This window comes from Nonomuraea sp. NPDC052129, assembly GCF_040680095.1.
Classification (GTDB): domain Bacteria; phylum Actinomycetota; class Actinomycetes; order Streptosporangiales; family Streptosporangiaceae; genus Nonomuraea.
In genome coordinates, this window is sequence record NZ_JBFAVX010000034.1 from 1 (window position 1) to 57,671 (window position 57,671).

42 protein-coding genes and 2 pseudogenes (1 of these 44 running past the window's edge) are annotated in these 57,671 nt (G+C 66.7%); 20 read left to right on the forward strand and 24 right to left on the reverse strand.

Annotation, left to right across the window (positions count from 1 at the left end; all coding sequences use genetic code 11):
- Positions 1 to 281 precede the first annotated feature (281 nt).
- Both AB0L53_RS46365 and AB0L53_RS46370 read right to left on the reverse strand, forming a co-directional pair.
- Positions 282 to 977 carry a transposase gene (locus AB0L53_RS46365; protein ID WP_364009237.1) on the reverse strand — a complete coding sequence of 232 codons (696 nt, stop codon included), beginning with the start codon at positions 975 to 977 and terminating at the stop codon, positions 282 to 284.
- 46 nt (positions 978 to 1,023) lie between these two features.
- Positions 1,024 to 1,761 (reverse strand): DUF6444 domain-containing protein, encoded by a 738-nt coding sequence (locus AB0L53_RS46370; RefSeq protein WP_364009240.1) that lies wholly within the window; start codon positions 1,759 to 1,761, stop codon positions 1,024 to 1,026.
- A gap of 212 nt (positions 1,762 to 1,973) precedes the next feature.
- Between AB0L53_RS46370 and AB0L53_RS46375 the strand changes: the two genes are divergently transcribed.
- Both AB0L53_RS46375 and AB0L53_RS46380 read left to right on the forward strand, forming a co-directional pair.
- Positions 1,974 to 2,162 (forward strand): hypothetical protein, encoded by a 189-nt coding sequence (locus tag AB0L53_RS46375; RefSeq protein WP_364009502.1) that lies wholly within the window; start codon positions 1,974 to 1,976, stop codon positions 2,160 to 2,162.
- 22 nt (positions 2,163 to 2,184) lie between these two features.
- Positions 2,185 to 2,325 carry a helix-turn-helix domain-containing protein gene (locus AB0L53_RS46380; protein ID WP_364009505.1) on the forward strand — a complete coding sequence of 47 codons (141 nt, stop codon included), beginning with the start codon at positions 2,185 to 2,187 and terminating at the stop codon, positions 2,323 to 2,325.
- Between the two features lie 516 nt (positions 2,326 to 2,841).
- On the opposite strand, the gene drmC is transcribed toward AB0L53_RS46380, so the two are convergent.
- The 5 genes from drmC to drmD are packed head-to-tail and all read right to left on the reverse strand — an operon-like array spanning position 2,842 to position 16,522.
- Positions 2,842 to 3,561, reverse strand: a complete 720-nt coding sequence (drmC, locus tag AB0L53_RS46385) for a DISARM system phospholipase D-like protein DrmC (RefSeq protein WP_364009243.1) — start codon at positions 3,559 to 3,561, stop codon at positions 2,842 to 2,844.
- Positions 3,536 to 5,572 (reverse strand): DUF1998 domain-containing protein, encoded by a 2,037-nt coding sequence (locus AB0L53_RS46390; RefSeq protein WP_364009246.1) that lies wholly within the window; start codon positions 5,570 to 5,572, stop codon positions 3,536 to 3,538. The genes drmC and AB0L53_RS46390 overlap by 26 nt, the downstream gene beginning before the upstream one ends.
- Positions 5,572 to 9,318 (reverse strand): DISARM system helicase DrmA, encoded by a 3,747-nt coding sequence (gene drmA, locus AB0L53_RS46395; protein WP_364009249.1) that lies wholly within the window; start codon positions 9,316 to 9,318, stop codon positions 5,572 to 5,574. Before drmA ends, AB0L53_RS46390 begins: the two co-directional genes overlap by 1 nt.
- Entirely contained in the window at positions 9,315 to 13,355 is a 4,041-nt protein-coding gene (locus tag AB0L53_RS46400; RefSeq protein WP_364009251.1) for a DNA methyltransferase, read from the reverse strand. The genes drmA and AB0L53_RS46400 overlap by 4 nt, the downstream gene beginning before the upstream one ends.
- Positions 13,352 to 16,522: a DISARM system SNF2-like helicase DrmD gene (gene drmD / locus AB0L53_RS46405; RefSeq protein ID WP_364009254.1), complete on the reverse strand. Its 3,171-nt coding sequence runs from the start codon at positions 16,520 to 16,522 to the stop codon at positions 13,352 to 13,354. The genes AB0L53_RS46400 and drmD overlap by 4 nt, the downstream gene beginning before the upstream one ends.
- Positions 16,523 to 16,614: 92 nt before the next feature.
- Between drmD and AB0L53_RS46410 the strand changes: the two genes are divergently transcribed.
- From AB0L53_RS46410 to AB0L53_RS46420, 3 genes are all read left to right on the forward strand, one after another.
- A complete protein-coding gene (locus tag AB0L53_RS46410) occupies positions 16,615 to 17,685 on the forward strand; it encodes an ImmA/IrrE family metallo-endopeptidase (protein WP_364009257.1) in 1,071 nt (356 codons plus the stop codon).
- A gap of 11 nt (positions 17,686 to 17,696) precedes the next feature.
- Positions 17,697 to 18,437, forward strand: coding sequence for a hypothetical protein (locus tag AB0L53_RS46415; protein ID WP_364009260.1), 741 nt, complete (start codon positions 17,697 to 17,699; stop codon positions 18,435 to 18,437).
- 171 nt (positions 18,438 to 18,608) lie between these two features.
- A complete protein-coding gene (locus AB0L53_RS46420) occupies positions 18,609 to 19,700 on the forward strand; it encodes an integrase core domain-containing protein (protein ID WP_364009263.1) in 1,092 nt (363 codons plus the stop codon).
- Positions 19,701 to 20,262: 562 nt separating this feature from the next.
- On the opposite strand, the gene AB0L53_RS46425 is transcribed toward AB0L53_RS46420, so the two are convergent.
- The 4 genes from AB0L53_RS46425 to AB0L53_RS46440 all read right to left on the reverse strand — a co-directional run bounded on the left by AB0L53_RS46425 (position 20,263) and on the right by AB0L53_RS46440 (position 23,937).
- Positions 20,263 to 20,982, reverse strand: a complete 720-nt coding sequence (locus tag AB0L53_RS46425; RefSeq protein WP_364009265.1) for a DUF4429 domain-containing protein — start codon at positions 20,980 to 20,982, stop codon at positions 20,263 to 20,265.
- Positions 20,983 to 21,207: 225 nt separating this feature from the next.
- Positions 21,208 to 22,344: a mandelate racemase/muconate lactonizing enzyme family protein gene (locus AB0L53_RS46430; protein WP_364009268.1), complete on the reverse strand. Its 1,137-nt coding sequence runs from the start codon at positions 22,342 to 22,344 to the stop codon at positions 21,208 to 21,210.
- Positions 22,341 to 23,276, reverse strand: a complete 936-nt coding sequence (locus tag AB0L53_RS46435; RefSeq protein ID WP_364009270.1) for a dihydrodipicolinate synthase family protein — start codon at positions 23,274 to 23,276, stop codon at positions 22,341 to 22,343. Before AB0L53_RS46435 ends, AB0L53_RS46430 begins: the two co-directional genes overlap by 4 nt.
- Entirely contained in the window at positions 23,263 to 23,937 is a 675-nt protein-coding gene (locus tag AB0L53_RS46440) for a GntR family transcriptional regulator (RefSeq protein WP_364009273.1), read from the reverse strand. The genes AB0L53_RS46435 and AB0L53_RS46440 overlap by 14 nt, the downstream gene beginning before the upstream one ends.
- Positions 23,938 to 24,116: 179 nt before the next feature.
- Here AB0L53_RS46440 and AB0L53_RS46445 point away from each other — a divergent pair, with 179 nt between their 5' ends.
- The 3 genes from AB0L53_RS46445 to AB0L53_RS46455 are packed head-to-tail and all read left to right on the forward strand — an operon-like array spanning position 24,117 to position 27,347.
- Positions 24,117 to 25,475 carry a sugar ABC transporter substrate-binding protein gene (locus AB0L53_RS46445; RefSeq protein ID WP_364009276.1) on the forward strand — a complete coding sequence of 453 codons (1,359 nt, stop codon included), beginning with the start codon at positions 24,117 to 24,119 and terminating at the stop codon, positions 25,473 to 25,475.
- Positions 25,472 to 26,404, forward strand: coding sequence for a sugar ABC transporter permease (locus AB0L53_RS46450; RefSeq protein ID WP_364009279.1), 933 nt, complete (start codon positions 25,472 to 25,474; stop codon positions 26,402 to 26,404). Before AB0L53_RS46445 ends, AB0L53_RS46450 begins: the two co-directional genes overlap by 4 nt.
- Before the next feature lie 37 nt (positions 26,405 to 26,441).
- The gene (locus tag AB0L53_RS46455) at positions 26,442 to 27,347 is read left to right on the forward strand and encodes a carbohydrate ABC transporter permease (protein ID WP_364009282.1); all 906 of its coding nucleotides are present in this window, start codon (positions 26,442 to 26,444) and stop codon (positions 27,345 to 27,347) included.
- Here the strand turns inward: AB0L53_RS46455 and AB0L53_RS46460 are convergent.
- Entirely contained in the window at positions 27,337 to 27,543 is a 207-nt protein-coding gene (locus tag AB0L53_RS46460) for a hypothetical protein (protein ID WP_364009285.1), read from the reverse strand. The two genes, AB0L53_RS46455 and AB0L53_RS46460, sit on opposite strands and share 11 nt — an antisense overlap.
- A gap of 433 nt (positions 27,544 to 27,976) precedes the next feature.
- Positions 27,977 to 28,207, reverse strand: a complete 231-nt coding sequence (locus AB0L53_RS46465) for a hypothetical protein (protein WP_364009288.1) — start codon at positions 28,205 to 28,207, stop codon at positions 27,977 to 27,979.
- A gap of 98 nt (positions 28,208 to 28,305) precedes the next feature.
- On the opposite strand from AB0L53_RS46465, the pseudogene AB0L53_RS46470 reads away from it, so the two are divergent.
- Positions 28,306 to 28,689: pseudogene (locus tag AB0L53_RS46470) on the forward strand (transposase); the annotation flags it as partial.
- 612 nt (positions 28,690 to 29,301) lie between these two features.
- On the opposite strand, the gene AB0L53_RS46475 reads toward AB0L53_RS46470, so the two are convergent.
- Both AB0L53_RS46475 and AB0L53_RS46480 read right to left on the reverse strand, forming a co-directional pair.
- Positions 29,302 to 30,336, reverse strand: coding sequence for a hypothetical protein (locus AB0L53_RS46475; protein WP_364009291.1), 1,035 nt, complete (start codon positions 30,334 to 30,336; stop codon positions 29,302 to 29,304).
- A 110-nt stretch (positions 30,337 to 30,446) separates the two neighbouring features.
- A complete protein-coding gene (locus tag AB0L53_RS46480; RefSeq protein ID WP_364009294.1) occupies positions 30,447 to 36,794 on the reverse strand; it encodes a DNRLRE domain-containing protein in 6,348 nt (2,115 codons plus the stop codon).
- Between the two features lie 385 nt (positions 36,795 to 37,179).
- Here AB0L53_RS46480 and AB0L53_RS46485 point away from each other — a divergent pair, with 385 nt between their 5' ends.
- Positions 37,180 to 38,532, forward strand: a complete 1,353-nt coding sequence (locus AB0L53_RS46485) for a hypothetical protein (RefSeq protein ID WP_364009297.1) — start codon at positions 37,180 to 37,182, stop codon at positions 38,530 to 38,532.
- A gap of 159 nt (positions 38,533 to 38,691) precedes the next feature.
- On the opposite strand, the pseudogene AB0L53_RS46490 reads toward AB0L53_RS46485, so the two are convergent.
- The 5 genes and pseudogenes from AB0L53_RS46490 to AB0L53_RS46510 all read right to left on the reverse strand — a co-directional run bounded on the left by AB0L53_RS46490 (position 38,692) and on the right by AB0L53_RS46510 (position 41,370).
- Positions 38,692 to 39,598: pseudogene (locus tag AB0L53_RS46490) on the reverse strand (transposase family protein).
- Between the two features lie 567 nt (positions 39,599 to 40,165).
- On the reverse strand, positions 40,166 to 40,369 hold the full coding sequence (locus tag AB0L53_RS46495; RefSeq protein WP_364009300.1) for a tyrosine-type recombinase/integrase: 204 nt from the start codon (positions 40,367 to 40,369) through the stop codon (positions 40,166 to 40,168).
- Between the two features lie 168 nt (positions 40,370 to 40,537).
- Positions 40,538 to 40,822 (reverse strand): hypothetical protein, encoded by a 285-nt coding sequence (locus AB0L53_RS46500; protein ID WP_364009303.1) that lies wholly within the window; start codon positions 40,820 to 40,822, stop codon positions 40,538 to 40,540.
- A gap of 198 nt (positions 40,823 to 41,020) precedes the next feature.
- Positions 41,021 to 41,083 carry a hypothetical protein gene (locus tag AB0L53_RS46505; RefSeq protein ID WP_364009508.1) on the reverse strand — a complete coding sequence of 21 codons (63 nt, stop codon included), beginning with the start codon at positions 41,081 to 41,083 and terminating at the stop codon, positions 41,021 to 41,023.
- Positions 41,062 to 41,370, reverse strand: coding sequence for a hypothetical protein (locus AB0L53_RS46510; protein WP_364009511.1), 309 nt, complete (start codon positions 41,368 to 41,370; stop codon positions 41,062 to 41,064). The genes AB0L53_RS46505 and AB0L53_RS46510 overlap by 22 nt, the downstream gene beginning before the upstream one ends.
- A gap of 173 nt (positions 41,371 to 41,543) precedes the next feature.
- Here AB0L53_RS46510 and AB0L53_RS46515 point away from each other — a divergent pair, with 173 nt between their 5' ends.
- Both AB0L53_RS46515 and AB0L53_RS46520 read left to right on the forward strand, forming a co-directional pair.
- Positions 41,544 to 42,854, forward strand: coding sequence for a helix-turn-helix transcriptional regulator (locus tag AB0L53_RS46515; RefSeq protein ID WP_364009306.1), 1,311 nt, complete (start codon positions 41,544 to 41,546; stop codon positions 42,852 to 42,854).
- Between the two features lie 7 nt (positions 42,855 to 42,861).
- Entirely contained in the window at positions 42,862 to 43,242 is a 381-nt protein-coding gene (locus AB0L53_RS46520) for a hypothetical protein (RefSeq protein ID WP_364009308.1), read from the forward strand.
- Between the two features lie 10 nt (positions 43,243 to 43,252).
- Here the strand turns inward: AB0L53_RS46520 and AB0L53_RS46525 are convergent, their stop codons facing one another.
- Both AB0L53_RS46525 and AB0L53_RS46530 read right to left on the reverse strand, forming a co-directional pair.
- Positions 43,253 to 43,387: a hypothetical protein gene (locus tag AB0L53_RS46525; RefSeq protein WP_364009311.1), complete on the reverse strand. Its 135-nt coding sequence runs from the start codon at positions 43,385 to 43,387 to the stop codon at positions 43,253 to 43,255.
- Between the two features lie 172 nt (positions 43,388 to 43,559).
- Positions 43,560 to 44,675, reverse strand: a complete 1,116-nt coding sequence (locus tag AB0L53_RS46530) for a branched-chain amino acid aminotransferase (protein ID WP_364009313.1) — start codon at positions 44,673 to 44,675, stop codon at positions 43,560 to 43,562.
- Positions 44,676 to 45,075: 400 nt separating this feature from the next.
- On the opposite strand from AB0L53_RS46530, the gene AB0L53_RS46535 reads away from it, so the two are divergent.
- Positions 45,076 to 45,243 carry a hypothetical protein gene (locus AB0L53_RS46535; RefSeq protein ID WP_364009316.1) on the forward strand — a complete coding sequence of 56 codons (168 nt, stop codon included), beginning with the start codon at positions 45,076 to 45,078 and terminating at the stop codon, positions 45,241 to 45,243.
- Positions 45,244 to 45,311: 68 nt separating this feature from the next.
- Here the strand turns inward: AB0L53_RS46535 and AB0L53_RS46540 are convergent, their stop codons facing one another.
- Both AB0L53_RS46540 and AB0L53_RS46545 read right to left on the reverse strand, forming a co-directional pair.
- Complete coding sequence (locus tag AB0L53_RS46540; RefSeq protein ID WP_364009319.1) at positions 45,312 to 47,927, reverse strand: hypothetical protein; 2,616 nt, start codon at positions 47,925 to 47,927, stop codon at positions 45,312 to 45,314.
- Positions 47,924 to 49,762 (reverse strand): HSP90 family protein, encoded by a 1,839-nt coding sequence (locus tag AB0L53_RS46545; protein WP_364009322.1) that lies wholly within the window; start codon positions 49,760 to 49,762, stop codon positions 47,924 to 47,926. The genes AB0L53_RS46540 and AB0L53_RS46545 overlap by 4 nt, the downstream gene beginning before the upstream one ends.
- 287 nt (positions 49,763 to 50,049) lie before the next feature.
- Here AB0L53_RS46545 and AB0L53_RS46550 point away from each other — a divergent pair, with 287 nt between their 5' ends.
- The 7 genes in view from AB0L53_RS46550 to AB0L53_RS46580 are tightly spaced (at most 11 nt apart) and all read left to right on the forward strand, a layout consistent with a single transcriptional unit that may run on beyond the window.
- Positions 50,050 to 51,153, forward strand: a complete 1,104-nt coding sequence (locus AB0L53_RS46550; protein ID WP_364009324.1) for a mandelate racemase/muconate lactonizing enzyme family protein — start codon at positions 50,050 to 50,052, stop codon at positions 51,151 to 51,153.
- Between the two features lie 11 nt (positions 51,154 to 51,164).
- Positions 51,165 to 52,736 (forward strand): ABC transporter substrate-binding protein, encoded by a 1,572-nt coding sequence (locus AB0L53_RS46555; protein WP_364009327.1) that lies wholly within the window; start codon positions 51,165 to 51,167, stop codon positions 52,734 to 52,736.
- A 9-nt stretch (positions 52,737 to 52,745) separates the two neighbouring features.
- The gene (locus AB0L53_RS46560; protein ID WP_364009329.1) at positions 52,746 to 53,693 is read left to right on the forward strand and encodes an ABC transporter permease; all 948 of its coding nucleotides are present in this window, start codon (positions 52,746 to 52,748) and stop codon (positions 53,691 to 53,693) included.
- Complete coding sequence (locus AB0L53_RS46565; RefSeq protein WP_364009332.1) at positions 53,690 to 54,565, forward strand: ABC transporter permease; 876 nt, start codon at positions 53,690 to 53,692, stop codon at positions 54,563 to 54,565. Before AB0L53_RS46560 ends, AB0L53_RS46565 begins: the two co-directional genes overlap by 4 nt.
- Positions 54,562 to 55,365 (forward strand): SDR family oxidoreductase, encoded by an 804-nt coding sequence (locus AB0L53_RS46570; RefSeq protein ID WP_364009334.1) that lies wholly within the window; start codon positions 54,562 to 54,564, stop codon positions 55,363 to 55,365. Before AB0L53_RS46565 ends, AB0L53_RS46570 begins: the two co-directional genes overlap by 4 nt.
- Positions 55,362 to 57,437: an ABC transporter ATP-binding protein gene (locus tag AB0L53_RS46575; RefSeq protein ID WP_364009337.1), complete on the forward strand. Its 2,076-nt coding sequence runs from the start codon at positions 55,362 to 55,364 to the stop codon at positions 57,435 to 57,437. The genes AB0L53_RS46570 and AB0L53_RS46575 overlap by 4 nt, the downstream gene beginning before the upstream one ends.
- Positions 57,434 to 57,671, forward strand: the 5' end (the start) of a protein-coding gene (locus tag AB0L53_RS46580; protein WP_364009340.1) for an ROK family protein. Its footprint extends 1,085 nt past the window's final position; the window shows 238 of its 1,323 coding nt (coding positions 1-238); the start codon lies at positions 57,434 to 57,436; its stop codon lies off the right edge, out of view. The genes AB0L53_RS46575 and AB0L53_RS46580 overlap by 4 nt, the downstream gene beginning before the upstream one ends.

Genomic DNA, 57,671 nt, shown 5'->3' on the forward strand with positions numbered 1-57,671 from the left:
GGACATGATCGTGTTTTCCCCCGAGATGGTGAATGATCTTTACAGACTTCCGTCTACGTTCGGTGATCATTTCCACACCTAGAGTGATACCCCCGAACTTGCCTATCGAGGTAGTGGTTATGACGCCTCCATCTGGCCCCACCCTGACGGCTTGGGTTCTAAAGGTGGTCGCAACACCTGACCCTGTGGGGTAAGCATTCACGTCCTGCGCGTTTCGGATTCTGTTGATCGCGCTATGTGATCGTTCAGTGGCGCGCGAGGGTAAGGCCGGTCCCGGGACGTCAGGCGGCGATCGAGCCGGGTGGCATCCAGAGGTTGCCCAGAAGGGCGTCGCGCAGGACGGTCATGACGTCAAGACCGTGTTTGAGCGCGGTGGACAGATAGCCGCGTATGGCGTACCGATGCTCGGTGGCCTTCTCCGAGCGGAGTCTGCCGGAGATCTTCTGCTGAGTTTTCGCTGGTCGCAAGTCCTGCTCGGCCTGGTTGTTCGTGGGTGGGATGCGCAGGTCATGGGCGAAGCGCAGGACATCGCCGGCGCGGTCGCGCAGCACTTCCAGCAGCGCCCGGCCGACCGGCTGGGTGACGGTCTTGGACGGGCCGGGCAGGCGCTTGACCTGCGACAGGCCGACAGCGACTCCGCCGCGGAACATCTTGGCGAACATCGCCAGGGTGCCCGGCGCGATCGCATCCTCACCCTGGGCGCGGGCCGGGTTGGCGGCGTGGATCAGGCCGCGCAGCGCCATCCGGAGTTGCCGGGGCCAGCGCGCCTTCGGGTAGGTCTCGGCGCAGTCCTCAAGATCGCGTAGCAGGTGCGCCGCACACAGTTGATGATCACGTTCCCCGAGTTCGGCGGCGTCGTAGTTCTGGTAGCGGTCGTGCACCACCACACCGGACAGGTCGGCCAGCACAAACCGCTTGAAGGTGTCCAGGTCACGCCCGCCCAGCATGTACCAGGTCAGCAGCCGGTCACAGGCCACCAGCAGTTACTTCTTGGCCTTCTTCGGCCCCACCCGGATCGGCGTCTCATCGCAGCACACCACGTAGGCGAGGGTGAGCAGCATCCGGATCCGCGCATTGGCGCAGGCGACCGCGGCGGCGGCCCGCCGGATCAAACCGTGAACGAACCCCCGGCGAGGGCTCCGCTCCGGTCAGCGAGGCCACCAACTCGGCGACCCGGTACACCGGGATCGCGTGAACGACCAGCAGATACACACACCACGCCTGCAGATTCACCCCGAGGCTGACCGGCGCTGCGGGCACGCCCGCCGGACGCAGCGCGGTATGCACCCGGCCGCACCGGCAGGCCACCGCGTGCAGGTGGTGCTGCAGGCGGCGGGCCACCACCAGCGGGACCTCGATCTGCTGATGCCGGGCCGTCACCCCCAGATCGGCCGCCTGGCCCAGATCGGCCCCGCACCCGCACGCACTGTGCGGATAATGCTCGACGATGTCTCCATCGGCAACCTCATCCGACCAGGCCAGCGCCTTGCCTTCGGCACCGGGCTGCTTGCCCGGCCTGCGCCCGGCGCTGCTGCCAGGCATGCGGTCCTTCGGCCGGCGGCGGCCGAGAAGGTCATCGACCGAGGGCGGCATCCCGGAGTTGCCGCTGTTACGCGAGATTATCCGCTCCAGCTTGGCCACCCGCTCACGCAGCGCGGCGTTCTCGGCCCGAAGCTCGGCCACCTCCGCCTTCAGCGCGGCGTTCTCAGCCATGAGCGCGCGCGTCAGAGCGATCAGCTCCTCGCGCGACAGCTCCTCCAAGCCGGACACCTGAAGATCACATCACCTGTGGCGCAATTCATCAACGTGACGGACAGTTACACAACCACTTGAACTGCTACGCCCCGTGCACGACGTGAATGCTTACCCCGTGGGGTGTTGCTTTGACCAAGGCGCGTCGGACCTATAAGAAGCGTGGACCCGCTCCGCTGGCGGACAAACGTGATCAATACCTTCGCCTCATGGCGCAGGGAATGAGCAACTCGGCCGCGTGCCGAGAGCTGGGCATCAACCGTAGGACCGGCACCCGCTGGAGGTACGGCAGGAAGGAAGTCGACCAGACCGGGCGCGAGCGTACCCTACCCACCGATCACCGAGCAGCCCGACACCGACGCCATCTCCTCGCGCTTCCTGTCGGAAAAGGAGCGGCTCGTCATCGCTGACCTGCTCCGGGCCGGGAACTCGCTGCGCGCCATCGCCCGAGAGCTCGACCGCGATCCGGCCACGATCAGCAGGGAGGTGCGCCGTAACCGCGACCCGCGCACCGGCGCCTACCACCCCTTCCATGCCCAGCGCCGGGCCGTCGTCCGGCGTGCCCGCTCCTAGGACGGAAAGATCCAGCGCGACCCCGAGCTGAAGCAGTTCATCCAGCACCACCTCGACCAGCGTTGGAGCCCTGAACAGATCAGCCAGGCCCTGCGCACCGCCTTCCCCGATGAGCCGGAACGGCACCTGGCGCACGACACCATCTACCAGGCGATTTACCTTCCGCACCGCGGTGGGCTTGGGTCGCCGCGCCAAGTGGATGCTGGATACAGCAGTGGAGAGTATCCGCAAGAACGATCAACGACCACCCCTTGAGTCGTGCAGTGCCCAAATGAGCACCAGATCAGACCGTGTGTACGAGTTTTGAAGCGGGACAGGGACGAGGCGAAACGATTACCCCAATCTCATCGCTCTGGCGAACGACCTGGTCAGGTAACACGCGGTGGATTCTGAAGCGGTACTGGCGTAACGCTCAGAAGCCGGGTGAACAGATCGGTGTCCTCGAAATGTGTCGGCTCGCTAGGTCTCCCCGTGGACCCCGCAGGATCCGTATAGCGGTCCAGAACATCACACGATTCACGCTTCGACGCGTTCGAAAAGGAGATCTGCGACGCGGCGGAGTTCTCGCTCGATGGATTCGGCGAGCGTCGCGTTGTCTATCCAGAGGCCGAATTCGACATTATCCCGCTCGGCGCTCCAGGAGAAGTTTGCGCTGGTCGTTATGAGGAATCGGTGATCGACGACGAGGAGCTTCGCGTGGTTGCGCACATAGCGGCCGTCGAATTCTCGGGTGCGCATGACTACGCCGCCACGCAGGTGGGCGGCTATCTCCTCAGCCGACGGCGACTGGGCAGCCCGGGTGTCGATGTAGACACGCAGCTCGATCTCGGGGCGGCGCGCAGCCGCGGCCAGGGCATCCCACAGGGCTGAGCTGCGTTGGAAGTTGAAGGTCGAGCAGGTGACGGATTGGCGGGCGCCGTCCACCAGGCGGGAGATGGAGCTGGTTAGCCGTCCAGCCTGAGCGAGGGCGCCGGGCATGGTCCACAGCGGGTCGAGCGCCGTCGAGTGCGACCGCGAGCCCTCGACGGCCCGCAGGATCGGCACGACGCCACCGGCAAGCTGCTCCAGAAGAGGGCGGATAGACAAGCGCAGTCCGGGCGGAACCGCGCGCAGGGCCATGGTGAGTGTCTCACCGTGGACCAGCCGGTCGGCAAGCTCGCGCGCCTGGCTCCCCGACAGCAGGCGGCCCAGCTCTGCCGCCGCGTCCCCATCAGCTGACGTGGTCGAAGAAACCAAGGCCCTCACCACAGGGCAGGTCGAGGAGAAAACGTCTGTCGAGGAACCGGTTGGCTCGCTCACACGAAGTTTCCGACGCCATCGCGCAGCAATGGCAGGCCGCACCGTGCAGGAAATCTTCGTTGTCGCGAGGTGTGCGGTTGGCGCAGATCGGGTCCGAGGAGCAGCGCTCGGCCCGGTAGAGCGCGCCGTTGACGAGCTCGGCGAGCCGCTCGGGCTGGCTGAGCTGGACGAGGCCGCCAAGCGTGCCGTCGCTGTCGGAGGCCGTCGTGCAGATGAGCAGACCGGCCGATGGCGGCCGGCCTTCGGCTGCTGGCCAGGCGTAGAGCCGCTCGCTCAGGCTGGCCGCGCCGTACCCGCACGTCATCGCCGCCTCGCGGATGATGACATGCGCGAGGGTGTGCACCAACCAGTAGCGCGGCGGTTTGAGGCGCGAATCCGGTTCGACGCTCTTCGCGGTCTCCGAGAACCGCCGCCAGAAGTTACGCCGGTTCGCGTCGCGGTGCGCCGCCCAGAGGCGCGACTTCAGGACGTGGCCCTCCCAGTCAGCAACGGCCGCCTCGTCGAGCTGGAGGAAGATGCCCTCGCCGCGATCTTCGGTAGCCACGGTCCATTTGGGGCGCTTGCGGGTGAGGGGAACGAGCCGCGACGGAAGGTCGCCCGCGCGGTCCATGTCGTCCACGCGAGTGAAGCCCACGAGTGCGTTGACCTTCCTAAGCTTTTCGACGGCGAGAACTCGGGTGATCTTCTTGGGCAAGTGGGCGTCCCGGTCGCGCCAGGAGAGCACCAGGCCGCTTGCCTCGTCGCGATGCCCGGGGCCAAGCGGATCTTTTTGGAGATAAATCCACTCCGGAACGAGCAGGTCAACCGGATCCCAGTCGCGCAGCCGTTCGGCCTGCCTCTCAACCGTAACAACGGGCTGCGCGGCGGCCACGAGCAGGGCGTCCAATTCGTCATCGGAGTCGCCGGACAGGTCGATACCCTGGCTCCCCAGCAGGCGGCGAAGCGCCGATTTGGGCCATGTGGCGGCGTCAGCGAGATCTTCTCCGAGTGCGGTCCTGACGTCGTCGGCTCGGCTCGTAGCCTGCTCGTCCTTCGTCTCCGGCATCACGATGATCGACTGAGTAGCAGGGAACCAGAGGTTGGAGGCGCCCACCAGCATCAACCGCGTCTCCAGGCCGCACTCGTTGTCCTCGAACGCATCCAGATGGGGGTGGCGCCCCCGGCAGCCGGGAAGTTTACGCCGATCGTTCTGGGCCTCGTTCATGGGACGGCGAGCCTGGCAGGCGGCGCATTGGATCGTGGCAGAGGCGCCCTTGCCGGCCGTCCGGTCGGTCATCTTAAGTACCGGCCGTTCGGCTTCCGGGCATGCCTGCCAGTGATGCACCCAATGGTCGTAGGGGAACTCGTCGAGGTGCCCCTGCTCGCAGACGAGCAGGTAACGAGCGGGTACGGCCGGCCGCCTACTCTTCTTGCCGCTGGTCTGCTTCTGCCGTTTCTCGCCTCTGCGCCCTGGGCAGCCGACATGCTCGAAGATCGCCAAGTCGGGTCGGAACGGGTGGGTGTTGGTGTATTCGAACTGGGCGAGCCCACCGAGCATGTCGCAACCGGTACAGCGCATCCACTGCGGGAAGATCCGCGATGGAACCCCGAGGTCGTCTCCCTCGGCCGAGCGGTTCGATCGCTTGGGTTGCCAAGGATGGGGACGGAGCTGCACGTCTGTCGTGCCGAGCATCATCCGGACGACTTCGCGCAGCCGGGGCGCCTTGATCTCGGGTACGCCATCGCGGCGCGCCCAGATGCGCTCCCAGTCGTCCAGGCCGGCGGGCATCACGGTGAAGTTCGGCAGGTCCATGATCGAGCCTGGGCCGTAGGTGTAGAGCAGCGAGGACGGGCGCGCCGATCCCACCTTTGCCCTGTTCTTCTTGATGCCCTCATCGTTGAGTCGCTCCACCTCGCCGAGCGGATCGAGCGCCTGGGCGGGGTCATGGATGAATCGATCGTCGTGCATCAGATCATCTCCGGGAGCTGCCACTGCGGTGTCCCAGGCGGCTCATGGTGTCTCAGATTCTCTTCGATCGGGCTGACCAGCAGGTTGATCTCAGGCTGGACCTCGCGCATGGAGTTGGCCACGACGAAGGGTGCCGCATCTCGGCTGTTTGCAAGCGCCTTGGCATTCTCCGCGCCAATCATGAGAGGCGCGTACTGCCCGTGGTCGGAGACCTTCTCGTAGACCAGCACCTTGCGGTCGGACACCACCGATGAGCGGCGGGCGCGCCACTGGTCCAGCCGGTACCCCAACCGACGCCGGACCGTCTCCACCGCAGTGGCGTCCGCGGTGGCCTGCGCCGCCCAGGCGCATCGTTCGGCAAGGGCATCGACGAGTTCCTCGGCGAAATGATCGAACTGCTTGATCCGGTCAGCGCCCTCTTCTGGCGAGAGCCCGTCGCGCACCGGCGCGTGAAGTACCCGAGCGGCGCTGACCAGCACGCCGTCGAGACCGCGTTCAATCGAGGTGATCGAGAAGGGTGTCACTGACAGGGCCTCGACCTGCGCGTAGAACGTCTCGTGATAGTGGCGGAACTGCTCGAAATGCGCCAGATCCCTGGGCCGAGCCCAGTTGCTCAATGCGAGGACGAGCCCCGGTTTGCCCTCGCTCCGGCCTACCCGGGAAGAAGCTTGGATGTATTCTGCAGTGTTCTTCGGCTGGCCGACCACGAGCATCAACCCCAGCCGTCCAACGTCCACGCCGACCTGCAGCATTGACGTCGCGTTGACAGCGTCGAACGGCAGGAGCGCACGCTGCGGCAGATTCTCGCCAGCCTCGCGACGCTTGGCACGGTCGGCCCGCCCCTGGGACGAGTCGTAAGCCGGGTCGAACTCGACGCCCATCTGATCCAGCGTGCCGGTGATGTCGGAACTGGAGACCCGGGCGGTGAGCTCGGCGATATGCAACCTGCCGAAGTCGGTGCCGGTTCGGCGCGGCAGCGCCGACCAAGGCCGCCCCTTGGACAGGGCGGTCTGCACGTCGTCGCCGAGGTACCGCGTCATACCCGCCAGCTCGCGCGTGGCGCTGAAGTAGCTGACCAGTGTCATGTATGGGTCTGCGGTCCTACCTGACCGATCCAACAGCAGCTGACCTGCGGCCATGAGGACTTCAGCGGCTCGAATCTCAGCGGTGGTGAGCCGTACGCCTGTCGTGCTCAGCCCCACGTACAGACGCCCCGGCTTGTCCCTGGTGACGTCGGCTTCCTTGGAGAAGAACGTTGATCCTGCATCCAGTACTCGAGGCGGGAAGATGGACATGTCGCGCCCGTACAGGGCGCGGACCTGGTCGGCGGCGTTGCGCGCGGTAGCGGTGGAAGCGACGATCAGTGGCCGGACGCGGCGACCGTCCACCGTCCGCCAGCTCGCCATGACGTCGACGGCGGTCTCGAAGAGCCCGACTGTTGTGCCGAGTGAGCCGGTGATGAGGTGCAGCTCGTCCTGGATGATCAGATCTGGTGGCCGGAGACGCGGCACATGCCGCTTGCCCGCCGCAGGCAGACCCTGCTTAGCCGGGTGCTTGCTGCCATCCTGGATGGTGCAGCCGGGGTAGTCAGGGTGGACATAGCCGTGCCGATCACACCGCTGCGAGACGTAGCCGAATAGCGATGCCGCCTCCCCCTCGCGGGCGAGCCGGGCAAACTTGTCGACCGTGGCGATGAGGAACGCCGGCGCCAGCCGGTAGATCTCCTCGTCGGTGGTGAGGACCGGTAGTCCCTCCTCCACCTCGCCGCCCTCTGCGAACGGACATTCGGCGAACTCGTCACCGCAGTAAACGAAGACTCGGCGCCTGTCGTCGTTGGGCGCCTTGACGTTGCCGACTCCTATCTTGGTGCCGCACCAGGGACAGCGCTGTGTCTGCAGCACAGTGAGCCGCCTGCGGCCCTTGGTGGCCTTCTCGATCTCGTTGCGCGCCTCCGAGATCCGCTTGGGGGTCACGTCCGTCCCCACCCACAGGCCGATGCGGAACGGCTCCTGCCCCCACGTGGCTGTGTCGGCCCGGCGGGCGAGCTCAGCCGCGCACACCAGCGCCGCGGCCCGCTGGAACTGCTGCGAGGTCAGCAGCCGCAGCGTGTACCGCATCAGCACGGTGACTCCGGCGCCGCCATCCAGCGTCGCGATCGGACCCTGGCGTCTGCGGATCGCGAACGCGTACGCAGCCAGGCCCAGGTACGCCTCCGTCTTGCCGCCACCGGTGGGAAAGAACAGCAGCTCCGCCTTGGCCGCAGAACTGTCACCGCCGCGCCTCGTGTGGGCAGGATCGGTAAGCGAGGGCAGCTGCATGAGGATGAACGCGATCTGGAACATGCGCCACGAGTGCGGGAACTTCCCCTTCAGGACCTGTTCGTGCGCCTCGTCGACGGTGAGGTTCTCATTCGCCCCGCGTCTGGCCGCAACCTGGGTGCGGACGCGCTGATCGGCCATCACGTCGTTCATGAACGCGAAGCAACGCTGTACCTCCGGGTCGCCTACGAGGAGCTCCAACCCCTCGGTGAGCTGTCGGTGGACGAAACGGGCCTCATCCACCGCCTCCTGTCCCACCAGGAGCAAATGCGCGGGGAGAGCCTGAACTCGGCCCTCCTGCTCACCGAGCCAGGCCGCGTATCCGTCCACGATCGGGCTGAGCCCCTCCCGCAGTTCCTCCGGGCTCGCCTGTGCGAGCTTGCGCATGTCGAGCAGCGCGCCCTCGATCAGCTCCGCATCGACCGGTGGCGTCTCGCTCATCGGCAGCCACGTCGTCCACACACGGCTTGCCCGCCGCCCGCCTTTGGACGCTTCCCAGTCAGCCGAGCAGGTACGGCCGTGCGCGAATTCCAGCCGGTCGCGGTACTGCAACTGCAGGCGGCGCAGCTCGTCGTCGCGCTCCAACCACGCATCCGCCTCTAGCACGTCGGTAACTGGCAGGAAGACCTCGGCTCCATCCGCATGCGCCTCGATCTTCGTCTGGTAGAGCCAGGCGTTGACGGGGATCCGTGCTTCCGCTTCGCTGTCGTTGCAGAGCGCGATCTCGATGATCACCCGGTCGCGTGCGGTGTCGTCGAACCGGTCGACCCGGAGCACCACTTTGTCCTTGAGCGAATACGTCTCCGTCTGGCCATGCCGCAGATCGGCCACCTTAATCTTTTGCGCGACCTCGACAGGAGTGCGCTGGTAGCGGCGATGCGACCGCGCGTCCTTGGCCTCCTCTTTCAGCGTTTCGTAGACACCCCACGAAGCGACGACCGTGAACGTCTCGAGCTCGGCCGGGATCTGGCAGCGCAACCCCATCGACGCGGGGATCACCAGCCCGCGGCGCTGCGGGTCGTCCTCGACGCCGGTGTCCTCATCCGCAGTGGCCGTGGTGTCGTCAACCGCGGTGAGCGGCACACCTCGGTCTGCGTGGGCATCCTCCGCGTCACCCACGTCGGTGAGCTGCTCGCCGGTTTCCGCGTCCACCGGATCCCGCTCCTGCGGGGAGTTGGCTTTGCGCGTGAGCCGGACCGGCGCGATCCGTCCTACCAGGTAAGCGACATCGGGTGGAGCATCGAGGATCTCGTGCGGGCCGTTCGTCGGGCCCAGGAGCTCCCGCTCCAGGATGTCGGCGAGGTTGGCCCTGTCAGTCCAGGAGGTACCGTCGGGTTCGTGCTTAAGCTGGTACGGCTTGCGCTCCGGCCTGGTGGAGCCATCGGAGCTATCGGTGGCCTGACCACCTGGCGTTCTCGGGGTGGTCACGCGTCGCCTCCCTCGTCCTTGTCGTGCTCGTCGGCGGGGGGCAGAGCAGCGCCCTGCTCGGCGACGCGACGCAGGTTCTCCTTCAGCAGCCTATCGAGGATCTCCACGCGGGCCTCCGGGGACACAGTCCACCTGGTCATCTGTCGGTAGGTATGGAAGCCGTGATCGAGTGGCAGGTCACTCCATCCGTAGGCGTCCATGACGGCCTTGTCTAGCTCAACGTGGGTCTCCCGCATCCGAGCTGCTGCCAGGTCGCTGGCATCGGAGATCTCCGGATCGTTGACCAGGTTGTAGAGCTTTGTAAGCCCAAGCTGCTGCTGCAGCATGATCTCCCGCCGCTCTCTGTCAAGCGCTTTGCCCGCCTCCTCCAACCGCGTCGTGGGCTCCGGCCGAGGGAAAGTCAAAAAGACATCGGTTGGCGAATAGTTAACGTCGGTACGCATCGTCGACCCGTACTTGATTGCCCACAGCTGATGCATGTTCGATGACAGCACTGCCTGATCCGTGAACAAGTCTGTTGCAAAGACACCCAGCTTTCCACTGAAGACCTGGCGCGTATGCACGCGTATCGGCATCACAGTCTTACTGACCAGGGCAATCACGAGGACCGCATCGAGGTTTACTATGGCCGCACGCATGGCGGGCCGAGGTCTCTCGTAGAGCCACCAAGGGAGTTTCTGGACAGCGTTGGCTTTCCTTGCTCGCTCGGGTTTTACCTGTTCCATCACACGCTCGAACGGCAGACTGTAGCGGCGCGCGCAGATTTCGCAGCGATCGTTGAAGTCGATGACCCACCGTGACGGCGAAGTATCCGGGCGCGAGTTTAGGTCCTCACCGTTGAGATAAGGGAACACGACGTCGGAATTGCGTGGGTCGGCTTCGATCCAGTCGGCGGCTTCCTCAGGTTCAAGAACAAAGCCTTTGCCGTTGATATCGCACCCCTTGAACGCGAGGTTCTTGTTCGCTAGAAGTCTCCTCGGCAACTCGTCGAGTGCTCCGGCGGGTTCCAGAAGCGTGGAGATCCGCCGGACTTCGACGTCGTCGGCAATCCGTGGAAGTGAGTCTGGGATGGGACCTCTGGTGCCCCAAACCGCTGCATACTCAAGGCTGGCGGTGGACACCGGCCAGGATTTGCTCTGGATAGACCGAGTGATGGTGAATCCGCTGGACACTATTCGGTCGAGGCCGACCTCACGGGTATCGCCCTGGGCAAGGGTATTGGTGGCGATAAGGCCGAGTTTGCCCTTAGAGGTCAGAAGAGTTATGGCGCGCAGGAAGAAATAGGCGACCAGATCAGCACTGCCTCTGGCGCCGTCGGCGAGCACGTGAACGAACCAGTCGCGAATGTTCGTTCCCATGGCCCCAGTGAGTTTGGAGCCGCCCAGGAAGGGCGGATTGCCGATGATGGCGTCGAAGCCGCCGCGGGCCATGACGTCAGGAACTGCAATGATCCAGTGAAGCGGCTTCCAGCGGGGGTAGTCGGTGGAGACGGTCGGGGTGAGCCCAGCCGTGAGAATCGACTCCAGTATGGCCCGGTCCGGCGCTTCGCCCGGCGCCGGGTGGGCGAACTCGAGGGCAACCCGCAGGTTCTTGTACGCCTCGTGGAGCTGCTTGCCTGGCTTGCCGCCGAACCGGAGCCCGGCGGCGATGACGCCGTCGGCGATGTCGGTGAGCTGGGCGACGAGCCGCTGGTAGTCGCCCAGCTGCCGGCGTTTGGTGGCGGCCGAGCGCTGCGGATCGCGGTCGTCTACCTCGGTGGCAAGCTGCTGTCGCAGCCGTGCTGCCTTGGCCAAGACCTCGTCGACGTCGATCTCGAACAGGGTGGCTGGAGGCTCCGCGAGGGGGTCGATGTTGCGCGCCTCCAGCTGCCGCGGGTCGGTGACTCCCAGCAGCGAGTTACCGAGCAAAATCTTGTCGTCGACGAAGGAGAACGGCAGTTTGGGGTCCAGGGAGACCAGCCATAGCGACAGCTTGCACATCTCCACGGCCATCGCATTGATGTCTGCACCGTACAGGCAGGTCGCGACGACTGTGCGGAGGGCGTGGACGTGCAATTCATGCGACGTACCGGTGGCGACGTCAGCGTTCCTCCAGGCTTCCATGAGCCGTTCAGCGAGATAGCGGGCGGCGGCGACGAGGAAGGCCCCTGAGCCGCAGGCGATGTCGGCGACCTTGAGGTCGAGGATCCGCTCGGGCGAGACGAGCCGCCATATGCTGGAGTCAGGCTCGGTGTGTGGTCCCGGCTCATAGACGAGCGGTTCCAGCGCGTGCCGTACGACCTCCTCGGCCAGCGAACGCGGCGTGTAGTGAGCGCCCGCGCTCGCCCGCGACGGCGTTTCGATGACGTGCACACCGCCTGGCTGAACCACGTACGGCCGACCGCGCAGGTCGCGGCGGATCAGCCCGAGGAACGGGCGGAGGCGTTCGCGCAGTGCCTCGTCGTTGGTGACGGCGCGCAGGGCGCGCTCGGCATCCTCGGGAACGGCGTCGCGGGCCTTGACCAGGGTGGCCTCGCTCGGCGGCTTGGCTGCGGGCTGGTCCTCCTTAGCCCAGGCGACAAGGGCCTTGGCGAAGGATTTCGTGTCGGGCCGGGCGGCAGCGAGCCGTTCCAGGACCGCCAAGGGGACCTCGGGTTCCTCCCCGGTGTGCAGGATGTGGCCCGTGGCTGGGTCGGTTCTGCTGGAGCCGATGAGGCCGACGGTGGCCTCGTCCACGGCGGCGGCCGAGTAGCCCAGCAGGCCCTCGTAGATGTAGCCGATCTGCTCCACGTCGATGTCACGGAAGGAGATCCGGCGCGCCCCTTCGCCCCTGATCTGAGCGACCTGGACAGCGCGCATGACCTCGACCATGACCCGGTCGCTGACGGTGATGGTCAGCGTGTGCTGCTCGGTGCGTGCCGATAGGAAGGGAAAGCGGGCCGGGTCAAATAGCGAGCCGCCATAGGCGGGCAGGCGCAGATCCTCGAAGGTCGCGCCCCGGAAGAGGGTCTGGGAGGTGGCCAGCAGCCGGTGCCAGGTGAGTGAGGTTGCGTCCAGCGCCTCAGCGCCTTCGTCCCGCAGCCGAGCGTCCAGTTCGTCGAGCCGGTCGGCGATGCCGTACCCCTCCGTGAAGACACGACCGTCCGGCAGCAACCCCCGCTCCTCGGCGAAGAGCAGGAAGACGACGCGCATCATGATGGTGACGGCCGCTTCGTAGACCTTGGCCGGGTCGTCGGGCAACGGGTTGAGGCGACCTCGCCTGCGGGCCTCGATCGCGGACTCGGAGAAGGCCTGCACGAGAAGCTCGACGGCGCGGCGCACCTGAGTGCCGAGCGCCTCGGTGATCGCCTCGGTGGCCGTTACCGACTCAGTGAACAAGGCAGGCAGCCGGTCGGCCACCTTGCCGCCGGCCAGGCGGATCGGCGAGAGCAGCTCGAAGAACGCGTCCCGGACTTGCGGCTCCTCGATCCACGTCTGCGCGTCGATCATGCCGGAAGCGGCCAAGCCTGCCTTGGGCGCGGAGACGAGTGCCCACCAGCGACCGTCGGTGACGATCCCGATACCCACGCCTGCCTTGCGGAGCAGCTCTTCCATCCGGTCGATCGGGCTGGTTGCCCAGCCGTCGTCCAGCGATTCGCGTAGCGTCTGAACCGGGTCTGTCACCAGCACGAGCGCGAAGCTCTCGCCGCCGCGGACGAACGCGCCGGTGGGCCGGAGGGTGACGCGGTGGTCGGGCGAGCGGACCTCGACGCCGTGCGCGCCTGGCCGGTAGTTGTCCTTCCAGCGCAGGACGTCGCGTAGAACGGTCTCCACCCAGGAGTCGCGCGCGTCGTGGTAGAGCGCGAGCGCAGCCTCATCCTCCGGTCTGCTGTCCTGCTTCTCCCACGCCTGCTCGAAGCCGGGCCTGGCGTCCCGCAGCGTATCGAGTACGGTCCGGGAGGCGGGGGGCATACCCTGTGGCCAAACGCGGCGCAGCGGCGGAATGGCGAGGAACGGCCCTTCAGCGTCGACCAGAGTGAGCCAGGACCGGTGCAGCCAGTTCGAGTTGGACGGGTTCATGAGAGCTCCCCGTCTGCGTCGGCCGGAGTGAGGACGAAGACGACTGCGGCGGCGGCGACGTGCGGACGGATGTCGGCGTACCGCTCCTCGATCGCGGCGATCTCCCGCGCCTCCTCCTCGCCCAGGCTATCGAGCCGATCCTCCATCGTGCGCAGGTCGCGGCGGCGTTGAGCCTGCTGGTCGTCGACGTAGAGCATGCTCTCCTCCTGCTCGCGAATCTCATCGGCGAGCGTGTCCCTGGACTCGTGCAGGTTGCGGCGAAACGCTGCGAAGATCTCCTTGGCGCGGGCGACGTCGGCCTCGCGGCGGGTCGACAGCGACGCGGTGACCTCTGCTTGCCTTCGCTCCGCCCTGCGCTCCATCGAGTGCAGCAGCTTGGCGCGCAAGGCGGAGCCGGGCACGTTCCACTGCTCGGTCAGCCAGCGCCGCGCGGGATCAGGGGCGAGGGCGAGCCCCCCGCGGTCGAGCGCCTCGTCCAGCAGATGCTCCACTTTCTCCTCTGCCATCGCCTGGCCGCGCAAGCGCGCCCCGGTCAAGAAGACCTCCTCGTGCAGCCGCAGCCCGCCTCTGCCCACCAGAACGAGCCGGGAGACCGCCAGCACGCACGACTGCGGCAGGTCGTCAATGACTATCGCGGTCACCCGCCGCACCGGGGCATCGGCGCTGAACAGAGACGATCGCAGAGTACGGGCGGCGCGCTGCATCAGCGCATGACCGAGATGGATGTGCACGAGGTCGCTGCGCCCCCTGGCCGCCTCCTCATCGAACATGATCGGCCGCAGAACGCCGGGATCGAGGCGAGTATCCAGGCCACGCACGGCCTGCTGCCAGCCGGGAGCCAGCGCGTCGGGCACCTCGAAGATCTCAGCATCGGGCCGCTCGTCCAGCAGATTCGCGTCGGCTCTGGGGTCGGCGATCCGCTTGAGTGGCGGCTGATGGCTGAGGTCGAGCGCGGTGTCCACCACCCGTCGCATGTTGGCGGGCGTGAGGTGCATCTCCTTCTTGCGCTCGCTGTACGTCCGCGACAGTTCGGTGAGTCGGCGGTTGAGCTCGACGCCACCAGCCAGCACCTCCCTGATGATGGCGCTGCCCTCGTCGAGGGCCTTGCGGCGCGGCCTGCGGCCGGTCGGGCTGAAGCGTTCTTGGATGTCGGCGTCGATGACGTTGTTCATCGAGCCGAGGTCTTCGGCGGCGCGGCCCACCTTCACGGCGATCCGCCGCATGAAGTCGAGATCGGCCGCGTAGGTGCTGGAGTCTGCACTCGGGGCGAGCTGGTAGATCAGCGGGGCCCTGGTCTGGCCGTAGCGGTCGATCCGGCCAATCCGCTGCTCGAGCCGCGAGGGGTTGAATGGGATGTCGAAGTTGACCAGCCGGTGACAGTAGGTCTGCAGGTCGATACCTTCGCCCGCCGAGTCGGTGGCAAGCAAGACCCGCACCTTCTCGGCCGCCGGCTCCGCATTGAAGCGGGCGCGGATCGTCTCCCGGTTCTCCTTCGGAGTCGAGCCGCGGATCACCGACAGGCGTCCGTCCGCATAGCCGCGCTGCTCCAGCACTCCCTGGATCCAGGCGAGCGTCTGCGCGTACTCGGTGAAGACGACCACCCGCTCGTTGGACCAGTGCGTGCCATCGGGTCGGCAAGTTGCGTCCAGGAAGTCGATGAGCGCCTGGAGTCGGGAGTCGGGGCGGTGCTCGTATCCCAGACCCCAGGTGATCAAATCGTCAATCTCGCCTGGATTGGCGACCAACGGGTGGTCCTTCTTGGACCGACGCAGCGCGGTGAATTCCGGGTGGTCGGCTTCACCCTCTTCCTCATCGGACTGGCCGCTGCCCAGGGTTTCCTGGATGTAGGCGTCCTCGTCCTCAACCTCCTGGGCGCCCGCTGTCGTCGCCTGGGTGTACTGCTCCAGGGTGCGCGCGAAGGCATACGGGCTGGACAGGAAGCGCTTCTTCAGGAGCATACCCACGATGTCGCCCGACCCCGACTGCCTGGTGACCTTGGCGGTTTCGCGGATGATTCGCTCAAGAATCTCGAACTGCCGCTGCTCCTCTGGCCCCGCCGTGAAGAGGAGCTTCCTGAACTCGCGCGGCACGAAGTCCTTGTCCGTCAGCTGCGTCTTGAGCCGGCGCACCGTCACCTGGCGCAGCGCCTGTGTGTCGATGATCGCGCCTCGGCTGAATCGGCGGTTGTCGATCATCTCCAGCAACGCGGCGAATGATTCGGTGTAGCCGTTGTGCGGTGTCGCCGACAAGAAGAGCCGGTGCTCGCACCTCTCGGCAAGCGCTCGGACCGCGCGGGTGCGCTGGCTATCGACCGCGTACCCACGCCCGCCGCTGGTGACGGTGGGACTGGGCGGCGCGACGTGGTGGGCCTCGTCGACCACGAGCACGTCGAAGGCGAATCGGCGGGCGCTGCCTGGTTGGCCGGTCTCGCCGTACACATCGCGCAGCAGCCGCTGCGCGCGCAACGACGGCAGCCATGCCATCGACACGATCACCCGCGGGTAGAGACGGAACGGGTTGGCGGCCAGGCCGTGGGTGCGCCGGACCTTGGCCAGGAGCGCGCTGTCGACGACAGTGAACTCCAAGCCGAACTTCTCTCGCATCTCGTCCTGCCATTTGAGCATGAGGCTCGGCGGGCAGACGATCACGACCGACCGGGCCCGGTGGCGCAGGAGCAGTTCCTCGACGACGAGCCCAGCTTCGATCGTCTTGCCCAGGCCGACGTCATCGGCAAGCAGCAGGTTGGTACGCGACGATCGAAGCGCGCGGTCCAGCGGCTCCATCTGGTACGCCTCAACGTTCGCACCGCTGCGAAAGGGGGACTGGTAGGAGTTGGCGTCGGCAGAGGTGACGGCGCCCCAGCGGACCGCGTCAACGAAGGCGGCCAGCGTGTCGGGATCGTCGAAGTCGTCCGGGTTGACCGTCTCCGGCAGACCCTGGTCAGGCGCCACGGTGTGGCCGACCTCAAGCTCCCAGACCACGGCGAGCTCTTGTCCGAGCCGGTCCTCTTCCAGCGACTGCAGCTCGACGACATGCGTCAGCCCCGGCACACTTTCGTCCGCGGGACTGCGCGACAGGCCCTGAGTCCGCACGTAGGCAACCGCCCATACCGAGCCGCGCACGTTGACCACCTGGCCGGGCTCTGGCACGGTCGGCATGTCGGTCATCGACGTCATCCTTTGATCTCCCTGACTCCCCTGGCACAGCCATATAAGCGGATCTCTTGCGCCAACGACAGTGCGCGGGAGAGGCTTTTCCCGTGTCCAACATCGCCGACCGCGTTAGGGAGCTCATCAGCGCCTCCCAACTGAGCGAGGAAGCCTTCGCCGCGCAGGCGGACCTCGATAGTGCCGCTCTGGCGGCGGCTCTGTCCGGGCAACGGCCCTTTTCCTCCCTGGACCTCGCCAAGATCGCGGATGCCAGGGAGGAAAACCTTGACTACCTCATTACCGGAGTTCGGCCCAGACTCGACAGCTCGGCGCGTGCCGAGCGCGGGGACGCCAGAACCGCGCTGACCGCTGCGCTCCGCTACACCGCTCATCGCCAGAGCATCGCGGAGATCGGCTACGGCCTGCGGTGGCGACGGCTCGACGTGCCCGTCGACCTCAGCGGCTGGCGTCAATGGGGACGGGCGGCGGCACAGCGCGCCCGACAGGTCTTCGTAGCTGACCCTGATCTCGTCGCCGCCGTCGAGGAGAGCTTCGGCGTAGACATCGCCCTGGTCGACCTCGGCGGCGACTTCGACGGCATGGCGGCCTCCGCAGACGACACAAAGATCATCATTCTGGGGACGTCGTCCAACCCGTGCCGGCAGCGCTTCACACTCGCTCACGAGCTCGGACACCTTCTTGCTGGCGACGACCAGGAGATCAGCCTGGACAAGAACATCTTCCTCCAAGGGCGGCAGTGGCGCAGCGACAGCGAACAACGGGCAAATGCTTTCGCCGCTGTCTTCCTCATGCCGGAAGACCTCCTCCGCGCGCGAGTGGGCAGCATGGGGCTCACCGATCAGGGCTTCGCGGAGCTGGTCACCGAGCTCTGGGTGAGCCCGAAGGCTCTGGCCATTCGGCTCAAGGAGCTCCACCTGATCGACTCCGGCCGATGTGACCGGTTCAGCGAGCTGAGCGCGCTCCGAGCGGCCGAGCAAACCGGCAAGACCGAGACCTACGAGGCGATGGTCGCCGAGGCTCAACGGCCTAGACCACCGCGTTTGTTGGTCCGCGACACGATGGCCGTCTACGAGGCCGGCCGTTCCACCCTGCAACCCCTCGCCAGCCTCCTTGACGAGGACGTCGGCGAGCTTGAACGCCGCCTGGAGCCCGGATACTGAGCGACGGACACATGATGCCCCCCTTCTTCTTCCCCGACACGACCGTGCTGAGCAACTTCGCGTATTTGGGTGAGGTCGCGCTCCTCAAGCAGATGCTCGACGGACAGGGGCGATGGACCGAAGCCGTCGCCTTCGAGATCGGAAATGGGGTCAGGTGCGGTCAACCCCTTGACGCGCTCGCCGACCTTCTCGGCGCGGATCCGTGGCTCGGTTCGCCCATCCTGATCACGCGGGAGGCCGACATCGTCGGCGTCGAGGCGCTGCGCCGGCGTGCCTTTGCCGGGACGAGACTGCGAGGCCGCTACACGCAGCACCTCGGTGAGGCGCAGAGCTGCTATGTCATCCTCCACTGGCCGCAGTTCCAAGGCTCCGCGTGGATCTCCGACGACCGCAAGGCCGTCCGGTTCGGCCGTGCGGAGGGCATCACGACGTACGAGACCATCGACGTGGTGCGCTTGGCGATCCAAAGTGGCCTCATTGATACCGAAACCGCGCGGGACCACATGCGGAGGCTCTGCCAGCTTGGGCGGCCTATGAGAGAGCCAACCGTCGCCGATCTGCTCGCCGTGCCAGGGACTCCGCACTTTGTCTATCCGGGACCCCGCCCCGGCTCCGCCCCCGCGCCTGTTGCCGGAGCTGGTCGGTCACAGAGGCTGGCTGGCGGGAATGGCGCTGAAGAGTCGATCCCTGTCCCGCGAGGGCGCCAACAGATCGCAGAAGAGGCTGATCCCGAACAGATGCCACTCTTCTAATCCCAAGGACTCCATGGAACTGGGGCTCGCGTAGCTCAAGACCCTGGCCTGCCCGGTGCCAGAACTGGTGCAGAGAGTCTGACCTTGTCTTCTAGGCTCGGCTCTTGTGCTGTTTCGTGTGGGTGCCGAATATTCTGTCATAGGCTTTGATCTGGGGTTTTGCTGTGTTCGATGGCTCGGCTCTGGCAGGATCGCATGATGGCTCTGCGGCTGCTGTACTTGATCGGCTTACGGGTATTCGGCTGGATTGCGCTGCTCGCCCGATCGCAGGCGTCCAAGGACGCAGAGATCTTGGTGTTGCGGCATCAGCTGGCTGTTCTCCGCCGCCAGGTCGCCGCTCCCCGGCCGTCGTGGGCGGACCGGGCGATCCTTTCCGCGCTGGCGCGGCTCCTTCCCCGATGCCGTCGATGTCACCTGTTCGTCACACCGAGGACGCTCCTGCGTTGGCACGCCGACCTGGTGAAGCGACGCTGGACCTATCCCAGGCATGGGCCGGGACGGCCACCGATCCGCCCTACCATCCGAGCCCTGGTGCTGCGCTTGGCCGCCGAAAATGGGGACTGGGGGTACCGGCGCATTGCCGGGCAGATCGCCGGCCTGGGCCGGAAGGTGTCCCCGGCCACCGTGTGGGCGATCTTGATGAGGGCCGGCGTCGATCCCGCGCCCCGGCGCAGTGGTCCGACCTGGACTCAGTTCCTCAAGGCTCAGGCGTCCGGGATCTTGGCTTGCGACTTCTTCAGCGTGGAGACGGTGATGCTCGCGCGGCTGTACTGCTTCGCTGCGGTCGAGCACGCCACGCGGCAGGTCCACGTGTTGGGGGTCACGGCGCACCCAACCGCCGGCTGGGTCGCGCAGCAAGCCCGCAACCTGATGCTCGACCTGGGCGATCGGACCGGCGACTTCCGGTTCTTGATCAGAGACCGGGACAAGAAGTTCACCGGTCTGTTCGATGAGGTGTTCACGACCGCGGGTATCCGCGTGGTGCTCACTGCGCCCCAGGCTCCTCGGATGAACGCGATCATGGAGCGGTGGGTGGGCAGTGTATGCCGCGAGCTCCTCGACCGGATCCTCATCATGAACGAACGCCACCTGCGCAAAGTCCTCGCCGAGTACGAGACCTACTTCAATAGGCATCGTCCGCACCGGGCCTTGAAGCAGGCCAGCCCGCTGCGGGCGCTACCTGATCCGGTCGACGCCGACATCAAGGTCTCCCGACGAGACCGCCTCGGCGGTCTCCTACACGAATACGCCCAGGTCGCATGAGGCGACACAATATTCGGCACCCACACGGTCAGCCGCCTGGCCGCGATCCTCACCACGTCGGCGGGCTGCCAGCCGTTCCGCCACAACCCCGAGATCGCCCAGGTCACAACCTCCATCAGCACGCGATCGGCGTCGTCCCGGTCGGCCAGGAAGGCAGCGGCGGAGTCGAAGGCTGCCTCATCCTCGCGGGTGAGGGCCTCCATCGCCGCGCCGATCAGCTCATCAGCCTTGCTCACACGTGCCGTCCACCTTAAAGAAAGTCCGCCAGAACCCTACCGCGACGGAGCCTCGTCGCCTGCTCACCGGCGGGGTGGAAGGCGGCGAGGTCCTGACCGACCCCGGCTGACCATGTACCGCGTCAAAACGCGACCACGACGGCTCTGACCTGTGGTTTTCCGGGGTTCGTACCCGCAGGAAAGATCGCGTCCTGTGCCTGTTCGCCTGCTCTGTCTGATCACGCTTCGAGTGTTCGGCCGGCTGATGTTGCCGGGCCGCGGCCAGGCGTCGAAGGACGCGGAGATCATGGTGTCGCGTCATGAGGTGGCGGTGCTGCGGCGGCAGCTCAGCCTTCCGCCGCGACCTGTTCGATCATGGGAGCTTGTACGGCGGCCAGCACGGCGGCGGCGAAGGGCAGGGAGTGATGCGTGGCTCCCCAGCCAATGCCGAACACCACGGAGGCGGGATCGTTGTTGGGGTTGGAGAGGGCCTGGTGCCCACGGATGCGCAGCCGCAACGACCCGCGAGCGTCCTCCAGTGCATGCCACTCGACGCCCTCGATCTCGGTGATCGGGTAACGCCGGTCACCTGCCGTGTACTTGGCCGGGGAAGCTCCGGATGAGAACCAGGTGAAGGTGACAGCCTGCCCGTCGAAGGCGGCCTCACCGTCCCATGCCTTGAAACTACGCGGCACCGAAGGACCGGCGATCAGGAACCGCTCAGCCGGACCGCGCTCGGACAGGGCCGCGCGCATCTCGTCGGCATACTGGTCGGCCAGCGTCTTCGTGGCGGCGGGCAGCACCAGCCGGTACGGATCGAGCGACTCCTGGAGCTGCCCCGTTGCCGCGGACATGACCGGATCGGCTCCCTCCCGGGGAACCACCCGCAACACCACCCTGCCGCGTGCGCCAGGTTCCAGCATGACATCGGCCAGCGCGTCGTACGGCACGAACCGCTCACCGAGCTCCATGCTCAGTTTCGACGCCTTACCCGGCTCAGGCGTAATGCGCAGCCCCCCGTCCTCGAACTCCCACGCGCAACCTCGCCCTTTCAGTACGTCACCCATGCAAGCAAGGATAGGTGCCCGAACACTGGCGGCTGCGCAGACGGGCGGCCACCGCGACGAGCCGGCTGGGCCTGGGCCGGAATCGATCCCGCGCCTCGGCGCGGCGACCAGACACGGGCGCGTTTCCTTAAGGCACAGGCGTCCGGGATCTTGGCCTGCGACTTCTCCGGGCTCGGAGACGCCCCTGCGATTTGCCGCCCCCGCACCTGCCGGGGCCCCGCGGTGTCAGCAGAACGCGAGGGACCCGTCCGGCCGGACGGGAACCCGGCGTTCCCAGTGCACGTAGTCGTCCTCCGCCAGGGCGTCCTCGTCGATGGTGATCCCCCAGCCGGGCCGGTCGGGCCGCAGCTCCAGGTGCCCGTCGACCGGCATGTACGGGTCCGGGCACCACCTCGTCGTCTCCGGCTTGTACTCCAGGATCGAGAAGTTGCTGCAGGCCGCGGCGAAGTGCACGTTGTGCGCGGTGGCCAGCGGCCCCATCGGGTTGTGGGGCGCCACCATGGTGTTGAAGGTCTCGGCGAGGGTCGCGATGCGCCGCATCTGGGACATGCCGCCCACCACGCAGATGTCCGGCTGGACGATGTCGGCGCCCCCGTGGGTGAGCAGGTTGAGGAACTCGTGGGGGGAGTACAGGCTCTCCCCGGTGGCCAGGGGCACCCGCAACTGCTGGCGCAGGTAGCCCCAGGAGGCGAAGTGCTCCGGGCGCAGCGGCTCCTCCAGGAAGAGCGGGTCCATCGGCTCCAGGGCGTTGCCGAGCTGAACCGCCTGGTAGGGCTCGAAGATCTTGGCGTGCGCGTCGAAGGCGAAGTCGAACTCCTCCGGGCAGCACCGCCTGACCTCCTGAGCCCATTCCGCCGTCTCGGCGACGACGAGGCCCCAGCGTCTGGCGTGCAGGTCCGTACGGAACGGGCTCAGCTTGAAGGCGGTGAATCCGTGGCGCCGATGCAGCTCGGTGGCCTGGCGGCGGCACTCGTCGGGGTCGGGCGCGGAGTAGAGCCCGCAGTAGACGCGCACCCGATCCCGTACGGCGCCACCGAGCACCTGGTAGACGGGCACGCCGAGCGCCTTGGCGGTGATGTCCCACAGCGCGTGGTCGATGGCGGCGATCGCCGCCAGCCCGAGCGCCCCCTGCGGGAACCTGGCGCTGCGGAGGAGGAGCTGGGACACGTATTCCACGCGCCGCGGGTCCGCACCCCTGATCTGCCCGCCGAGGTAGTCGAGCAGGGGGCCGAGCGCCAGGTCGGGACCGTGGTTGTAGGCCTCGCCCCAGCCGCTGACGCCCTCGTCGGTGTCGACGCGCACCAGCACCCGGGGACGCTCGCCGACGCGCTGCACGAACGAGCGCAGGCCGCTGATCCTCATGACGCCGCCGCGGGCAGGGGCCCGAGGTCGTCGGCCTTCGCCCACTCGGTGAGGATTCGCGCGACCTCCTGCCGTTCGCGTTCGCCGAGGACGGTGCTCGGCGCCCGGACCGCGCGGTCGCACAGGCCGAGCTGGTGCATCGCCTCCTTGACGACGCTGACGTTGTTGGCTCCGCCGTCGACCGCGCGCAGGTGCTCGAACCCCGCGATGTCGTGGAGCATCCGCTCCGCCGCCGGATAGCGCTCCTCGCGCAGGGCGTCCCTGAGCCGGAGCGAGAAGGCGGGGTTGACGTTGACCAGCCCGGAGGTGAAGCCCTCGGCCCCGTGGACGGCGTAGGACAGCGCGTACGGTTCGGCCAGCCCGGCGATCCAGACGAACCGATCGGGGCCTGTCTCCGCGCGTAGCTGCGCGAAACGGTTCACGTCCGTGACGGCGTACTTCAGGGCGATCACGTTGGGGCACAGGTCGCCCAGCCGCGTCAGCAGCCGGCCGTCGACCCAGGCGTTGCGCAGGTAGAGGACCAGGGCCAGGTCCGGCACCGCGTCGGCGATCTCCCTGTGGTAGTCGAGCCAGCCCTGGGCCGACACGTGCGGGTGCACCGGCTGATGCACCATGACCATCCGGATGCCGTGCGCCGCCGCGTGGCGGGCCTCCTCGACGGCGGTGGCGACGTCGAGGCCGATCCCGGCCATGAGGTGCGCCTCTCCCTGTACGGCCTCCGCTGCGGCCGTGATCAGCTGAAGCCGCTCCTCTGGGCTCAGGGCGTAGAACTCGCCGGTGTTGCCGTTCGGGGTGAGCACGTTGACGCCCGCGTCGACCAGGCGGCGCAGCAGCGAACGGTACAGCGCGAGGTCGGGGACGCCACCGGCGTAGGGCGTGACCGGGATGGCGACGACGTCGCGCAGGGCCCGGGAGAGCTCACCGAACCTCACGGCCGGCCTCCTTGATCTGCTGGAGCGCCCGCTCCTGGAACACGCTGATGTGCTGCAACACGAGCCGGGCCGCCTCGTCGGCCTGCCCGTTCAGTGCCGCCTCGAGAATCTGCCGGTGCTCTTCTGCCTCGTCCTCCCAGGAGGGACGCTGGGACCAGACGTTGACGGAGATGAGGGCCGTCTGGTCGCGCAGCTGGTCGAGCACGCCGACCAGCACCTCGTTGTCGTAGTCGGCGTAGAGGGCGCGGTGGAAGTCGCGATTGGCGAGGCTGCGGGTCACCTCGTCCGTGGCCTCGTCCGCCTTGCGCAGGGCCTCGCGGGCGAGCCGGCCGCCGTCGCGCAGTCCCGCCTCGACGCTTCTCTGCACCGCGACCGGCTCGATCAGGCACCGGGCGTCGAACACGCTGCGGGTGAGGCGCTCGTCGACCTTGCGGACCGTCACCCCGGTGTATTCGCCGATGGTGACCAGGCCGGCGCCGCTGAGCGTCTTCAGTGCCTCGCGCACCGGGGTCTTGGAGACACCGAAACGGCTGGCGAGCTCCACCTCCACGAGGGCCCGCCCGGCCGGCAGCTCGCCGCTCAGAATGCCGCGACGCAGCGCTTCGAGGACGAGGGCCGTCCTGGAAGACGCTTTGATCACGCCCAACACTGTCTCACTCACCCGCGCTCCTTCACTTGTCGTCGATCACCGCAACCAGCGCTCCGTCTGACCGCCGGGGTGGGATCGGAGGGCACGTGGCCCATTGTATGGAACCGACCATACCCTAAATCTCATATCTCATGTACCGTATGGCAACCGCACAGCGGAGCGCAGTCCTTGGTGAACGAGAGGAAAGACCCATGACCCGTCAGCAGCACCCGGCCGAGGTCCTCGGCCGGCACGCCCTGTCCCGGCGCGGCTTCATCCGGACGGCGGCAGGGGCCGGCGTCGCCATGGGCCTGGCGTCCGCGGTGAGCGCCTGCGGCGGCTCAGGCGGCGGCAGCGGCGGCGCCGTCACGCTGCAGTTGTGGGACACCGACACCCGCCCGGAGCGCACGGCCAACCTCAAGAAGCTGATCTCGATGTTCGAGGCCAAGAACCCCGGCATCCGCATCAACTACCTGGGCCTGCCCACCGACCAGTACATGCAGAAGATCAACACCGCGATCGCGACGCGCTCCACACCCGACCTGCTCACCCCGAAGGCGTCCGACCTCGCGGCCCTGGTGGCCCAGAACGCGCTCGCTCCCCTGGACGAACGCCTGAAGAAGGCCGGCCTCGAACAGAACATCTCCGCGCAGATGCTCAAGTCCACCCGGGCCGCCGCCCCCGACGGCAAGCTCTACCTGACGCCCACCACCAGCCTCGCCGACGTGATCTACTATCGCGCCGACTGGTTCCAGGAGGCCGGGCTGAAGCCGCCGGCCACCTGGGCGGACTTCGACGCGGCCGCGAGCCGCCTCACCGACGCCTCCTCCGGCCGCTTCGGCTACACGCTGCGCGGCGGCAACGGCTTCTTCAGCCAGTTCGTGCAGATGGTCTATCCACGAGCGGGCGTGGGCACGTTCTTCCGCGAGGACGGGTCCTCCACACTGAACGACCCCGCGGTCATCGCCGCCTGCGAGAAGTACGTGGCCCTGTTCGGCAAGCAGACCGCGCGCAGTGACCTGACCGCCGACTTCAAGACCATGGTGGCCCAGTTCGGCAACGGCGGCGCGGCCATGTTGAGCCACAGCATCGGCTCCTACCCCAACCACGTCGCCGCCCTGGGAGCCGAGAAGGTCGGCGCCGTCGCGCCCTTCCCCGGGCCGGACAACCAGGTGCTGACCGGCTGGATGACGACCGGGTTCGCGATGTTCCAGAAGAGCGAGCACCAGGAGGAGGCCTGGAAGTTCCTCGCCTACACGATGGAACCCGAGGGCAACAGCTTCTGGGCCCAGAAGTCCGGATACCTTCCGGGCAACAAGACGGTCGCGAAAGAGAAGTGGGTGACCGAGAACGCCGCCATGAAGGCCGCGCTGGACGCCGCCGCGAAGCCCGGCGTCGTGACCCTGGAACAGCCCTACTACCTGCCGGAATTCACCTCCATCACCGTCACCGACCTGCTTCCGGAGTGGCAGAAGGTGCTGCAGGGCAGCCTGACGCCCCGTGACTTCCTCACCGCCGCGGCCGGGGCCCTGACCACGGCCAAGCGCAAGTACGACAAGGAGCACGGATGAGCTCCACGACCGCCGAAGCGGTGCGCCGCCCGCCCGCGCCGCGCCGCCCCACCGGATCCCGGGCCGGGCACGCGTACCTGCTGATCGCGCCGGCCGTCGTGCTGGTGCTGGTCTTCCTGTTCTATCCCGTGCTCAGCGTCTTCTGGGAGAGCCTGCGCCACCACAACCTCACCCGGCCCCTCGACGACGGGTTCGCCGGCCTGGACAACTACCGGGCACTGCTGGCCGACGAGGTGTTCTGGCGGAGCCTGCGCTTCACCGCCCAGTGGGTGTTCGTGGAGGTGGGGCTGCAGTTCGTGTTCGGCCTGGCGCTGGCGCTGGTGCTGAACCGCACCTTCGTGGGCCGCGGGCTGGCCCGCGCCCTGGCCTTCAGCCCGTGGGCGGTGTCGGGCATCCTCACGACGACGATCTGGATCCTGCTCTACAACCCCACCACCGGGATCGGGCACTACCTGGCGTCCATGGGCATCGGCGAGTACGGGACCTCCCTGCTGTCGGAGCCCGGCACGACCTTCTGGGCCTTGGTCATCGCCGAGTTGTGGAAGGGCATCCCGTTCTTCGCCATCCTCATCCTCGCCGACCTGCAGTCGGTGCCGCTGGAGCTGTACGAGGCCGCGAACGTCGACGGCGCCGGGCCGCTGCGCCGGTTCTCGGCGGTGACCTGGCCGCACATCCGCAAGGCCGTGGTCATCGCCACGCTGCTGCGGGCGGTGTGGGAGTTCAACAACGTCGACCTGCTGTACACGATGACCGCCGGCGGCCCGGCGGGTTCGACGACCACGCTGCCGCTCTACGTGGCCCAGACCGCCATCCACGACCAGGACTTCGGCTACGGCTCCGCGCTCACCGTCACGGCGTTCCTGCTGCTGACCTTCGCGTCCATGGTCTACCTGCGCATCAGCTCCGGCGATTCCAAGGAGGCCAAGTGAGCCTCCGCATCAGCTCCGGCGATCCCAAGGAGGGCAAGTGAGCCTCGCCACCCGCGACGACGTCGGGCGAGCCCCCGCCGCACCACCGACCCGGCGGGACACGACCGGCGCGCACGCGGCCCGCAAGCGACGGCGCTCGGTGGGCGACCGCCTGATGCTGTGGTTGCCGCTGACGTTGTTCCTGCTTTTCACGCTCGTCCCGTTGTACTGGATGGTGCTGTTCGCCTTCCGGCCGGCGGGTTCCACGGCCCTCGTGCCGTGGCCCATCACCCTGGAGAACTTCAGCAGGGTCTGGGAGGGCTCGGGCTTCGGCGTCTACTTCCGCAACAGCATCGCCGTCGCGGTCGCCAGCCTCGTCGTGTCGACGGTGATCGGCATGCTCGGCGGGTACGCGCTCGCCCGCCTCACCTTCCGCGGCAAGAACGTCTTCCTGGTCATCATGCTGTGCACGCAGTTCATCCCGGGCGCCATGATGCTCATCCCGCTCTTCCAGATCTTCAACGGGCTCTATCTGACGAACAGCCTATGGAGCCTGATCATCGCCGACACCGTCTTCCACCTGCCGCTCTCCCTCGTCCTCATGGCGGGCTTCATCAGAAATGTGCCGGTCACCCTGGAGGAGTCGGCTCAGGTGGACGGGTGCGGCCGGATCCGGGCGTTCTGCGCGGTCGTCCTGCCGCTGCTGAAGCCCGGGATCGTCGCCGTCGGATCCTTCGCGTTCATCAGCGCGTGGAACAACTTCCTGTTCGCCATCATGTTCATCAGCTCGCAGGACCGGTTCACCGTGCCCGTTGGGCTGAGCTACCTGCTGGGCGAGTTCGGCAGCGACTTCGGCGCTCTCGCCGCCGGGGGCCTGATCGCCGTCGCGCCCGTCGTCGTGCTCTTCGCGTACGTCCAGCGCTTTCTCATCCAGGGGTTGAGCGCCGGCGCGGTCAAGGGCTGACGCCGGCGTGCGGTTCGCTGTGGATCCCGCATCCGCCCGCCACCCCGGCCGGGCCGGGAATGGTCGCCGTGCCCACCATCATCAGCACCTCGGACCGGCCGGTGACCCGGTCGTCGGCGGTCCAGCCGAAGGCGTCCCAGCCGACGGTGGCGGCCAGCGGCGGACCCTCGCAGAGCTCAGCCAGCAGGCCCGGCAACTCGGCGGCGACGGTGGCCGAGTGCTACGCGGCGATCACGTTGAGCTCGTCGTCGATCAACCAGACGAGCGCTGGTGATCAAGCAGGATGAGTAACGGCATCCTCGCCAGGAGCCTCCCAGGCACATCAGTCTGCCTGCCCTCAATGAAATCGAGAGAAAGTATCGGACTCGGCCTCTAAGTTGGACACCATGCGTGTTCAGCGGGCATTGAGGTGATCTCAGGCAATTAATTCGGACGATGAGGGATGTTCGGGACGGCGGCGGTGGCGTTTCGGGCCTTTCGGGAGAAGTCGTCAAAGGCCGGAGACAGGCGTGGAGCCTCCGGTAGATGAGTTCTCACCACAAGAAAGCACAGCCGCCGAAAGGCTCCACGTGATTGCTCATCGTGCCATGCTCGACGTTTCCCGCGCGCTGGTTCACCACGTTGCCCGGTCACTGCAGGACGAACGACGGCGGGTGGGTACTCCCAAGGGCAGCCGCGCTCTGACCCCGTTCTGGCAGGCGGTGCTGATCCTGCGCTGGTTCCGGGGCGAGCGCGACATCCCCAAGCTCGGCCGCGATCACCGCGTCTCCCGCGCCACGGCCTACCGCTACATCGCCGAGGAGGTCGACGTCCTCGCAGCTCAAGCCCCTGATCTGCACGATGCGCTGAACCGTGCCCATGCCGACGGGCTGGCCTACGTGATCCTCGACGGCACTTTGATCCCCATCGACCGCTGTGCCGAGCAGACTCTCAGCGTCAAAGGCGAATCCATCGACGCCTCCTGGCCATCACCGTCGTCGCCGCCGACCTGTCCGACAACGCCATCGGCAAGACCCTGCTCACCCAAGCCAGCCGTACCTACCCCACGATCACGAAAGCGTGGGTGGACACCGGCTTCAAGAACGCCGCCGTCGAACACGGCGCCCGCCTCGGCATCGACGTCGAGGTCGTCCCACGGCGCTCCGACCAGCCCGAATTCCACATCGTCAAACGCCGCTGGGTCGTTGAACGCACCCTGGGCTGGCTCATGCTCCACCGCCGGCTGGCCCGCGACTACGAGACACGGCCAGACCACGCCGCGGCCATGATCCGCCTAGCGTCCATCGACAACCTCGCTCGACGTATAGCCGACGAAACCACCCCAACCTGGCGATACGCGTAACTGGCAATCAACCACAAACTTCGCTCTTCAGGCGCCCTCTAAGGGCCTCGCCCCAAGGCGGCGCGTATTGCCTGCCGCATCCGCGGGGACGACGTGCTGTCCTCCAGATATCTCGCGGCCCACCAGGTGGCCTCCCGCAGCCTGCCGAGGTGCTCCGCGTGCTCGACAACACGGCCCGGGTCAGCTGTCGGCGCCTGGCCGCGTCAGGCTCCGACGCGGCCATGCTCGGCCAACTCCTCCACCTGTGCCTGCTGGTCGGCCTCGGCGACTGCTAGGTCGATCTGACCGCCCGGGTACGACACAGCCTTGATCCGGTCGAGCAACCACTCGACTGGGGCTCGGTGCCTCCTGAAGAGCAGCCGCATTGCCAGGCCCTCATGGCCGCTGATCGACGGTGCTGCCCCTTCCACGAGGCGATGACCGGCCGGATCAGCTCCCACCGCTCGTCGGACAGATCGCTGGGGTATGTGATGGGCTTGCCCATAACTGTCAGTGCATCGCACCCACGCTGAGCGTCAATCTATTTAGCGAAAGTCCCTACCGAACGCAGAGACCAAAGGTCCATACCGTCTCAAAACATCCGCTCCGGTCGAGTTGCGGCTCACACCCGGTTCAGTTGCTTGCATCGCGTATCGTCGGGCGAATCCTGGCTCTGATCTCGGGCCACTCCTCCGACAACGCGAATCTGGCGTAGGTGAGGCCATCGAGGAAACCGGCTGCCTCATTGAGGGAGCGCAGGCTGTGGCGGATCGCGTTGGCCGCCACCCACCGCCGCCAGGCGTTTTCATCTTCCTCTCGGACGGCGTAGCCACGCCCAGCCCATCGCGCGCCGAGGTTCGCCCATTCTTCTCGCACTCCCTCCAACAGCGCGTCGTCAAGAGGCTGTCCGTCGTGTGCCGTCCGCACAGCACGGGTGATCGCGGTCAGGCCAAGGTCGAAGCGTTCGACGAGAACGTCGATCACCTGTAGCAGCACCGTCTGTCGGTGCTCCTGAGATGCCAGTCGGAGTCTGGCGTGCAGATCTGGTTCATGATGCCACAGGCCGATCGGCGGGCATCCATCGTTCATCAGGGGGTCAACGACCGCCACCAGGTGAGGCTGGTCGAACCAGTCAATGGGCAGGCGTGCTCCGGTGCGCCGCTCGATGATCGCCATTGCGGTTGCCTTTTTGGCCGGCCAGGAAGCGTTGCCGGCTTCTTCAAGGGCTGCCGCCTCCTCCTGCAGCGCAGCGGGGTCGGCACCGTGGACCGCCCGAGGATCCAGCTCGGGTATCCGGGCCAGCCGTTGCCCGTTGGCGGCGTACTCCAGGACTCTGCTGCCAGTGTGGTTCCACGACAGGTGCCAAACTTGCGCGTTATGGCTGAGCCACGCCATGACCTGTGGTGTGGAGGCGTAGCTGAATCCGCTGGGTTCAAGCAGCATGGTCGCCTCGCCGGATCGTCCCATGTAGACGGCATAGCCTTCCAAGGATTCGGCTTCCTCGGTGAATTCTTCATCGGATTCCACCAGGAGCGGATGCCCGCCACCGATCAGCCGTGAAGCTGCGGCCTCGAGTGGTAGGGGTTCCCCGAGAGGGCGAATGATAGTCCAGGCCAGCTCCTCGCCGAATGAGGCGCTGGACTGAATGAGGTCGGTGTAGTAGCTCACTGTTTCACTGAAACTCATGTGAATATTGGTCCGTCCGGTTATCTGAAGGCTTTTACGAGAAGTCGCCGTGGAAACGTGAGATGTTTCCACGGCGACTGAGCGATCAACTACTATTTGAGGCCCGTATAGTAGCCGGAAAGTTTATCAATGTGGCCCGGCCAGCAATGGTCCTCCATCTTCGGGAGCGGTTCCGGAGCGCCGGTTCCGCTATTGTCGCCGACGAATCTATTGAAGAATCCGTCGCCGTCGAGAATTCTGTCAAAATTGTAGAGCCGACGCAGCAGCCTGCCAGCCACTTGGTTTGCTTCGCGCGTGCCTGCCGGCATTGCGCAGACGGAGAGGTTACCCTTCTGGTCTTCGGCCGTGGAACGATTTCCTACCGAGGCAAACGGGTACTCGTCGCACTCTTGAGGGTCCGGTGCCAGGCTGTAACCAGGCCACAGGTCTTGGCATCTGGTCTCGGAACGGGATCTGTTGTTATTGATGTTTGCGCGTAGCCGCCAGAGATTCTGGTTGGTAGCAGGACGGCCAGTTCCCTTGACGGCGCAACCGGGCATGGCCTTGGCGGTGAATCGTGTCGGGAAGGTGTCCGCATGGTTGTAGCACGCTTTCCAGTAATGGATGTATGCCTGCTCGTACCCAGCGGACTGCTTCCACTGAATCGATGGCACGGTAGGCACAGTGCAACCGCCGGTCGACCGGGACAGGTAGTCCGCGCTGTCACATCTGACCCTGAAGTCATTCTCGGTGGTCGTATATTGGAAGTCGACTTCGTGCTGAACTTGCGCTCCGGGAGAGAGCTCCGCATAAGGCTGGAAGACGCAGTTGGAAATCTTCTCGACGTTGGCCTGCACGCCGGACCTATACCAGTCGGTGCGGGTTGCGGGCGCATGTGCGGCGTCAGCGCGGAATTGGAACGTAGCTATCTTGTTCCACTCGCCGGCTTCGTCCCAAGCTTCGTCGTCCCAGTCATCAACCTCTTTTGTTACCTTGTTTTGATTTCCGGTGACGTCGCGGCAGGAAGTCTGGTTCTTTGCAGGGCGCATCCCTACCGTGAGTCCGTCACCACCAACCTCGGTTGACGGCAAGGCAACGCCACCGTAATCCCCTGTAGCGATGTAAACGTCGAACCAGGTATCACGCGTTGTCGCTCCCGCGTCGAGAGAAGACTTGCCGGTGAACGTTTTGGCGACGAAAAGCAACTCTCCATCCCAGCTGTTGCCGTCTGTCAGGTCAATATCGTCGTCGTCTTGTTGGGTCTGGTGGTGAACTGACACCTTATATTTGATGCACCCGCTGAAGCGGTTCTTCATCAGGCCGTGCGTACGCCTGGCGCCGTATTCTTTGTGGCATGTGGCCGGATCGATCCTGTCGTATTTACCGGCAGTGGCCATCGCATTCATTGATTTGGCCGCAGTACTGTTTTCCGTTGAAGTTTCAGCGGTGGGGCCGCCGTCCTGCACTGAGAAGACCTCATCGGCATTGAGGTCGCGGTTGAAGACCCAGACGTCATCCAAGCTCCCCGTCAGGGCGGTACCCAAAGTCATGGGAGCGGTGGAATTCCAGGATGGAAAGCTAATTGCCGAATTTCCGATCTGGTTTCCATCCAGATAGAGAGCTACGCTTCCTGACTCCTTCGAGTAGACGCCGGCCAGGTGAAACCATCTGTTGACGGGCGGTTTGACGCCGGACAGCACACCCTCGACGGAAGCGTTCGCGTCGTCAGTGCGACTCATGGTGAACACCAGACCATGTTCAGCATCATTTCCGATCCGGAAGGGCGCCTGGTGTGCACCTCGCTGTTCCAGGAAGGTGTAGGCGGCATCCCTGTCGGACACCCGAAGCCATGCGGCGACAGTGAAAGCCTGATCGGTCCGCAGAACCGGCCCTTCAGTTTGTGCGAAAGGCCCGCTGCCTGCTTGGCTTATATCTACTGTGATCTGCTGCCATTCCGCCCAGGGTGAAGCCGTTTCTCCGGCCATGGCACGGGCGCGCCAGCGGACCTTCCATCCATCCGTGAGTTTGCCGTCCGGTACCAGGACAGCCGCCGCGGTACCAGAAGCGATATTGTCCACCGAGGCAGCCCAGATAGACCCTGTGCCCTGACCTTCCTCTGCAGCAGGGTCGTGCTCGATCTCAAACTCTGCCCGCAGCGCCCGCCCCTGAGGATCAGTCACAGTTGCCTTCAGCGTCGGCGTAGTCAGCGTTGTCACGGTGGTGCCGCCCACGACAGAAGACGGCGTCACTGTCAGATCATGCACGCTGGGCTTCGGCAAGGCGACGGAGAGGACCTGCCAGTCAGCCCAGCCTGAGGCCAGCTCACCCGCTACCGCGCGGGCGCGCCAGCGGATCTTCCATCCGTCCGTCAGCTTGCCGTCAGGGACGGCAAGGCTGGCTTGGGTGCCGGAAGCGACGTTGTCGACGGCACCGGTCCAGATTTGGCCGCTGCCTTGTCCGGCGGCTGCTGGGTCGTGCTCGACCTCGAACTCCGCCTTGAGTGTGCCTCCCACGGGATTGTTCACCTGGGCGAGAAGCGTCGGCGTCAGGATGCTGGTGATGGTCGTCCCGTCTACCTGCTGCGAGGGGTTGACCTGTAGCGCCCCGACCGATGGATTCGAGACCGGATCCGGCAGATCTACCGCAAGCTCCAGCCAGGCGGACCAGGGAGAGCTGATGGTTGTGGTCGTGTTGACAGCTCGGGCGCGCCAGCGGATCTTCCATTCGTCCGTCAGCTTGCCGTCAGGGACGGCAAGGCTGGCTTGGGTGCCGGAAGCGACGTTGTCGACGGCACCGGCCCAGATTTGGCCGCTGCCTTGTCCGGCGGCTGCTGGGTCGTGCTCGACCTCGTATTCCACGCGGACCGCTTGCCCGGCAGGGTCGGTGACGGTCGCGTGCAGTGCCGGGGTCAGGCTGGTGGTCACGGTCTTGCCATTCACCGCCTGCGCCGGAGTCACCTGGAACGGGCCGACCGTCGGGTTCGGCACATCCACGGTCGCAGGTTGCCACGCCGACCACGCTGACGTCGTGGAGGCAGACGTGTTCACGGCACGAGCCCGCCACCGCACCTTCCACTCGTCGGCCAGTTTCCCCGTGGGGATGCTGACCGTTGCCTGACCGCCGGAGGCGACCGCGGCAGAAGAACTACCGGCCCAGATTTGACCGGTCCCCTGCCCCGCCGCAGCCGGGTCGTGTTCGACCTCGAACTCGCCCGTCAGCCTGCCGCCGATAGTGTCAGTGACGGTCGCGGCGAGCTGTGGAGTGAGTGAACTGGTCACCGTGGTGTCGTTCACGTCCTGCGCCGGCATGATCGCCAGCCCGGCCACGTTGGGGGCCGATGCGGGTCCGCTGCTGGTGATGGTCAGCTTCGGCGGAACGTTGAAGTCGATATCCTCCGAGGCGGTGAACACCCGGTAGTTGTTGACGTTGGTCTCGCCGGGCGACTTCAGCACCAGGCCGTGGTTGGCGGCTCCGGCGGCCCAGTCCTGGGCGATGCCGGTGACGTTCCACTCCATGGCGTCCGGCCAGGTGGCGCAGTCCTGGTTGACTGCCTTGGTGTTGGTCGAGGCGTCCTCGGTGGTGAGGGTGGGCTTGTTGGCCCAGTGCACGTTGTCCGGGTCCCAGGCGCTGGTCAGACGGGCAACCTGAATGCCGGCGCCGACGGTGGGGCCGCAGTTCTGGGCGTCGATGGTGTTCATCGACAGCTTTGCTTCAGTCACTGTGGAGCCGGGCAGGTTCGCGGTGTCGAATTTCAGGTGCACCCGGTTCTTGTAGCCGCCGGGCGTGGTGCCAGCCAGGAGTTGCGCAGCGGTCGGGTCGGCCGGGAGGCTGGCGTCGTCGTCGGAGCTCACCTCCACGTCGGAGCTGAGCGGCAACGTGACCGTCGGGTCCACCCGTACGGGATAGGTGATGTCAGGGTCGATGAGGAACTTGTGGTCCGGCTTCAGCACCAGTTCGGTGCGGCCGTCCTTGGTGACGACGTCCGTGCTGACCTTGGCATGCTTGGCCAAGGGGAGACGGCCCTTGGCGCTTCCGTCCCACATAAGCGGCTGCGGCGCCGACGCGATGAGCTTGTTGTTCTTCCCCTTCAGCAGCAGCCGTCCGCCCTTGCCCTGCGACAAGGTGAGATCATCGTCTTCTACGCCGATACGCAGCTCCAGCGGCTTGGATGGCCGCTGCCGCAGCACTATGTCGTGCCGGAACCCCGTGGGCAACGCCGTCACTACCAGGTCGGCACCGACGCCAGCGGCGTCTGTGTATGTGATAACGCTGCCCTTGACGGTCGCCTTCGGTAGCGGGGTCGGCCAGCGCAGCGCGTAGCTATGCCCTTCGGCGGCCATTTTCACGAAGGCGTCCTCGCCCCCGGCGGAGATCTCCACAGCTACACCATTGGCAATCACCTTCGGTGTCAGCTTTCCGCCTTGGAACATCAGGGTGGTGTCGATGGGCACCCACAGCCCGTTGTGCTTGGCGCGGACCGGACCTGCCGTCACCTCAGTGACGAATGACCGTCCGCCGGGCTGAGCGTAGGTGATGCTGGTTTCCGATGTCTCTTCGGTGACTTCTACCTTGATGTTCTGCGTGGCAGCCTGCTGCGCGGCGGCGATCCGCGCCGGGAAGAGGCTTTCCGAGGTGGGGGCATTCCGAGTTGCGTTGCCGACGCCAACGTTAGTGAGGGCAGAGTTGCTGACTCCAGGAGTCCATGCCACACCCGTGTTGACGGTGGCTGAATGGTTCTTTCCAGAAACGTCGGCGGACGTGCTGCCGGAGGCTTCACTGAAGGGCCAGCGGGCGGCGATTCCCGTGTCCGGCGCCTCGATCGGCGTCAACTCAAGATCATCTGTAGAGGCCGTGTAGTCCTGATCGCTTGCGGCACGATACTCCCCGTCCTGCGCGTTAGTGATCGGATCCGGCTGTGGCAGAGAAGTGGAAACTCGGCCGTCCGCCGCCAACTGATCAAGTTCATATGTCGTCGCTGGGGGAGTCTCGTCCATCTCGAGGAGGTACACCGAAGCGACATTCCGCGTTGGGGCGAAGTCGACCGTGAGCCTGGGACCGTGGGCAGGATAGCCGCTGGTCTGCTCTCGGCTGCGGTAGCGGCGCCAGTTCCGCAGTTCGGATTCGTTACCTGCGGTGAGTTGGAATCCGTAGTTCGTTTCGCCGTCTGCCCAAGCCTGGACAATGGTGTCGACCGAGTGGATGAGGTCGTGCTCGTAGTTCATCGAACCGGAGCAGTCGGGGCTGTAGGCCCCGTACTCGGTGTCCGCGCCCCTGTTGGTGACCGACGGCTGGTCGTTCCATTGAAGGGTCAGATGGTCCCAGTCGGAGGTGACCTGCCGAGCGGTGATTCCGGACCCGACGAACTCGCCGCAGTCGTTAGACAGGTAGTTCCACAGCTCCAGGTCGGCGTTCTGGATTCTGGAGCCCCAGAATGGGTCGCTTGACTGGGGGAGCGGGAACTGGATGTAGGCGCGCCAGCGCTTGGCGATGTTACTGGAGTAGGACTTGCCGACCCACATTTGGTCGCGGTAGTGCATGTCCCAGCTGTCGGTGAGGTCCACGTCATTGATGTACGTGTCCATCGGATCGCCGCTGGGACAGGGCTTGGCGGTGTCGCCGAGGGTGCACTCGTACCAGTCGTCGTCGACGGCGGCCATGGTCACCGGGTACGTCGTCGCTGGGTCGGCGAGGAAGGCCGGGTCGGGGCTGTACACCAGCGTTGAGCCGTCCAGGCTCACCTGCGCCTTGCCGATCCTGACGGCGCCGAGGTCGACGTTCACGTCAGCTGCGATCGCGTCCAGCAGCGCCGCGGGCCGGATGTCGAGGCTGTGCTTGCCGTTGTCGCTCTTCAGCGTCGGCTGGCCCTTGGCGTTCTTGCCGAAGGAGATGCCCTTGGGCAGATCCACGGGGACGCGGAAGGTGACCGGTCCGGCGGGGCGTTCCCGGATGAGGATCTGCTGGCGAAACCCGGTCGCGGTGGCGGTGACGACCAAGTCGATGCCCTTGCCGTAAGCCGACGCGTAGTTGGCGGTGCTGCCGGTGAGCGTGGGCTTGGGCAACGTGCGCGGAGCGTCGATCTGAGCGGCGATGTTGCCGCTCTTGGTCTTGATCACTTCGGTGTTGCCGCCGGCGGACAGCATCAGGCTGCCTTTGACCGCCTTGGGCTTGATGACTCCGTCTGCCTCGACGAGAACGGTGTCGATCGGAGTGAAGCCGTCGCCGTCGGCGTTCTTGACCCGGATGGGCTCCAGGTACTGCTCCATCCGCAAGGTCTTGCCGTCGGGGTTGGCGTAGTAGGTGGCGCTTTCCGAGCGCAGCGACTCGATCTCGATGCGTCGGTTGTCCTTCTTGGCCTGCGCCAGCGCCTTACCGGTGGGCGTGGCGGGGACGCTCGGCGGCGCCGTCGTGGGAGCGCTGGTAGGGGGTGGCGTGGGGCCTTGGGCGATCGCGGGCACGCTCATGAGCGAGAGCGGCATTGTCAGAGCCGCGATCAGGGCAGCGCGGCGGCGCGTCCGGCTAAATAAGCCGGACGACGTTCGTGATGGGTTCACTCGAGCCTTTCGAACAGAAGTGGCAAAACGGAGTGATCATCACATGCGTTGCGATCTTATGTAAAGATCCTTTTCGGTAACGGGAGTCGGCTCCGTGAGTACCGGATCGGCAGGGCCGGGAGGATACGACGTGGTGGCCGGCCGCGTGCGTCAGTGCGAGAGATCGATGGTGAGCTTGTGTGGTCGGCCCGGGGCGCGGTGTCGGTGCTCCCGCGGGTTGTTTCCCGAGCCGCCGTCCCGAATGTCGACCACGGGTGAACGCTGACCCCAGGCGGACGACCGTGTTCAAGGTCCTGTGGGCTCTCATGCGGCGACGCCGGAGCGCATTCGGGCGACGGCCGCGGGTGGCGCTGAACCACTCCGCCTGGGCGGTTTCAACACCGAGGCGAACCTGACCGCTACGAGGAGGCGGGCCGTCTCCCTCGACATCCCCGAGGCTGGGCCGGACGGGCACCAGGCGAGGACGGAAATCCTCGACATGATCAAAGCGGCTCACAAGAAAGAGGCGCCACTGCCGGACTACGACGAACTGCGCCGCAAGTACAACGGCGGCCAGCGGCTCAGCTCCATGCTGTTCGGCGACTTCTTCGAGAGCTGCATGGCGGAGCACGAGCGGACCGGCGACATTCGCAAGACCACACTCATGAGCTACCGATCCCATTACAAGGAGCACCTGAAAGAGGTTCTCGCCCAAGTCCGCATGGACAGGTTGTGGGTGTCGGCCCTGCAGAAGGTGTTCACCCGCATCGACGAGAAGAACGCGGCGATCCTGAAGGCGCGCGCGTCGGAAGACCCGGCGCTGCTTGCCTCGGTGCGAGGCAGGAAGATCACCGGGCTGGCGACGAAGCAGCGGATCCGGGCCACGCTGAGCACCGTGTTGAGCGACGCCGTACGGCAAGAGATCATCAGCGTCAACAACGCTGGTGCCATCAAGCTGGACAAGGTGAAGCGGCCCAAGGCTCTGGGGTGGACAAAGCAAAGGGTGGAGACGTTCAACGCCAAGTTCGCCGAGCGCCTGGCGGCCGTCCGGGCGGAGAAGGGCAGCAAGAAGATCAGCGCCGTACGGGTATGGGAGACCCTCGAACTGCGACCATCGCCCGTGATGGTCTGGACGCCGATCCAGCTCGGCGCATTCCTCGACGTCGCCGCCCAGCACCGGCTAGGTGAGGGTTTCGGTCGCGGTTTGGATGGCGTCGCGGGCTCGGGCTATGTCTCCGAACAGGGCTGCGGAGTTGGCCTCGTACCATGCGAGCTGGTGCCTCATCGGCCCTGCGGGAGTGGCGTTGTATCCGCGTCGGGCGAGGTCGGCGGCCTCGATGTAGTGGCCCTGCCAGCGAGCGGTCTTGGCGCGGGCGTACCAGGCGAGTCCGGGGTTGGACCCGGGGTTGGCAAACCAATTGCGCAGAACATCGAAGGCGAAGGCTTCGCCGGCACCCTGCAGAACGGCGTACAGGGCTCGAGGGCCAGCGGCTGTTCAGAGGCCGGGGACTCTGGTGGCCCCATCTTCACGATCCAGCCTGACGGATACATAGTCGCCAAGGGCATCCTCAGCGGCGGAGCCTCCGTCCTGGGCCTCTGCAGGCTGAACTTCACTGATATACAAGATGTTCGCCGAGCATTCGGCGGCGACGTCATGAAACGTCGATAGGAGCAGACCCACTTCCATGGCTCTTTCCCGCGGAAACTGGCTCGCGCCCGCGGCGACCATCGTATTGGCCGCTGCGATGTTAACGGCCTGCGGCGGCCCCCAGTGGCAAGACATCACTGTGGCGACGCTGTCGAAAGACGAGCGGAAACTGACGTGATCTCAACCAATTGCCGGTAGGTAGTCGTGCTCGAAATGGGTGAGGACAAGCGCTGCGCGAGCGATGTCGCCGATTCGGCTGGGGCTGACGGTGATGTGCTGAAGGGTCCGCCAGCGGCCTTTGAGCAGGGCGAATCCGCGTTCGCCGAGGCAGCGTAGGGCGCGTAGAAGCCGGTTGTAGGTGCGGTTGTCCGGGCTGAGAATCTGGTTTCCCTCGGGTTGTTTGATGGGCGTGTGAACGCCGATTCCGGCGCCCTCGTAGCCCCTGTCGGCAAGGGTGGGGAGGCCGGCTGCGGCAGCGGCGTACAGCGCGCCCAGCACGTGCGTGCGGGCGGCGGTCAGATCGTGCACCGAGCCGGGCTCGACCTCGCCAATCCACAGAGGCAGACCGCTGGGTGCCGACAGGGCCTGAAGGTTGCCGGCGTGCTGGTGGGCCTTGCCGGTGAGGCCGAGGGTGTCGGTCAGGATGCCCCGTTTGCGGCCGACGATCTTCTTGGCTGCGTCGATGCCTTGGGTGCCGAGGGGGACGTTGTGTTGAGGTCTTGACGCTCTGGCTGTCGATGACGCAGGCGCTGGGTTCGGGTTGGCGTCCTTCGCGGGTGCGGGCGAGGCCGGTCAGGTCGATGCCTAACTGCTCGAAGATGCCTTCCTTGGCCCAGGCGGAGAAGTAGTAGTAGACGGTGGTGCGGGGCGGGAAGTCGTGGGGCAGGTACTTCCAGGCGATGCCGGTGCGGTTGATGTAGAGGATGGCGTCGAAGATGTCGCGCAGGCTGGTCGACGGGTCTGCGACGGTGATCCCGGCCCGTGCGCGAGCCTGCATGCGTGCGGCTCGCCAGGCGCTCAGGGTCGGTTCGAGTAACGCCCAGCGGGCATCGGACAGGTCCGAGGGGTAAGGGCGGCGTGTGGTCATAGCCTTCGTGCTAGCAACTGTCGCCGCAGAAGGCCCGCACCTGTCGAGTTGGGCGATTCGGGGGCGTCCCGAGATCGGACGGGCAGGAGGTGACTCATCAGGCAAAATTCCAGCTCGATGGCCCCTGCTCGGGGAGGCCGAAAGTGGCGAAAGTCTGTCAATCCCCGCATCTCGGGCCAGGCATAAATTGGGACTAACTCTGACAATTTATCATTTTGTGCCCACTTAGGCGGCGACGACTCGGGTTACGTATCACCAAGAATCGCGAGTTTCTCGCGGATGGCGTGGGCACGAGAACTGGAAACAGGGAGACCGAAGGGAGGCCGGCAGTCCTAGACGGTCCCGGATCCGCGCGGCTTTGCGTCACCGAACGGTCGGTGCACAAGTCGCCTACCTGAACAAACAGCGGATGTGACATTATTCGTCACCGTCTGGAACGGAGCACTGCGGACTTTTAATTCGTAGGTTCCGGATTCGAGCCTCGGGTGCCCTACTTCAATGACCTGGGCGGACTCCCCGATCTTCATGATCCGAAATCCGCCCGGTTGCATTTCCAGTTGCCGTTAGCTAGCCCCAGAGTGCGCGGCCCATACGAGCTGCTGTTTCGGTGGAGAGCGTCGCCGTGATGTGGGTGTAGCTCTTGGTTGTGGTCAGTTGTGAGTGACTGAGAATTCCTTGAACGACGCTGATGCCCACGCCATGTTCGATGAGGAGTGTCGCGGCGGTATGGCGTGCGTCGTGGACGCGGGCGTCCTTGTCCACCTCGGCCACGCGCGGACAAGCAGTAGAAGGCCCGGCAGGCAGCCGCGGAGGGACGGGGGCGACCCTTCCAGGGGCGTGGACTCGACCACCTGCCGGACGATGAGGCGCGACGAGGCGGGGAAGGACCTGCCTCGTCCCCCTCCGAACGGGGACTCACCGCCCCGCCGCGCCCGCCTGTTACTTGGCGATGTACTCCGCCAAGACGTTCGCCGCACCCTCCACGTCATCGACCGGATGCCGCTTCTCGGCGCTCTGCCAGGAGAAGTACGCGCCGCCGTACCCGATGAACACCCATACCGGCAGCCCTGGCTCAGGCTTGCGCACCAGAAGCGCGCTGTTGTTGTCCCGCAGGTCGGCATTGACGCCGAGTCTCGTGAGCGCGTCGCGCAACCGCACGAGCAGCTCACCCTCCTCCTGGCTCTGGGGAAAGCCAGACACCGCCGCCAGCATGATCGGATTCATCTCCCGCTTCTTTCGGCCCGGCCGCTTCCGAGGCAATCGAGACACTCCCGCTCCCCACCTGTGCTCTGATCTCTGTCGTTGCCACCGATGTGGAGCGCTCGGCGCGAGTTGCGCAGCTTGATCCCTCCGACCCCGGCAAGCAGGGCGGGCGACGTCTTGCTTGTCTCGTCTGGCCGGATCACCGTCGCCACCCCCCGTTCATCCGGCGTTCCCTGTGGCGGGAAGCACCCCCACGTGCGCTACACCCGAGAACGGAAGCAGCTGGTGCGCACACAGCGAGGTGAACGGCACATCACGGGCAGCACCAGCTCGTGCTGCCCTTCCCGATCGGGGAAAGTAGTGAACTCCCACGCCGGGCAACCGAGCAGTTCCGCCAGCCCCGTCACCATCCGGGCCGGTGTCCGATCGGCGGCCTCGCTGTCACCGCTCACGCCGATGGCCGCGAGGAGGGCAGCGGCGGCTCGTTCAGCCGCTTCCACGTCCATGCCTGGCGATCCCGGGAACAGGTCTACGGGCAAGCGATTGCTTTCGGGGTGTGCGATGAGCACCTGATCTCCTCCGATCGAAGTCCCGGTGAGCACCCTTAGCCAACCGCGCGGCAACGGCGCAGGCCACGGCATCAGTGACGCATCCATGCGGCACCTATGCGGCATCGCAGCCGCTGAGCAGGCACGTCCCGTACGCTGCCCTTGACGGGACCACACGTGGGCGGAGGTGCGCTGTGGCGGGCAAACGCAGACGCCTCGCCGATCGAAGGAAGGCGCTCGGCTACAGTCAGGAATTCTTCGCTGATCAGCTTGGGATCGACCGGACCACCGCGGGACGGTGGGAGCTGGGGAAGACCGAGCCTTGCCCGTACATCCGGCCCAAGATCTGCGATCTGCTGAAGGTCACCGCGGACGAGTTGGATCACCTCCTGGTTCTTTGTGAAGAACCCGAGAAGCCTTCTCCCGTCTCCACCTCGACACCGGTCGTCATCGGCCAGGTCGTGACTGAACCCCAGCCGACGGGTGAAGCTGACGACATGTACCGTCGTGAACTCCTCCGCCTGCTGAGCATCGCGGGCACGCTCATGGTGCTTCCCCCGCCGGCCAACGCCGACATCCAGGATTGGGCTGGCCAATCCGACGAAGCCGATGACCTAGAACAGCACGCGTTGCTCAGCAGCCACCTCTGGCAGGTCTTCGCCTTGTCCAAGTCGAAGCGCCTGGTCTACCCACTGGTCCATGACCAGCTCAAGATTCTCGTCAAGCAGCTGGACCAGGCCCACTCAGCACGAGCCCGCCAGCAACTGTGCGTCTTGGCCTGTGACCTTTTCCAGCTTGCGGGAGAGATCTGTTTCGACAGCAACCGCTACACCGACGCCACCTACTGCTACACCATGGCCGTGACCGCCGGCCGCGAAGCTCGCTGCTACGACCGCTGGGCCGGCGCCCTCACTCGCCAGGCGTTCGTCAACATGTACGACCATGAATATCCCGAGGCCACCGCGGTGCTCTCGGCGGCTGCCCGCATCGCCAAGCAGGGCGACAGTCAGCTGTCCACGCGGCACTGGGTCGCTGCCGTACAGGCTGAGGCATTTGCCAGAGACGGGGACCGAGCAGCCTGTGAACGCGCCCTCGACACCGCCGACCAGGTTCTCGACCTCGCAGGTCCCGTCAGCCCTGGAGGTTGGCTCCGCTTCGACGGCTCCCGCCTGACTGACGAACGCGGTACCTGCTACCTCGCTCTCGGCCAGACAGACCTCGCCGAGGCATCACTCCTTGCGGCACTCAACCAGGCCACCTCGCTTCGGCGCCGTGGCAGCCTCCTCACCGACCTGGCAGCCCTCGGCATTCAACGCCGCAACATGGATCAATTCCTGCATCACGCGGGGCACGCCGTGGACGTGGCCGAGCAGACGCAATCCGCCGGATACGTCGGCCGCAAGCTCCACGGCATCCAAAAACAGCTCCGACCCCTTCTCGCCGACAAGCGGGTGGTCCAGTTGAACGATCGCATCACCCGCCTGTCGGCCCCCGCCCAACACTGAGAGGACCATGATGCTGACTGCGACGGACGAGCAGGGCCGCGCCTTCCGCGAAGCATGGATCGCTGGGGTGAACAAGCACTACCCAGGCGAGCCCAAGTCTTCCTACGTCGCTCCATGGGAAGAGACGCCCGACTGGGAACGCCAAGCTGCTGCCGCCGTCTACGTCCAAGTGCGGACCTTCGTCGAGGCCAGCGCTGGCAGCACCGCGAAGCTGACCCGCGAACAGAGAGGCCGCTTCGTGGCCCTGTGCTGGATCGCTCAAATCCATAAGCACATTGAAACTCCAAAGCCGTCTTATGTGGCCGATTGGGAGGACCTTCCCGAGTGGCAGCGTGAGACCGACGCGGATATTTTTCAACGTATCGAAGATGACGCTGTGCATCGCTAAAGCAGCTTGCTCAGGGATGGTCCGGCTGCGAGGCGGCGGCCTCCAGGGTGACGGTGGTGCCGTTGGCGCCGCTCTCGATGGTCAGCTGGCTGACCCACTGCCTGGCCAGCCACAGGCCCCGGCCGCTGCTGCTGTCGGCTGGCACGGCGTGGTGGCCCTGCGAGACCGTGCCGCGCGGCGTACCGCTCCACCAACCGGCGCAGCAGCACGAGCGTGCCGAAGTCGAAGTCGTACCGCGTCTCCGGATGGCACTCTCCGACGGCGACAGAGCCGTACACATGGGAGCCCACCCCAGGGAATGGCGTCCTTCGCGCAGGTCAGTGCGCTGTCGTGCGCGGATGGTGCACCCAGCCGTGCGGGTCGGGGGCACGGCCGGTCTGTACGGCCATGAGCTTCTCGCGCAACCGGAGGGTGAGGGGACCGGGCCGGCCGTCTGCCATCTGCCAGGCGGTGGTGCGTGTGCGGGCCCGGCCGACGGGGGTGATGACAGCGGCGGTGCCGCAGCCGAAGACCTCGGTGATCGAGCCGTCCGCCGCGCCCGTCTGCCACTCCTCCAGGCTGATGCGGCTCTCGCTGACGGGGTGGCCGAGGTCGCGGGCGAGGGTGAGGACGCAGTCGCGGGTGATCCCGGGCAGGAGTGAGCCGGTGAGGGCGGGGGTGGTGATCTCGGCGGCAGGGCCGTGGCCGCGTACGAAGAAGAGGTTCATGGCGCCCACTTCCTCGATCCAGCGCCGCTCGACCGCATCGAGCCAGACCACCTGGTCGCAGCCGTGCTCGGATGCGTCGTTCTGGGCGAGGAACGCGGCGGCGTAGTTCCCGGCGAACTTGGCGGCGCCGGTGCCACCCGGGGCGGCCCGTACATACTCCTCGGCGATCCACACCGACAGGGGTCTGATGCCGTCGGGGAAGAACGACCCGGCCGGGGAGGCGAGGAGCAGGAACAGGTACTCGGCCGAGGGCCGGACGCTGAGCGTGCTCTCGGTGGCGAACATCAGCGGCCGCAGATACAGAGAGTGCTCATCGGCGTCGGGAACCCAGCACCGATCCTGACTCACGAGCAGCTCACATGCCTTCATGAACAGCTCCACGGGTAACTCCGGCATGGCCATCCGGCGGGCACTCGCCTGGAAGCGGTGCGCGTTGGCCTCGGGCCGGAACAGCGCGACCGTACCGTCCGGCTGCCGGTACGCCTTGAGCCCCTCGAAGATCGACTGGCCGTAGTGCAGCCCCGTGGCGGCCGGGTCGATGGTCAGCGGGGCGTATGGGCCCAGTGCGGCGTCATGCCAGCCCGCCTCGCCGGTCCACTTGATGGTGACCATGTGATCTGTCATGTACCGGCCGAAGCCGGGCGCGGCCAGAATCTGCTGCCGCTCGGCATCAGGACGCAGGTGAGGATGCGGTTTGATGGTGAACTGCGGGAGCGTGAGGGGCATCTGCGTTTCCCTTACGGGCGAGCGCTCACCGTGGTGCGCGGTCAGCGGGTGCGGAACGGGCTTCGGAGGACTGGCTACGGGCCAGGGATGCGGGCCGTCGAGGAAGCCTGCGCAGGGCGCGGCCGAACTCGATGAAGAACCGCTCGCGCGTCTCGGCGGTGGTGCAGCCCAGTAACAGGCAGGGGTCGAGATCTTCCAAAACCATGTGCAAGCAACTGCCCGTTGCCCGTGCGTACAGCGTAGACCCACTGGATGCCGGGGTGAATGGCGTCGACGAAGGAGAACGGCACGGCAACCAGTTCGACATTGCGGTCGAGCTGTGCTGGTGATCGCGGGTTGACTTCGAGTTCGGTTGAGGTTGCCGGCTGGGGACGACATCAACCGAACAGGGGAGAGCGACGTGCGCGTGGTGTGGTTGAAGGAGTTCGGCAGGCCTGAGGTGCTCGTACCTGGAGATGCGCCGTCGCCGTTCAAGCGGGAGCTGCCGATGATCCCGGGCAACGGCGTCGGGGGCATCATCACGGCGGTCGGTGAGGGCGTCGACTCCGCCCTGGTCGGCCAAAGCTGAGCGGTCGTCGTGCACGACCGCCGGCTGGGATCCGTCATCGGCGATGAGCGCGTGCCAGTGCCCGCACGCTAGTCGACGTCGCCGTACTCGTCGAAGCTGTCCGTGATCATCTGTTCGAGTTGCTTCTGCGTCTCTGCGAGCTCCGCCAGCACCTCCTCGGACGGGCTGTGCTCGGCCAGCCCTACCAGTTCGGCGAGAACCGCACGCATCTCGGCGACGCCGGGCCGTTCCGCATCCTGGTGCTCTTCGGAATCAGGCTCGCCCATGTAGCGCAGCAACCAGGCCGCCGACCGAAGACAGCGTACGCGCGGGGTGAGTTGGCCGAGTTCGGTCCAGAGTGTGGCCGCCCGCTGATAGGCGGCCAGCGCTTCTGCGGTCTGTCCGGAATACTGCAGTGCTTCGGCGGCGGACCAGGCCAGTTCGGCATGCATGGCTTGTTGGTCCGAATCATTCTGGACGAGCTCCGCACCTTTGAGAAACTGCTCAGCGGCCTCGTGGTAGCGGCCCAGCTCGCCCAGTGATGCGGCGTATTGTCCCCGGGTCATCGCGATGACTGGTGCGTCGTAAGGGATCTCCACCCTCGGGATCACGTCCTCGAACAGTGCCACTGCTTCGGCATGCCTCTCGAGACGGTGATAGGCGCGCGCCGCCGTGAACGTGTTGTGCAGGGTGTCGGGTTCGGACAGGCCATTCCAGCGGGCGGCCGCGGTCAGTGCCGCGCTGACCAGGTCGTGTTCACGGCCGGGCTGTCTCGAGATGGCCTCGACGAGCAGGGAGCTCAGCTGGGCGGTCTGGTCGGGCGGGACGAGATCGGCGCCGTACGTGATCGCCTTCGACGCGAACTCTTCGGCCGCCTTCGGATCGTCGCTCCCGAGGGCGTACTCGGCGAGCAGGGAAGCGGGATTCGCGGCGCGCCACGGCTGCCCGGCTTCGAGATAATCCGCCACGGCAGCCTGCAGATGGGCACGCGCCCCGTCCGCATCGCCGAGCGGGAAGGAGATCCGGGCCAGCAGGTCGTGATACATGGCCATACGCTCGGTCACTGCGAGTTCCACCGCCACGGCGAGTTCGGCCTCCAGCAGCGCATGGGTGGCCTTGAGCTCGACCTCGGCCGGGTTCTCCTGCTGCCCCAGCGCCGCCATTGCCATGAGGGGAACGACTCTTCGCACGGACAGGTATTCGCGCGAGGTGAGCTTTCCGGCCGCGTACGCGCTTTCTGCCTGTGCCGTGACGCTTTCCGCCAATGCCTCGCCTCCGGTCTGATCCCCGGTCTGGAAGCGAGCCAGGGCCGCGGCGGCGCGGGCCTCCAGAACCTTGGCAGTGTCGGCGAGCCGGTCGAAGCTCTCGGCGACAGCCAGCAGCGCGTCGTAGGCCGCGCCGGGGTCCGAGTCCAGTAGGGAGAGCGCTTTGGCGTACTCGACCTCCGCGACAACGATCTCGGGCAGCGGCAGTTCACTGGCCGCGACGCGTTCCCACGCTCTGTCGGCGTGGGGATGACGAGTCTCCGACAGGCGCCGCGCCTCTGCGACCAGGCCGTCGAGGCTCGAATCGGTGCCCTTCGGCGGGACCGGTACGGCACGACCGGCCGGCTGCGGCAGCGTCGCCGGGACGCCGAGCGGCAGCCCATCCGCCAACGGCTCCTGGGCGAGGCGTTTGGCGACGCGCTCGCTGAAGACGCTGCTGCCATTGCGCGCGTCATAGCGGGCGCACAGCTCGCTGATCTCCTGTTCCAACCTGGCGAGAGTCGTCTCAAGAGTCAGCTCGCCGATCCGGATGCCACCGTGGCCCAGCATGGCCAGGCGGCGGAGCAGTACGACGACACCGCTCACGAAGCCGACCCGCTGCGAGACGTCCTCGTGCTGATTCATGAGCCAGGACGCGTGCTCGTTCAGGATCTCCAGGCCACGCGCCTCGTTGCCGGTCAGGGCGCAGAACTCGATGTGGTAGCCGACCGACTCGCGCAGGCTGACATCGTGGCGGACCAGCGAGTATCCCCTGAGGAAGGCGCTGCGAGCGTCCTCGGTTCGTCCGGTGCGCAGCAGGGGAAGCAGTGCCTTGGCCAGGACCCTGTGCGGCTCCTCCGCACATGACCACTCGCCGTCGATCAGCGGCGCCCAGTGGTCCAACGCCCCCGCGTCATCACCCGCCATGACGCGCCACGTGCCCCAGTCGTTGCCCTCGCAGGCTTCGCAGTCGGCCATCTGGTCGCGTGGAGCGGAGATCGACGACTCCATCGCCGCCGCTGCCGTCTCGTCGTCGCCGAGGTGCTGCGCCAGCAGCGAACGCAGGCTGAGCACCGGGCGCGGGCTGTATCCGCGCTGCCGATAGCGGTTCTGCAGCTCGTCGAGCCAGCGGTGGATGGTCGCCAGCGGCACGGCCGGGTTGAGGACGAGGTAGTAGCTCATCCACTTGAGCTCCCAGTGGATGTTATGGCTGAACGTGCCCACCTCGGCTGGGAAGTCGTCGTGAATCTGCAGGAGCCGTCCGAACGCGACCGGCATGCGGTCACGTTCGGCGCCGTCCTCGTAGGCCTGGATGAGAGTGAGCAGCACCTCGGCTTCCAGCGACCGGTCCTCGACCGCCTTGGCCGCGGTGGCGAGCAGTTCCAGGCGTTCGGCTTTCTGGCGTCCGCTCGGCAGCGCGTAGGTCTGACGCAGGGCGTCGCGGATCTCGGCGACGTTCATGCCTTGCCATCCTCTTCAGTGGATTCGGTCACGTTCTGGGAGGCCCAGCCGAGCAACTCGTCGAAGGCGCGGTTGAGCAGTGCGGTGTCGACCGACCGCAGGGGCCGATGCGTCATCAGCAGCGCCTGGCCGTACAGCGCCTCGACGGCGGTGACGAGGAGTGCGGGATCGCTGATCGTCGCAAGCCGGCGGACCACCGGGCTGCGGTGGTTGAGTACGAGTTGCGCGCGAGGCTCAGCGGACTTGAGCGCCCCCAGGATCTCGGACCACAGGTCATCCGCGTCGGCGGCGACCTCCGCGCGGGTTCGTTCGTTGCGTGCCTCGCGGGAGTCCAGATGCAGAGCGGACACCGACGCCGGAAAGAACGCACGAAGGATCACATCGCAGCCCAGCGGATCAAGCGTGGAGCGCGCCATCGCCATGAACCCGGCCATGGCCAGCTCATTCGCGCTGTCAACCGGATCGAGCGCGGCGGTGACCACGTCCGAACCGAGCTCCTCGACCACCACCCCCGGCATGACATCAGGGAGCAGCGCGACCAGCTCGCTGTCGTAGGTGTAACCCCCGTTGACGACCGCCACGCCGTGGGCGGCCGCGATCGGCGCGATCTGCCGGAACTCCTCAACGGTGGGCGTGATCCGAACCACGGGGTGTTTCCTGGCGACCTCGGCAAACGTGACTTGACCGTCGGTCGTCTCCAACGTGAGATACGGCAGCATGATCCGGAACAGCTCGGCGTCATGCCTGGCCATCGCCTTCACCCCGAGGCTGTGCACAGCGAGGAAGGCGGCCAGGCGCTGCGGCTCCTGCGCGGCCAGCCCGGTGAGCCAGTCCCGCAGCCGGACACCTAGCGCCTCGCGGACCGCGACCAGCGTCTCGTCCTCGTACAGACCCTCACGCGATGCGGTCGGGCGCAGCGTGTCCGTATCGATCACGCAGCGGACGAAGAACGCCCAGTCAGGGAGCAGGCCGGTGGTCGCGTCGTTGAGCAGCATGCCCTTCAGGTAGACGCGGTGGCGGCCGCTGTCGGCCGGATTCGCCGGCCGCGGCAACACGTAGGCGGCGCCCCTGATCCCGGCCAGCTCCACGTCGAGTTCGACGACGTCGAGCGCGGTGAAGCCGAGCGCGCGCTCGCCGTACTCGATCAGCGCGACCCGGCGTGCGGCGGCCGAATCGTAGGAGCGGTCCCACACCGGCGGGCTGTCCGTGGTGCGGATCGTCCGCCCACTCGTGTCGACCGTCACCTCGTAGGGCAGCAGCGAACCGAAGTCGCGGGCAAGGTCGGTGACCACATCAGGGGCGAACCACCGTTCGGCTCCCGCTCGTGGCGTCAGGCAAACGGTCGTTCCGGGAACGGCGCGCTCATGCGGCGCAAGCCGCCGGACCGAGTACGTCCCGTCGGATGCGGCCAGCCACTCAATGCCCGGCGCATCCGGGACGGCGGCGGAACGGCTGATCACCTGGATTCGCTCGGCGACGGTGAAGCAGGCCAGGAGGCCGATACCGAACTGGCCAAGGAACTCGCGGCGAGCCCCTTCCAGGTCATCGCGCTTCGATGACCGGCCGATGGTCGCCAGGAAACGATGGACGTCCGCCTCCGTCAAGCCGATACCCGGATCATCGATCCGCAGCCCCGCCTCGTTCAGAGTGATCCGGATGGCGGTGGATGCCGTCGGGTCCATCCGCTGCCGCGCTGTCACCGCGTCGACCGCGTTCTGCAGCAGCTCTCTCAGGTAGACGCGTGGACTGGAATAGAGGTGGTGCGACAGGAGATCAACAAGTCCTCGCAGGTCAACCTGAAATGAGTGGGCATTTCCCGACACTTCGTCCAGCATGCGGAAGATCGTAGCGTCAAGCTAGGACATGAGCTGATCAATTTCGGCTGCGAGCTCGAACACCGGCATCCTCCCACCGGGCCTGACAACCAGGGTGCCCTCACCAGGGCGGTGGCCAGTCCTGCGTTGCCGGGGTGTGGGCCGGGTAGCGATGGAGAGCACTTCGATGACTGAAGCTACGCGACCTCCGTCCGGAGGCGGCGGGTCACCTGCAGCCCGAGGCGACTGACCGTTGACACCGTCCTGATTTAGTTTCTACTGTTTAGTAAATCAGGAAGGTCGTGAGGATGCAGCGCGCACTGGAGCTTGTCGAGGCTGAGGTCAGCGAGAGGAGCCGATGGCACTTCCTCGTCCTGCGACACGGCGATCGCGTCGCGGTCGGCGAGTGCTCGGACGCCGGGGACCGCGCACGGCTGCTCGAACAGTTGGCCGCGGCATGTCGCCGGCTCGTGGGCCGGGACCTGGTCGCCGACCGTCAGGCCGTTCTCGCCGACCTGGAGGACCAGGTGTCACGAACGGACGCGGACGGCAGGCTCGTCACCGCCACACTCATGGGTGGGCTCGAGCAGATGATGGTCGACCACGCCGCGCAGGCGGCCGGCGAGCCGGTGTGGAAGTGGCTCGGCGGCTCGGATCCCGGCTCCGTTCCGGTCTACGCGAACATCAACCGCATGCCGGGTGGCCGGTCTCCCGAGGACGTCGCCGCGATGGCGCGCCGTGCGGTCGGCGCGGGGTTCACCTCGGTCAAGTGTGCGCCCTTCGACGTCAGCGTTCCGGGGGAGCCGTTGGCGACCACGGGGATGGCCCGGCTCAGGGCGATTCGCGCCGCCATCGGCGATGAGGTCGAGCTGAAGGTCGACTGTCATGAGCGCCTCCCCGCCGAGGAGGTGCACCGGCTCCTGCCCAGTCTTGAGGACCTCGGGATCGCCTGGTTGGAGGACGCCGTCAGCATCGGTTCAGTGGCGGAATTGCGGGCGCTTCGAGCGGCGACGGCCCTTCCGCTGGCCGGCGGGGAGCTCCTGTTCGACCCGGAGGAGGCCCGCGCCGCGGTTGCCGACCGGCTGATCGACGTCCTCATGCCGGATGTCAAACACGCCGGAGGTGTGGAACGCGTGCTGCGCGTCGCCCGCTCGGCTCCGGATCTGGCGATCTCGCTGCACAATCCCTCAGGGCCGGTCGCCACCGCGGCCAGCGCCCACACATTCGCCGCATGCTCCAACGCCACCGTGCTGGAGTACCAGTTCGGCGAGACACCATGGCGCTCCGAGCTCGTCAGCGGGCTTGAGCGCGTCGTGAACGGACGGCTCCACCTGAACGACCGCCCCGGCCTCGGCGTCACCCTCCAACCGAACCATCCCAGCTGTCGAGTTCTGTGGTCCACGACTATCTAGGACGGCCATCGATGTCCAAGCAGTTCATTCCCCGCCTCCGGGGCCGATCCAGTCGGACGATCACCGCGCTCGTCGCCTGTGGCGCGCTCGCCCTCTCAGGATGCCGGTCGGCGGTCAACTCATCGCCGGACGATTCCGGGCCGCGGAAGGGCGGCATCCTGAACATCGTGCAGAGCGCCGACATCGCGCCCTCGACGTTCCTGTCCCAGAACAATCCGAACTTCAGCGTCATACGGACGGTCTTCAACACACTGACCGCCTACGATCATCACTCCCTCCAGCCCCAGCCCGAGCTGGCCACGAGCTGGAACATCGCGCCCGACAAGAAGACGGTGACGCTGAAACTGCGGGACGGCGTCACCTTCCACTCCGGCCGCCCGTTCACCGCCGACGACGTCGTCTTCACCCTCAAGGCCATGACGCGCCAGGACGTCCCGTCGCAACTCAAGCACGTGGCCGCCGCCATCACCGGGATGAAGGCCGACGACGCGCACACCGTGACGCTCCGCCTGGCACAGCCCGTGTCCAACCTGTTCGACCTGTTCGAGGTGACGCCGATCGTCGACAAGGACACCTTCGACGATCTCCTCGCCGGAAAGAAGTTCGTCGGCACGGGAGCGTTCCAGGTCGTGAAGTACACGCCCGGCGCCGGTGCCGACCTCAAGAGGTACGCCGGTTACTGGCAGAAAGGCCGCCCGTACCTGGACGGTGTGCACATCAGTGTGCAGAGCCAGTCGCAGTCGATGCTCTCCTCGTTTCGCTCGGGGCAGACCCAGCTCGCCCTGGACCTGGCGCCCCTGGACACCGCCGCGATCAAGAACGATCCCGGATTCCAGGTCATCGCCTCCGACGCGAACGACGCGACGTACTACGTGGGCTCGAACGTCAAGATCGCCCCACTCGACGACCGCGACGTCCGTCAGGGCATCGCCTGGGCGATCGACCGCGACCGCATACTCAAGCAGGCTCTCGCCGGCATCGGGCGGACCAGTTCCCTGCCATGGTCATCTTCCTCACCGGCCTTCGACCAGCGCAAGGCCGACACCTACTCGCAGGACCTCGCCAAGGCCAAGCAACTGATCGGCCGCGCCGGAGCCACCGGCAAGACGGTCGAGGTCGCCTTCAACTCCGGGTTCGCGACGAACAAGGCCATCGCCGAGATCGTCCAGTTCAACTTGAAGGCGGCCGGCCTGCGGGCACAGCTCGTACCACTCCAGGCACCCGACTTCTTCGCCAAACTCGGCAGCGGCGACATGCCCGGCCTGTTCGTCAACGTGCACGGCTTCGGCCAGCTCAGTCCCGCGACCCTCGTCAAGGGCGCCTTCCCGTTCAACGCCGACAAGAACGCCTCCAGCTTCGACTCAGACGAGTACCGCACCATCGCGAAACAGCTCTGGACACCGGCGGACGCCGCCGCCGCCAAGGCCGCCTACACGCGGATCAACGACTTCCTGCTCGACCAGCAGTTCGTCAGCGACCTCGTGGTCAGCGCGCACACCTTCACCATCTCCACGAAGCTGAAAGGCCTGCGGTACACGATGTACGACTATCTCGACCTCGACCACGCCTACCTGACGAAGTGATGCCGACCGATGATTAGGTACGCACTGAGGCGTGTCCCGTCCGCTCTCCTCGTGCTGGTCGTGGCGTCGGTGCTCGTCTTCGCCGTCCCCCGGCTCGCGTCTGGCGACGCCGCTGACATCCTGGCGGGCCCCGACTCCACGGCCGCCACCAGGGAAGCGGTCCGGCACGACCTCGGTCTCGACAAGAGCCCCGTCCTCCAGTACGCGCAGTGGGCCCGCGGCCTGCTGACCGGCGACCTCGGCACCTCCTACATCCGCAAGGAACCGGCATCACACGCGATCGGGGTCGCGCTCGGGCAGACACTCACCCTGACAGTGGCCGCTCTGTTCCTGGCCGTCGTGCTCGGCGGCCTCGCGGGCGTGGTGCTCGGCACCGGCCGGCGCCAATTCGTCACCCGACCGGTCGGCGCGCTCGTCTCCCTGGCATTCGCGCTCCCCCCGTACGTCAGTGGCGTCCTGCTGGTGCTGCTGTTCGCCGTCACGATCCGGCTGCTCCCGGCGACCGGGTACATGCCGCTGACGGACAATCCCGACATCGCCCTGCAGTACCTCCTCATGCCGGCGCTGTGCCTCGCGCTGCCCACCGCGGCCACACTCGCCCGCTTCCTCGCCGCCTCCGTGCGGCAAGTGATGGACGAGGACTACATCCGCACCGGGGTGGCCAAGGGCCTGACCTCCTATCGCCTGGTCCGCGCGCACGTCGTCCCGAACGCCCTGCCGCCGGTGCTCACCGTGCTGGGCATCCAGGTCGGGCAGCTGCTCGGTGGCGCCATCGTGGTGGAGGCCATCTTCGCCTGGCACGGCATCGGCGACCTGCTGGTCAACTCGGTGCTGGACCGTGACTACGTGCTGGTCCAGGACCTCCTGCTGTTCGCCGTCGCGGTGTTCGTGGTCGTGCAGACCCTCACCGACCTCCTCCACGCGGCGATCGACCCCCGCATCCGGCTGGAGGCATGATGACCGCCCTGTCCACCCCGGCCCGCACGACCGCCACGGCAGCCTCCCGGCCGCAGCGTTCCCGCTGGTCGCGGGCTCTGCGATTCCCCGAGACCGCCGCGGGACTCGTCATCGTCGCCGCACTGTTCGTGCTCGGCACCCTCGCGCCCTGGATCGCGCCGCACGGCTTCGACGCGCAGAGCAGTGACAGCTTCGCCGGGGTCAGCGCCTCGCACCTGCTCGGCACCGACGAGTTCGGCCGTGACGTGTTCAGCCGCGTGCTGTTCGGCATCCGGCAGGACGTCGTGGTGGCCGGCCTCGCCGTTCCGATCGGCGGGCTGCTGGGCATCGCTCTCGGTCTGCTGTGCGGATCGCACCGGATCGTGGACTCCATCGTGCAGCGGGTCTTCGACGTGCAGCTCGCCTTCACCGCACTCGTCCTCGGCGTCGCGGTGTCGGCCACCGCCGTCGGACCCGGGATGACGGCCATCGTCGTCACCTGCGTCGTCGTCAACGTCCCGCTGTTCGGGCGGCTCACCCGGTCGGCGATCCAGGCGCAACGTTCGCGCGACTACGTGGTCGCGGCCGAGGTGGTGGGCGCGAGCCGCGGCCGTGTCCTGCTGCGCCACATCCTGCCCAACGCGCTGGACACGCTCATCGTCCAGGCCGCCCTCAGCCTGTCGACGGCGGTGTTCATCGAAGGGGCGATGAGCTTCGTGGGCATCGGCGTCCGCCCGCCGGCCCCGTCGCTGGGCTCGTTGCTGAGGACCAGCGTCAACTTTCTCGACCAGAACCCCTGGTACGCGCTGGGCCCCATCATCGTCGTCACCGCTCTGGTGCTGGGCTTCAATCTCATCGCGGACGGACTGAACCGAGGGCTGCTACGCCGATGAACTCGACCGAACACACGACCACCGCCACCACTCCTCACCTCGCCGACATGAAGACCTACCAGGGAACCGTGAGCGTCGTCACCGGCGCCGCCCGCGGTATCGGACGTGCCATCGCGACGCATCTGCACGACTTGGGCGGCCACGTCGTGGCCGTCGACATCGACGAGGCCGTCGCCGAACACGACGCCGGCCGGTCGTGGCGCGCGGTCGTCGGCGACATCACCGACCCGGCCGTCCAGGACACGTGCCTCGCCGCCGCGGACTCGTCGCCCGGAGACCTCGCCGTGCTCGTGAACTGCGCCTTCGTCGAAGAAAGGGCTCCACTCCTCGACGGAACCCCGGCGGGATGGGAGCGCACGTTCGCCGTTTCGTTGAACGCCCCGGTCGAGCTGAGCCGCAAATTCGTGACGGCTCTGGACTCACGACCGGGAGCGATCGTCAACGTCGCGTCCGTGCACGCCTTCCGAGCGGCGCCCGCGTTCGGCGCCTACGCGTCCATGAAGGCGGCGCTGGTCGCCTTCACCCGGACCGCCGCGGTGGAGTGGGGCCCTCTCGGTGTCCGGGTCAACGCGGTCGCTCCCGGCTTCATCGCCGTGGAGCGCAACGCCCACATCTGCCGCGATCCCGCGAGTCTCGCCGCGGCCATCGGCGGGGCAGCGCTGCGACGCCCCGGTCGCCCCGAGGAGGTCGCCCGATGTGTGGCCTTCCTCGCCGGGCCCGACGCCTCGTTCGTCACCGGCGCCGTCCTCGCCGTGGACGGGGGCGTACTCGCACGACTCCCGGAAGGAGATCGGTCATGAGCCAGTCAGTCCTCCAGGTCCGTGACCTCGTCACGCGCTTCGACTCCGAGCGGGGACTGGTGCGGGCGGTGAACGGCGTCTCCTTCGAGGTACGCGCCGGTGAGACGCTCGCTCTGGTCGGCGAGTCCGGATCGGGCAAGTCGGTGACCGCCATGTCCCTGCTCCGGATGGTGCGTCCGCCCGGACGCATCGAGTCCGGGGAGATCCGCTACCAGGGCCGCGACCTGCTGACACTGGACGAGAAGGAGATGCGCGAGGTCCGCGGCGGCGGTATCAGCATGGTCTTCCAGGATCCGATGTCCTCGCTGAACCCGGTGATGAAGATTCGCACCCAGCTCGTCGAGGCGATGCTCAGCCACGGCAAGTTCACCGGTTCGCAGGCCCGCGGCCGCGCGGTCGACCTGATGAGACGGGTCGGCATTCCGGACCCCGACGCCCGGCTCGCCGACTATCCGCACGCCTTCTCCGGCGGGATGCGGCAACGCGTCATGATCGCCATGGCCCTGGCCAACGACCCCGAGGTCGTCATCGCCGACGAGCCCACCACGGCTCTCGACGTGACCATCCAGGCGCAGATCCTCGACCTCCTCACCGAGCTCAACCGTGACTTCGGGACCGCGATCGTCCTGATCACGCACAACCTCGGGGTGGTCGCCCGGTCGTGCCAACGCGTCGCGGTGATGTACGGCGGGCACATCGTCGAGGAGGCGCCGGTGGACGCGCTCTTCACCTCCCCCCGCCACCCCTACACCCGAGCCCTGCTGGCCGCGACCCCACGCCTCGCCGCCTCCCGCCGGCTGCCGCTCGTACCGATCGAGGGCCGCCCGCCGGACCTGGTCGCGCCGATACCCGGATGCCCGTACGCGCCACGTTGTGACGTGGCGGAGGAACGCTGCCACGAAGAGCACCCGCCGACATACTCCGACGAACGCGCAACCCGGGACTGGACGTGCTGGATCGCCGGACAGGACGGCGAGCTGCCGCCGGCCGCCAAGCCGGGTGCGCCCGCATCACGGGAGCACCCGGCAGGGCCTGAGACTCCGCTGCTGGAGGTCGACGAGCTGGTGAAGACCTTCCCTGTCAAGCGGCGCGCCTCGCCCTGGCGCCGGACCACGCGGTACGTCAGCGCCGTCGACGGCGTCAGCCTGTCCATCGCGCCCGGCGAGACGGTGGGGCTGGTGGGTGAGTCCGGCTGCGGCAAGTCGAGCGTGGCCAAGGCACTCCTCGGCATCCACCCGGCCACGTCGGGCACCATCCGGTTCGACGGCCGGGACGTCGGCGTCCTGCGCGGCGCCGACCTCGCCTGGTACCGCGGCCAGACACAACTGGTGTTCCAGGACCCCATGTCCTCACTGAACCCCCGCCTCACGGCCGGCGACGCCATACGAGAACCCCTTCTCGTCCACGGCCTCGCCAAGGGGGAGCAGGCGCGGCATCGCGTCGCGGAGCTGCTGGAGCTCGTGGGACTAGACCCCGCGGCGGCCTCCCGCTACCCGCACGAGTTCTCCGGCGGTCAGCGACAGCGCATCGTCATCGCACGCGCTCTCGCGGTGAATCCCCGGCTGCTCGTCTGCGACGAAGCGGTGTCCGCTCTCGACGTCTCCCTGCAGGCACAGATCATCAGCCTCCTTCAGGATCTGCAGCGACGGCTCGGTTTGTCCTACCTGTTCATCGGGCACGATCTGGCGACCGTCCGCTACATCTCGCACCGCATCATGGTCATGTACCTCGGACAGGTCGTGGAGTCCGGTCCGTCCGAAGAGATCACCGCCAATCCTCAGCACCCGTACACCGCCAGCCTGCTCTCCGCCGTGCCGGAGCCGGATCCCGCCCGCGAGCGGCAGCGGGAGCGCATCGTGCTCGGCGGAGACGTGCCCAGCCCGATCGACCCGCCCCCGGCGTGCCGGTTCCACAGTCGCTGCCCGATCGGGCCGCTGACCAACCCCGGCCGCACCATCTGCGCCACCGAACGACCGCCTCTCCGGCAGGTCGCCCCTGGCCAGTACGCCGCCTGCCACTTCCCCGGCGAACTGCGCCGAAGCGGTCTCGACAGCGCGGGCATGGTGCCATGACAGACGTGGACGCGTCCGGCGACGGTCACGCCATCGTCCCCCGGCACTCGCCCCGACTCGATCCGGCCCCGGCCGGCGGACTCGAAAGTCTGCGCCGCAGGAACACGGCGCAGGTCGCCCGGGCACTCCTCCAGCTCGGCGCCTCCGCCCGCGCCGAGATCGCCCGGATGACCGGGCTCAGCGCCACCAGCCTCACCAAGATCACCGCATACATGATCCGGATGCGCGTGATCC

Coding starts and splice junctions, on each gene's coding strand:
- AB0L53_RS46375 (WP_364009502.1), top strand. CDS start 1,974: ATGAGCAACTCGGCCGCGTGCCGAGAGCTGGGCATCAACCGTAGGACC.
- AB0L53_RS46390 (WP_364009246.1), bottom strand. CDS start 5,572: ATGCACGACGATCGATTCATCCATGACCCCGCCCAGGCGCTCGATCCG.
- AB0L53_RS46400 (WP_364009251.1), bottom strand. CDS start 13,355: ATGAACCCGTCCAACTCGAACTGGCTGCACCGGTCCTGGCTCACTCTG.
- drmD (WP_364009254.1), bottom strand. CDS start 16,522: ATGACCGACATGCCGACCGTGCCAGAGCCCGGCCAGGTGGTCAACGTG.
- AB0L53_RS46415 (WP_364009260.1), top strand. CDS start 17,697: ATGATGCCCCCCTTCTTCTTCCCCGACACGACCGTGCTGAGCAACTTC.
- AB0L53_RS46420 (WP_364009263.1), top strand. CDS start 18,609: ATGGCTCGGCTCTGGCAGGATCGCATGATGGCTCTGCGGCTGCTGTAC.
- AB0L53_RS46425 (WP_364009265.1), bottom strand. CDS start 20,982: ATGGGTGACGTACTGAAAGGGCGAGGTTGCGCGTGGGAGTTCGAGGAC.
- AB0L53_RS46430 (WP_364009268.1), bottom strand. CDS start 22,344: ATGAGGATCAGCGGCCTGCGCTCGTTCGTGCAGCGCGTCGGCGAGCGT.
- AB0L53_RS46445 (WP_364009276.1), top strand. CDS start 24,117: ATGACCCGTCAGCAGCACCCGGCCGAGGTCCTCGGCCGGCACGCCCTG.
- AB0L53_RS46450 (WP_364009279.1), top strand. CDS start 25,472: ATGAGCTCCACGACCGCCGAAGCGGTGCGCCGCCCGCCCGCGCCGCGC.
- AB0L53_RS46465 (WP_364009288.1), bottom strand. CDS start 28,207: ATGGGCACGGTTCAGCGCATCGTGCAGATCAGGGGCTTGAGCTGCGAG.
- AB0L53_RS46480 (WP_364009294.1), bottom strand. CDS start 36,794: ATGAGCGTGCCCGCGATCGCCCAAGGCCCCACGCCACCCCCTACCAGC.
- AB0L53_RS46500 (WP_364009303.1), bottom strand. CDS start 40,822: ATGAATCCGATCATGCTGGCGGCGGTGTCTGGCTTTCCCCAGAGCCAG.
- AB0L53_RS46520 (WP_364009308.1), top strand. CDS start 42,862: ATGATGCTGACTGCGACGGACGAGCAGGGCCGCGCCTTCCGCGAAGCA.
- AB0L53_RS46530 (WP_364009313.1), bottom strand. CDS start 44,675: ATGCCCCTCACGCTCCCGCAGTTCACCATCAAACCGCATCCTCACCTG.
- AB0L53_RS46540 (WP_364009319.1), bottom strand. CDS start 47,927: ATGAACGTCGCCGAGATCCGCGACGCCCTGCGTCAGACCTACGCGCTG.
- AB0L53_RS46545 (WP_364009322.1), bottom strand. CDS start 49,762: ATGCTGGACGAAGTGTCGGGAAATGCCCACTCATTTCAGGTTGACCTG.
- AB0L53_RS46550 (WP_364009324.1), top strand. CDS start 50,050: ATGCAGCGCGCACTGGAGCTTGTCGAGGCTGAGGTCAGCGAGAGGAGC.
- AB0L53_RS46555 (WP_364009327.1), top strand. CDS start 51,165: ATGTCCAAGCAGTTCATTCCCCGCCTCCGGGGCCGATCCAGTCGGACG.
- AB0L53_RS46560 (WP_364009329.1), top strand. CDS start 52,746: ATGATTAGGTACGCACTGAGGCGTGTCCCGTCCGCTCTCCTCGTGCTG.
- AB0L53_RS46565 (WP_364009332.1), top strand. CDS start 53,690: ATGATGACCGCCCTGTCCACCCCGGCCCGCACGACCGCCACGGCAGCC.
- AB0L53_RS46570 (WP_364009334.1), top strand. CDS start 54,562: ATGAACTCGACCGAACACACGACCACCGCCACCACTCCTCACCTCGCC.
- AB0L53_RS46575 (WP_364009337.1), top strand. CDS start 55,362: ATGAGCCAGTCAGTCCTCCAGGTCCGTGACCTCGTCACGCGCTTCGAC.